The 49,372-nt window shown below is 42.5% G+C and carries 33 protein-coding genes and 1 other annotated feature; of the genes, 20 read left to right on the forward strand and 13 right to left on the reverse strand.

Annotated features, from left to right (window positions below; translation table 11 throughout):
- Positions 1–98 precede the first annotated feature (98 nt).
- The 8 genes from FD17_RS13235 (at position 99) to FD17_RS09400 (ending at position 17,234) form a co-directional block, all read left to right on the forward strand.
- Positions 99–8,243, forward strand: a complete 8,145-nt coding sequence (locus tag FD17_RS13235) for a phage tail family protein (RefSeq protein WP_235803204.1) — start codon at positions 99–101, stop codon at positions 8,241–8,243.
- Positions 8,244–8,415: 172 nt separating this feature from the next.
- Positions 8,416–9,114: a TetR/AcrR family transcriptional regulator gene (locus FD17_RS09370; protein WP_057825930.1), complete on the forward strand. Its 699-nt coding sequence runs from the start codon at positions 8,416–8,418 to the stop codon at positions 9,112–9,114.
- Between the two features lie 188 nt (positions 9,115–9,302).
- Positions 9,303–9,908, forward strand: coding sequence for a TetR/AcrR family transcriptional regulator (locus FD17_RS09375; RefSeq protein ID WP_057825931.1), 606 nt, complete (start codon positions 9,303–9,305; stop codon positions 9,906–9,908).
- A gap of 23 nt (positions 9,909–9,931) precedes the next feature.
- Positions 9,932–11,158: an NADH:flavin oxidoreductase/NADH oxidase family protein gene (locus FD17_RS09380; RefSeq protein WP_057825932.1), complete on the forward strand. Its 1,227-nt coding sequence runs from the start codon at positions 9,932–9,934 to the stop codon at positions 11,156–11,158.
- Between the two features lie 17 nt (positions 11,159–11,175).
- The gene (locus FD17_RS09385; RefSeq protein ID WP_057825933.1) at positions 11,176–11,937 is read left to right on the forward strand and encodes an SDR family NAD(P)-dependent oxidoreductase; all 762 of its coding nucleotides are present in this window, start codon (positions 11,176–11,178) and stop codon (positions 11,935–11,937) included.
- A 350-nt stretch (positions 11,938–12,287) separates the two neighbouring features.
- The gene (locus FD17_RS09390; protein WP_057825934.1) at positions 12,288–14,054 is read left to right on the forward strand and encodes a phosphatase PAP2 family protein; all 1,767 of its coding nucleotides are present in this window, start codon (positions 12,288–12,290) and stop codon (positions 14,052–14,054) included.
- 59 nt (positions 14,055–14,113) lie between these two features.
- Positions 14,114–14,364, forward strand: a binding site (T-box leader).
- A 176-nt stretch (positions 14,365–14,540) separates the two neighbouring features.
- Positions 14,541–15,923, forward strand: coding sequence for a branched-chain amino acid transport system II carrier protein (gene brnQ / locus FD17_RS09395; RefSeq protein ID WP_057825935.1), 1,383 nt, complete (start codon positions 14,541–14,543; stop codon positions 15,921–15,923).
- Positions 15,924–16,013: 90 nt separating this feature from the next.
- Complete coding sequence (locus FD17_RS09400) at positions 16,014–17,234, forward strand: cation:proton antiporter (RefSeq protein WP_057825936.1); 1,221 nt, start codon at positions 16,014–16,016, stop codon at positions 17,232–17,234.
- Between the two features lie 49 nt (positions 17,235–17,283).
- Here the strand turns inward: FD17_RS09400 and FD17_RS09405 are convergent, their stop codons facing one another.
- Positions 17,284–17,766, reverse strand: a complete 483-nt coding sequence (locus FD17_RS09405) for a nucleoside 2-deoxyribosyltransferase (RefSeq protein ID WP_057825937.1) — start codon at positions 17,764–17,766, stop codon at positions 17,284–17,286.
- Positions 17,767–17,931: 165 nt separating this feature from the next.
- On the opposite strand from FD17_RS09405, the gene FD17_RS13445 reads away from it, so the two are divergent.
- From FD17_RS13445 to FD17_RS09420, 3 genes are all read left to right on the forward strand, one after another.
- The gene (locus FD17_RS13445) at positions 17,932–20,484 is read left to right on the forward strand and encodes a DUF5776 domain-containing protein (protein WP_057825938.1); all 2,553 of its coding nucleotides are present in this window, start codon (positions 17,932–17,934) and stop codon (positions 20,482–20,484) included.
- A gap of 86 nt (positions 20,485–20,570) precedes the next feature.
- Positions 20,571–21,011 (forward strand): GNAT family N-acetyltransferase, encoded by a 441-nt coding sequence (locus tag FD17_RS09415; RefSeq protein WP_057825939.1) that lies wholly within the window; start codon positions 20,571–20,573, stop codon positions 21,009–21,011.
- A 1-nt stretch (position 21,012) separates the two neighbouring features.
- Positions 21,013–22,215, forward strand: coding sequence for an MFS transporter (locus FD17_RS09420; RefSeq protein WP_057825940.1), 1,203 nt, complete (start codon positions 21,013–21,015; stop codon positions 22,213–22,215).
- 47 nt (positions 22,216–22,262) lie between these two features.
- On the opposite strand, the gene FD17_RS09425 is transcribed toward FD17_RS09420, so the two are convergent.
- Positions 22,263–23,423, reverse strand: coding sequence for a histidine phosphatase family protein (locus FD17_RS09425; RefSeq protein WP_057825941.1), 1,161 nt, complete (start codon positions 23,421–23,423; stop codon positions 22,263–22,265).
- Positions 23,424–23,559: 136 nt separating this feature from the next.
- Here FD17_RS09425 and FD17_RS09430 point away from each other — a divergent pair, with 136 nt between their 5' ends.
- Positions 23,560–24,627, forward strand: a complete 1,068-nt coding sequence (locus FD17_RS09430; RefSeq protein WP_057825942.1) for an endonuclease/exonuclease/phosphatase family protein — start codon at positions 23,560–23,562, stop codon at positions 24,625–24,627.
- Between the two features lie 197 nt (positions 24,628–24,824).
- Here the strand turns inward: FD17_RS09430 and FD17_RS09435 are convergent, their stop codons facing one another.
- The 5 genes from FD17_RS09435 to FD17_RS09450 all read right to left on the reverse strand — a co-directional run bounded on the left by FD17_RS09435 (position 24,825) and on the right by FD17_RS09450 (position 29,915).
- Complete coding sequence (locus FD17_RS09435) at positions 24,825–25,343, reverse strand: CPBP family intramembrane glutamic endopeptidase (RefSeq protein ID WP_162256775.1); 519 nt, start codon at positions 25,341–25,343, stop codon at positions 24,825–24,827.
- A 349-nt stretch (positions 25,344–25,692) separates the two neighbouring features.
- Positions 25,693–26,610 (reverse strand): MFS transporter, encoded by a 918-nt coding sequence (locus FD17_RS13385; protein ID WP_191983137.1) that lies wholly within the window; start codon positions 26,608–26,610, stop codon positions 25,693–25,695.
- A gap of 111 nt (positions 26,611–26,721) precedes the next feature.
- Complete coding sequence (locus tag FD17_RS13390) at positions 26,722–26,931, reverse strand: hypothetical protein (protein WP_191983138.1); 210 nt, start codon at positions 26,929–26,931, stop codon at positions 26,722–26,724.
- 159 nt (positions 26,932–27,090) lie between these two features.
- Positions 27,091–28,443 (reverse strand): aspartate aminotransferase family protein, encoded by a 1,353-nt coding sequence (locus FD17_RS09445; protein WP_057825944.1) that lies wholly within the window; start codon positions 28,441–28,443, stop codon positions 27,091–27,093.
- Between the two features lie 17 nt (positions 28,444–28,460).
- The gene (locus tag FD17_RS09450) at positions 28,461–29,915 is read right to left on the reverse strand and encodes an APC family permease (protein ID WP_057825945.1); all 1,455 of its coding nucleotides are present in this window, start codon (positions 29,913–29,915) and stop codon (positions 28,461–28,463) included.
- 387 nt (positions 29,916–30,302) lie between these two features.
- Between FD17_RS09450 and FD17_RS09455 the strand changes: the two genes are divergently transcribed.
- The 3 genes from FD17_RS09455 (at position 30,303) to FD17_RS09465 (ending at position 32,618) form a co-directional block, all read left to right on the forward strand.
- Positions 30,303–30,836 (forward strand): HTH domain-containing protein, encoded by a 534-nt coding sequence (locus tag FD17_RS09455; protein ID WP_057825946.1) that lies wholly within the window; start codon positions 30,303–30,305, stop codon positions 30,834–30,836.
- Positions 30,837–31,066: 230 nt separating this feature from the next.
- Positions 31,067–31,840 carry a CHAD domain-containing protein gene (locus FD17_RS09460; protein WP_057825947.1) on the forward strand — a complete coding sequence of 258 codons (774 nt, stop codon included), beginning with the start codon at positions 31,067–31,069 and terminating at the stop codon, positions 31,838–31,840.
- Positions 31,841–31,856: 16 nt separating this feature from the next.
- A complete protein-coding gene (locus FD17_RS09465; RefSeq protein ID WP_057825948.1) occupies positions 31,857–32,618 on the forward strand; it encodes an alpha/beta hydrolase in 762 nt (253 codons plus the stop codon).
- A 44-nt stretch (positions 32,619–32,662) separates the two neighbouring features.
- Here the strand turns inward: FD17_RS09465 and FD17_RS09470 are convergent, their stop codons facing one another.
- Positions 32,663–33,493 (reverse strand): undecaprenyl-diphosphate phosphatase, encoded by an 831-nt coding sequence (locus tag FD17_RS09470; protein WP_057825949.1) that lies wholly within the window; start codon positions 33,491–33,493, stop codon positions 32,663–32,665.
- 192 nt (positions 33,494–33,685) lie between these two features.
- On the opposite strand from FD17_RS09470, the gene FD17_RS09475 reads away from it, so the two are divergent.
- Positions 33,686–34,600, forward strand: coding sequence for an NADP-dependent oxidoreductase (locus FD17_RS09475; protein WP_057825950.1), 915 nt, complete (start codon positions 33,686–33,688; stop codon positions 34,598–34,600).
- A gap of 340 nt (positions 34,601–34,940) precedes the next feature.
- On the opposite strand, the gene FD17_RS09480 is transcribed toward FD17_RS09475, so the two are convergent.
- Positions 34,941–36,296: a threonine/serine exporter family protein gene (locus tag FD17_RS09480; protein ID WP_057825951.1), complete on the reverse strand. Its 1,356-nt coding sequence runs from the start codon at positions 36,294–36,296 to the stop codon at positions 34,941–34,943.
- Positions 36,297–36,598: 302 nt separating this feature from the next.
- The gene (locus FD17_RS09485; RefSeq protein WP_057825952.1) at positions 36,599–37,156 is read right to left on the reverse strand and encodes a TetR family transcriptional regulator; all 558 of its coding nucleotides are present in this window, start codon (positions 37,154–37,156) and stop codon (positions 36,599–36,601) included.
- Positions 37,157–37,328: 172 nt separating this feature from the next.
- On the opposite strand from FD17_RS09485, the gene FD17_RS09490 reads away from it, so the two are divergent.
- The gene (locus tag FD17_RS09490; protein ID WP_057825953.1) at positions 37,329–38,588 is read left to right on the forward strand and encodes a YhgE/Pip domain-containing protein; all 1,260 of its coding nucleotides are present in this window, start codon (positions 37,329–37,331) and stop codon (positions 38,586–38,588) included.
- Between the two features lie 369 nt (positions 38,589–38,957).
- Here FD17_RS09490 and FD17_RS09495 read toward each other — a convergent pair whose 3' ends face one another.
- The 3 genes from FD17_RS09495 to thrC are packed head-to-tail and all read right to left on the reverse strand — an operon-like array spanning position 38,958 to position 41,752.
- Positions 38,958–39,392 (reverse strand): ACT domain-containing protein, encoded by a 435-nt coding sequence (locus FD17_RS09495; RefSeq protein ID WP_057825954.1) that lies wholly within the window; start codon positions 39,390–39,392, stop codon positions 38,958–38,960.
- Complete coding sequence (gene thrB / locus FD17_RS09500) at positions 39,370–40,275, reverse strand: homoserine kinase (protein ID WP_057825955.1); 906 nt, start codon at positions 40,273–40,275, stop codon at positions 39,370–39,372. The genes FD17_RS09495 and thrB overlap by 23 nt, the downstream gene beginning before the upstream one ends.
- Positions 40,247–41,752, reverse strand: a complete 1,506-nt coding sequence (gene thrC / locus FD17_RS09505) for a threonine synthase (RefSeq protein WP_057825956.1) — start codon at positions 41,750–41,752, stop codon at positions 40,247–40,249. The genes thrB and thrC overlap by 29 nt, the downstream gene beginning before the upstream one ends.
- A gap of 103 nt (positions 41,753–41,855) precedes the next feature.
- Here thrC and FD17_RS09510 point away from each other — a divergent pair, with 103 nt between their 5' ends.
- From FD17_RS09510 to FD17_RS09520, 3 genes are all read left to right on the forward strand, one after another.
- Positions 41,856–43,037 (forward strand): homoserine dehydrogenase, encoded by a 1,182-nt coding sequence (locus FD17_RS09510; protein ID WP_057825957.1) that lies wholly within the window; start codon positions 41,856–41,858, stop codon positions 43,035–43,037.
- Complete coding sequence (locus FD17_RS09515) at positions 43,034–44,362, forward strand: aspartate kinase (protein WP_057825958.1); 1,329 nt, start codon at positions 43,034–43,036, stop codon at positions 44,360–44,362. The genes FD17_RS09510 and FD17_RS09515 overlap by 4 nt, the downstream gene beginning before the upstream one ends.
- A 221-nt stretch (positions 44,363–44,583) precedes the next feature.
- Positions 44,584–49,372: lectin-like domain-containing protein (locus tag FD17_RS09520; protein ID WP_082617187.1), on the forward strand; the 4,789-nt coding region annotated here is incomplete at its 3' end.

A 49,372-nucleotide genomic window follows, 5' to 3' on the forward strand; every position in this document is an offset into this window, starting at 1 on the left:
TCGGCGGAGCGGTTGTTTCGCTCGTTAACGCTGTTCAACCAATCATCAGTGCTGTAACCAGCTTCTTCGGTAGTATTATTAATGGACTTGCAGCTACATTGACTTTAGTTTGGTTCTTAGCACCAATCGTCTTGCAGCTGATGGTCAATCCGATCGCTGACTTTACCGCATTTATGATATTGCTTTACACGATGTTCAATCACCCAATCTTCTATCTGTCCTTCTTCTATATTAGTGAGCCGTTAACGATCTTGACCTTTATTGGTACTTTCACCAACTTGGCCAACCCGGTTAACTGGGTATTCAATGGTATCAGCTTCTTCAGTAAGGTTGCTCTTCCGATTACGGAATTTGTTGCCTTTGTGATCGCTGCTGGCATTGGTATCAACACAATATTGAAAGGCGGATTGTTAGGCCTCGTTGGAGGGTTCTCAATCTTGGGTGCACTTGCTGATTTGATTGGCTTGTCGATTGGATATACTCTCAACACGCTGATTCCAAATCTCACCCTTTGGGCCGTTGCCATTCTTTGGGTTGGATTATTCGTCATCGTCGGAGTTCTCGGCGTTGTCGCCAACTTGGGGATCAATGTTCCTACCTGGTTCGTTTATGAATTAGGTGTACCAGCAGGTACTATGCTCGCAATTACACTCACAATGGTTGCAATTGTTGCAATGCTGGTACTTGATGTAAATGCCTTGTTGACAGCACTTCCAGGGGTTGTATTGAAGCTTGGACTCGGAATGATATCGAGTTTCTTTGTTGATCCAATCTTTACAAGTCTTGGTGCTTTGGGACTGGCAGTGACTGGAGTCGTTTCTCTCATTGCAACTCTTGCGGGAGCATTTATGCTTGCTCAAGACTGGCTTCCAAGTACCTTCAACATTCCAACATTTATCTTCTGGCTGATTATGACTAATCCAGCATGGATCATTGGTCACTTTACTGGCTTAATTCCAATTATTGGTTGGATTCCAGCAATCATTGCTGATATCGGATCCTTCCTGATTGGTGCTTGGGGCACGGGGCTTTTGACCGTCCTTAACTTCACCACTTGGTTGACATCGAACGTTCCATTGGTTCTTTCAGGAATTGGTCCAATCTTATTCCTGGTTGCTACTGGATTGGCATTACCACTTATTACACCATTCCTTGTTGTACTTGCTATTGGGCTGCTTATCATTCCTTACTTCTTAATCATTCCAATAACAAATCCAAATATGATACCAACTCTGTTGTTCGCTGGTTTGGTCAAAGCCTTGACAGGGGTTGTATCAACTATCATTGGGGATATCGTCTCCGCACTTGTGAAGATGTTTAACTCATTCCCACTTGATAATCTTCTTGTTTCACTTTTGACAAAACTGATTGGCTCGCCGGAAGGATTGTTACAAACCATCCTTTCACTTCCGCTTACCGCTTTGAAGGCAATTCTTCAATTGGCTTCCGGAATCAATGTGGCACTTTCAGTAATTTGGGGTATCGGTGATCTTTTACGTTCAGTATTTGGATCATTGATTCCATCAGTTATTCTTGGTGCACTTGGTAACTTGTTGGGTATTGGAAATCTTTTGTCAGATATCTTGAATACTTTGGCAATTCTTTCAATCGCCAATATCTTGAATGCAATCAATCCATTGAATTGGTTGTTGAATGGATTAGTTACCTTGGGTCTCAGCGTTGCTTCATCAATTGTCAATGGAATTAAGACTGCTCTTGATAATATTGGATCACTTTTAAGCAACTTGCTTCAGCTTGTTCTTCCAATTTTGAACTTAGTTCGATTAATTGGAATTGCAGCCGCAGGATTTGAGTTAGTTGGATCGTTAATTGATCTCTTAACCACTCCGCTTAAGATGTTCTTCGACTTTATCAAGAATGTGGTTCTTCCATTCCTTGCAATCAGTACAATTGCTAATATCATTACTACTGCTCTTAGATTGTTGAGTATGCCGTTGTTATTGTTGGCTATTCCACTTCTGGCATTATTGTTAAGTGGCAGCATTATCAATGCATTGGCCAGCTTATTAACACCACTTGCTATCTTAGCAATCGCTGCAGCATTGCCATACCTGTTGAACGCACTTTCAGGATTATTGAACCTTGTTTCTGATATTCTGAACTTGATTGCAACTGGTTTGACGAACGGTATTATCAACTTGCTTAAATCACTCGCAGTAAACAATGGACTCCTTAAATCATTGCTTAGTTTCGTACAAAGCTTGATTAATGGCGGTTCATGGATTACGAACATGTTTGATAAGGTAATACAGCTTGCATCCGATATTCTTGGACCACTAGCTGCACCGCTTCTGTTGCTTCTTAAAGGCTTAGGTGACTTGATTGGCACCGTCTTACCAATCCTCGGATTGATTGGATCGTTGTTATTGCCAATCCCAATTGTCAACGTCTTGTTGGCATTCAGCTTCCTTCCTGATGCACTCGGATCTTTGCTGGGAATTGCTTCAAGAATCGGTGATTTGCTTAAGAGTCTTGGCAACATGATTCTTATCCCAATCGCTTCACTAATTCTTGCAGGTCTTGGATTACTCTTATCACCAATTCTTTCATCAATCATTTCACCTATCGTCAAGTTGTTATTAACTTTGCCGGTAATCGGTGGTCTGATCGCATTGTTGGCAAACGTAGCTTCAGCTCTTTCAAAGAATATTTGGACACTTCTTGGTAAGCTTGCTTCAACCTTGATTAACAATATTCTGAATGCTATATTTACCGAAATTCCTACTCTGCTTTCAAGTTTCCTCAATGTTCTCGCAAAAGCAGGTCAGTTACTTCTGATTGCTTTACCAGATATTTTGATTCCAACTTTGAGCAGTCAATTGAGTACCATGTTCTTGAATGGATTAAGTACTGTATTCAAGTCAATTACTGGCTTGCCATATGACTTGTTCATTCAACCAATCATCAACTCAATCGTTAATACAATTGCCCCAATTGTTGCCTTCTTGGCATTGAGTCTTCTCAATCTTGTGTTGAGCCCAATTAAAGGCATATTCACAGTTTTGAAGTCAATAATTGATACAATCAATTCACAAACGGCACTGAATAAGATATTGCAAAATATTGTAAATTCAGTAACCAGTGTTCTAAAGGGATTGCAAACGTTGTGGCTGATTGGCCTTGCATTAGGTTCATTGGTTTCCTCGTTAATTTCTAAAGCAGTAGCTGATCTTACTCACTTGATTACAAGCAAGCTTGGTCAATTATTGTTGAACTTAGCCGGACTTGGATACATCATCTTCGGCAGCAACCCACTTAACTCCATTGGAACCATCATCTCGAATGTTGGTAAGATGTGGACTACCAGTCAAATCGTTCCTCTGGTTCTGAAAGGAATCGTTCAAGGTTTGATGAAGATTGGTTCGACATTTACCTACTTCATTAGAGGAATTAAGCACTTAGGCGATTTGCTTGTTGGATTTGCTATTGCACCAGGAGCACTTGGTGTTCTTGGACTGGTAAACCAATTCATTCAAAAAGCTGTTGCTGCTCCGTTCCAGTGGTTGTTCAATAACATCCTTGTACCGTTGCTTGCAAGTGCATTGACTTCATCAATTTTGAGGTTCATTGGACCAATTGCTCTTCTGGTTAACTTGGTTCTTTCACTTCCTGGTAACACATTTGGACGTTTACTCGTTGCAATTCCGTTGGCACTGTTGAGTAATAACATTGCTCAGTGGTTGCCGGCAGTTGCATTGGCAGTTCTTGGCACTTTGTTGCCAGGCCTCTTATCCAATGCAATTAACCTCGGAGTACAAGGATTACCAATCTTCGGATTGCTGGTTCCGGCTATTCTGGGTTCAATTATCAAAGGTTTGTTGATTCCTTCAAGTCTTAAGTGGATCGCAAACTTGCCTGGTCTTCTTGGGCAGATTGGTTCATGGTTGTTGTTGCCGCTTGGACTTAAGTGGTTGGCATTTGTGCCTGACTTAATCTTCAGCGCAGCACAGAACTGGTTTAACTCATTGTTGCTTAATACTATCGGTACATTGTTGTTGTCAACTTTGGCAGTCAATATTGTTCGGGCATTGAGTAAAGGACTAGGGACATTGATCACATTTGGTTTGATTTTGCCTGGTATCGTATTTGGCAGCAACCCACTTGAATTCATCAGCTTATTGTTGAAGAATATCAACTTCTTGAATGGACTCAATAAAGTTGTTCCAACTATCATCTCCGGACTTTTGAAAGCCATCATGACGATCAGCTCCATTGCACAATTCATCGGTGATCTTATCCACAACGCTATCGATACACTTTTGTTAATCGTTACAGCTCCAATTTGGCTTGTTATTCCAGTAATGAATGGACTCAGTCAGTTGAGTAAATTTGCTAACGCTGTTCTTTCATTTGTTGGAACGTTGATTAAGAATGGTTTCTCTGATTTGATCAGAAACATCATTTCTAACCTTGTATCTGGATTGGCTGGATTATTAGCTAATGTATTCAAGCTGTTGATTTCACCGATTACAAACTTGATTAACGGCATCACCAAGTTATTCGCATTTACCAACTGGCTGCAAAACTCATTGAATGGAATCTTCCTTCCATTGACAATTGCGAACGCCATTGGTTCACTCGTAAGAAATGCAATAAGCTTCTTGAATGGATTGCAAGGACTCTTCAAACTTGCAGGCAGTCTGATTTATGGTACTGCTCTTGGAATTTTGCAGAACTTGCTGAATCAATCATTCTTGGGCAAAGTACTCAGCTTGCTTCTTTCCGGATTGGCATTCTTCATTCCTGCAATTACAGGAATCACTGGATTGTTCAATACCCTGAAGAACATTGTTGGAAACATTCTTAAGGGCTTGATTAACTTGATCTTGTCGCCAATCACTGCATTGATTAACTTTATTGCAAATCAATTGTTCAGTGGTTTGTTAACAAACATTCTTAAGTTCATCTACGGAGTTCAAAGCTTCTTTGAGAACTTACCAAACAGTTTGTTCTATGTATTCGGTTTGTTGCTTCCTCAGCTTCTTGGGTTGTTGAACCCACTGACTGCGGGAATCAGCATGTTGCTCTTACCATTGACATTATTATTGGGATTGCCAATGACAATTGGATCAATCATCACCAATCTTGTTAACAATGCATTAGCATCATTGATTGGTCACCTTGTTCCAACGTTATTGAACATTTTGGGTAATCTGATTTCTGGATTATTCAATTCCCCATTATTGCCAATCGTAATACCTTTGCTTAAAGGTTTGAACAGTTTGATCGGATGGCTTTACAATACCCTCACTGCTCCAATTGAGTGGATTAAGGGATTAATCAAGACATTCTTCAACGGTTTGAACAATCTCTTCAAATCAAGTCCAATTGCTACGATCCTCGGTTTGATTCTTGGTGGCCTGGGTGCCTTCAATTCATTAGGTTCTCTTATCACAAAGATCATCAAACCATTCCAGGATGCCAATAATTTCGTCACATTCCTGAAGGGACTCATTTCAAACGGTGCCTCTCTCATTATGACACTTGGCGCATTCGGACTTGTCGGCATCAATAATGCAGTGCTCGATCTCTTCAAGGCGCTGATTACAGTACCAACCTTGTTGGCTAACGTAATCAACGGACTCTTGACACCGTTGTTCCTCAGCTCAGCCCTTACAGGCTTGAAGTTGTTGGTAACTCCTGCGTTCATGTTCTTGGTAGAGATTCCATTGGCCAACTTAATTAATCAATTGGTTCCTTCAATTGCCAAGGCTATCTTGGGACTTGTTGTACCATTGATTACCTCACTTGGCTTCTTACCAACATTGTTATTGACGATGGCCGGAAACCAAATTGGTTTCATCTTCAGTAGTTTGCCAACTGTTTTGTGGCTTACCAATGCACTTTCCAGCTTGATTGGTAACACTGTCAGTTTCCTTACCAAGGTATTAAATGGCATCAAACGATTCATCACTGGATTGCTTACATTGCCGCTTAACGCTTTGATGATTGGTCTTGCTGTCATTAATCCACTTGGATCATTGGTATTAGCTGTTTCCGCAGCTGCAAACGCATTGAATAAGCTGCCACTCACAATCTTGGGTTGGATTTACGATGCCAACACTAAGAATTTGAGTAATGCGATCAAACAATTTGTAACCCCAATCTTGAGTACAATTCTCGGAGTTCTTACTTACATGGGATTGCTTCCATTAATGAATTTGATTAATGGCATTCCAAACTTCGTAGGAAGTCTGATTAGTACAATTATTCCTGGGATTTTGACCAATCTCATTGTTCCTCAAATAATTGGTGGTTTGGTTGGCTTGGTTATGCCTGTTCTTGAATTCTTGAACTTCATCAACACCGCATTACAAAGTGCATTTACCTTACCATTACTCTTGATTACAGCTCCACTTTGGATCGGATTACCACTTCTCACAGGTATTGGAAATCTCATTTCCAACGTGGTTGTTCCAGTGATCAACTTCTTCAATAACAATGTATTATTACCACTTCAATTGCTTTTGAACGATTTGATTGCAAATGTTGCCGGATCATTATTAGCTGGTTTGGTTAAGTTATTGACTTATCCACTGGCCATCTTGAACGCCATCACTGCTGGCATTCCAGGATTGCTTCTTAATACACTTATTAATGCTGCAACCCAGTTCATCAGCTTCTTGAACACAATTCCTGGATTGATTTCTGGAATTGCAGGTTTGCTTATTTCTCCAATCATCAACGCTATTAAGGCTATCGCAACTGGATTGCTTACCAATACCTTGAACGGTATCCTTAACGGCCTCAACAACCTCGTTGAGTTAATCGACTCGATCACTTCAGTTATTTCTACTTTGACTGATCAATTGATCGATGGGCTTTCAGAATTAATTAATCAATTGGTTAATGTATGGAAGTTTGGAATGGTAACTGTGATACTGGCATTATTAGCCGGCTTGCTTCCAGAAATTTCCGTTCCGGATTGGCTTAATAACTTGTTGGATTCAATTATCCAAACTGCACAAAATGTTCTTAACTTCGGCACCAGCTTATTAATTGGATATCTTCTGATTAAGACGCTCGCTGGTTCACTCTTGAATAACCTGGTACTTCCATTGATCCTTGGCGGTTTGTTACCACTTATTATCACAGGGTTCATTCAGAACGGAATTTCCAAGCTTGTCAGTGGTTTATTACCATTAGTTCTTCTTCCATTACTTGGCTTATTGCTTGGTAGTCTATTGAATAACTTGGTAACAAACGGTCTGTTAAGCTTCCTGCTTCCATTCCTTGGAGGGTTGCTTGGTGCAATTCTTGGTGGATTGCTGAACAAGAACAACAATAATAATATCAACATCAATATTAATATTAACGGTTTGCCGTTATTATTAGCATTGATTCCTCTGATGAGTATTTTGAACACAATTGGGAATGGCGTTGATCTGCTTTTCAAGTTGCTTGGTTCAATCTTGCCAGGATTGATTCAGTTGCTCCTTAGCGGAAATAAAGTCATTATTGTACCAATCATTCTGCCAATTATCATTCCTTTGATAATTCCACTATTGTTAGGTGCACTTCTCCCAATTCTGTTACCGATTATCTTGGCTGCATTACTTCCGGTAATCCTGCCAATCTTAATCCCAATCTTATTGATACTTCCGATCATCGTATGGGGATTGCCAGTTCTCATCGGTTTGATTGGATTGCTGCCAATTCTGATTGGTATTCCATTCATCATTTCGATCTTAATTCCGCTGATTATTCCAATTATTGGAATCGGAATCCTGATCGGATTAGGTTCATTGATTTTCGGTGGTACTAAAAACACTGGAACCATTAACATCTCAACTATTCCGAGTTCTCCGGTTATTCCGGATGGTACGGTGAATATTCCTGGGCTGCCAAATGGATCCACAAATAACGGAGGAACTAGCCAAGTCCCTTCAACAGGTGGTAATAATGTTGGAGGGAACAGCCAAACCCCTTCAACACCATCAACTAACAATGGTTATAATGGAAATGGTAATAGTTCGACAAATTCAGTACCTGCTCAGTCAAGTAAACCAAGTGCATCCGGTCTGACAACGCCAACGTCAGGTTTGTATGCACCAAAATCCATGACTAATGCGACTGGATTGAATGCTCAAAAGAAGTTGCCTCAAACAAATGAGAATGATGGTAATCAAGTTTTGACTGTCATATTAGGATTATTCTTAATGTTGATTGATTTGCTTGGTTATGTCTGGATTTCTCATCGTCGCAAGTTTTCAATGAATTAGTCAATATTAATTTAATTGGAAGCTTACGATGTAATCCTTAGGATAGCAACCACCGGTTTTGCCGGGGGTTGCTTTCCCGTACCTACATTAATTACCCATAATGGGGTATATTAAGGTATACTAATTCAATAATAAGGATTATGTTCGGGGGCTTCCGCTAGGGGGAAGGAATATGTTTCAAAACATCACAATGAAACAATCAATCTATCACGCTTTTATCGAAGTGATGGAAACTAAAATAGACACAAAGCAGCCAGAGATCCGAATCTCTAACGGTCGTGAAATGCTTAAGCTTGTCAATGTGACTGAGATTACCAAAGCAGCTCACATCAACCGGCGGACATTCTACACGTATTTTCATGATATTTACGATCTGTTCGACCAATTAGAGGACAATTATGTCTCTGGAATGAATCAATATTTCCAGGGCTGGGAGGATGCACCTGATCCAATGGAATCTATTGTTCACTCGGTCGGAGAAGTGATTGATTATATGAGTGAGAATCGACGTGGAATTAAGCTGGTGTCTACTATCGATACAGTCGTCTTTCCATCAATGATTCAAGTTAATGTTAAAAAAGCGATCTCTGCTACCGGCGCCTTGTTTAACCAGAGCAGTCTCGGAAAAGACGCTACGCAGGATCAGGAATGGGATTTAAATTACACCATTATCTTCTTAGCCAGTGGCTTTGGCTGGGCGAGTTATGAGTGGTTATTGAACCCGGATGTATTTCCAAAAGAAAAGTTGAAGGAATTGATTAGTTCGACTTTTGTCGGTGCTTATAAGCTGATGCAGAGTGATGAGCTGATCAACTCAGAGCATCTGCAGGCAATTTTCAATAGGCAACAGGTCGAATCTAATTGGCGATAACTGCCATCATCTGAAGGTGGATTGTTGTTTCTAAATCAAAGAAGGGTCAGATAGAACGCTAAGTTCTGTCTGACTCTTCTTTTGTTTTGGTCAATTTGAGTGATTTCATGGCAAAGGTTGAAACTGGGATTGATATTTGTTATATTTAAAATGAACGTTCATTCGATATGAAAAATGTGGAGGAGTTTATGAAAAAATCACCTGATAAAAAACAAGATATCATTTGTGCTGCTATCCAAATCTTTGCCACTACAGGCTACGCGGCGAGTAATGTTCCTTCAATTGCCAAGGGTGCCCGCGTGAGTGTTGGATCGATTTATCATTATTTTGACAATAAGCAGGCCATCCTCAATGTGGCATTTCAAGATGTCCTTAATCAATTTTTGGACAGTATTTGTAATTCAATCCAACAAGAGTCAGAAACGAAAAATACTTTTGATCGGCTGTTCAATATCACAATTGAACTGATTGATGATAACACGACAGCAATGCACTTCATTTACCAAAACATTTTCAACGTTGATCTAAACACTGAAAGCAAAGACTTACGAAGTAAGGTCATTTCAACTCTGACTGAATTTTTGGAAGCCGGCCAAAAAGACGGTACATTCATCAAAGCCGGCGTTCAGTCTCAGATTGCTTTACTGACAGGGAGCTTGTCGATGATGGCCAATTTTTCCTGGATTGGTGAAAATGTTGAAACGGCGGTATCTCCTGACAGTTCAACAATTTTAGATTTAAAGAATCAGGTTTGGAATGGATTGATCGGCGAAAACAAGACATTTAACAGCTAGTTATTTTTAAAGGAGAATAAATTATGAGTCAACTCGAAATACTAAAACCACTTACCTTGTCCAATGGGACTACCATCAAGAACCGTTTCTTCAAATCGGCCATGAACGAAAATCTGGCAAAAAACGGTCACCCCAACGAACATCATATTAAGTTGTATCAAGCTTGGGCCAAGGGTGGTGCAGGTCTTCTTCTAACAGGGAATGTCATGGTTGACCGCCATGCTTTAGGCGAACCGGGCAACGTTGTCGTTGAAGATGAACGAGATATTGATACGCTGAAAAAGTGGGCAGAGGCTGGAACGGCAAACGATACTCAACTTTGGATGCAAATCAATCACCCTGGGAAGCAGTCACCAAGAACACTTTCCAAGGAACCGGTTGCTCCCAGTGCAGTTGGATTTGAAGGTGTTTATGGTCGGGTCTTCAATACGCCCAAGGCATTGACTAAAGATGGCATCACTCAAATTGTTCAGCGTTTTGTAAATACGGCAGTCATTGCTAAAAAAGCAGGCTTTACCGGTGTCGAAATCCATGGGGCTCATGGGTATTTGATTGACCAGTTCCTCTCACCGCTTGATAACCAAAGGACAGATGAATATGGTGGCTCACTGGACAACCGAATGCGTTTCTTGATCGAGATTTATCAAGGGATGCGAGAGGCACTGGGAGAGTCATTTCCAATCGGGTTAAAGATAAACTCAAGTGATTTTCAAACAGGCGGCTTTACTGAAGAAGATTCGCTTCAAGTGATTAAGACCATGGAGAAGCTGGGGATTAACCTGATTGAAATTTCGGGTGGGAATTATACCAGTCCCAAAATGTCCACTGGAACTTCAACCAACAGTAACGATGCGTTCTTTATTAATTATGCAAAGAAAATCAAAGATTTGGTCAATGTACCAATCGTTGTTACAGGGGGATTCCGCACTGAATCAAGTATGGAAGACGCAATTGAAGATGGTGACACCAGTATGGTTGGAATCGGTCGCCCGTTTGTATTAATGCCGGATCTGCCAAACCAAATTGCCAGGGGAACCTATGCGACTGTTAATCTTCCATGGCTCACCACGGGGATTAAACCGCTGGACAGTGCCGTTGGACCGGCAATTGGGAATAGTTACTATGAGCAGCAGATGGACCGGATTGCGGAAGGTAAACGGCCTGTAGTCAGCCGGAACGCATGGAGTCCATTATTCTACTCGATCAAGGTTCAGGGAATTGCCGCTTTAAGCCCTAAGCGAGCCAAATAAAATTGGAGGACGTTACTATGAAAGTTGCTATCATAACTGGATCATCATCCGGACTCGGAAAAGAATTTGTGGAAGCAGTCGTCGACACCAAGTCTGAGATTGAAGAAATCTGGTTAATTGCACGGCGTAAGGAACTGCTTCAAAAAATTGCAGATAACTATTACACAAAATCATTCAAAATTTTCCCTTTGGACTTAACCAATCAGGATGATTTAAACCAGTTTGAAGAACGAATTCAAGAAGAACATCCAGATGTTAAACTGTTAATTAACAATGCGGGGATGCTTGATAAGGCAGCATTTGCGAGCCAATCTCCTGCTAAACAAAAAGCGATGGTCGAATTAAATGCTGAAGCACCCACACTCATCACCCGGATGATTCTGCCTTTCATGACTCGTGGAAGTTCGATCATCAATACATGTTCGGTTACCAGTTACACACCAGTACCAAAGATGGACGTATATGCTGCAACCAAGAGTTACCTGTACTTTTTGTCAATTGCATTGCGAGAAGAGCTCAAAGCTCAGGGTATCAATGTTTTAGCGCTATGTCCGGGCAATATGAGGACAGAACTGTTCCTCCAGTCCGATAACCAGAACAAGAAAAAATCGATTATTGATCAACTGCCATTTTTGGATATGAAAACAATGACCAGAAAATCGATTCGGTTTGCGGAAATGGGTCACGGCGTATACACACCGGGCACATTCTATAAAGGATATCGGGTAATGGCGAAACTAATCCCGTTTGAATTCTTTGATAAGTTTGCAAAAGTGTAAATGGTCACTATGTTTTTTAATGAATAACGAGCTGTCTTTAACATCACTGAATGGTGATGTTTTTTATTTGCATTTTTGAAGATTCATATGATTTTTTAGGATGGGAGATCTGAACATTTACCGACTTTTTACAAAGACTTTGCGACTAATTTACGTGGCAAAAGTACACTAAAGATGAATCAAGAGTGGTTATCAGGGACTATCTGAAGGATGGTGAAATTATGTCAACAATGTTATACGAAATCAAGCATACTCCCAAATTGGGATGGGAGATATCGTTCGTGGTTTTGGTTATACTTGTTGTTCTGATAAGCATTTCATAGAAATAATTTCATATTGGGAGGATTAACATGGGAAGTAAACATAGTAGTGCGATATTGAAAACGGTTCTGAAAAGTGCCTTTATATTGACACTGACCGGAGCCGCTGTTTTAGGTTCACAGAGCAATGGCATCAAAGCAAATGCCAAGTCTGACACGAATGTATCAAGTGAGTTGAATCCGGTGCCTGCATCATATGGGTACTTTGTTGATCAGTATAAGCAAAACATTAAAACCAACAATACGCCAGACACCAATCCAGCGATAGCATTGTTCAACAATACTTTCTTGAAATACTGGGATGCACCGACTGGAACCAAAACTAACACCACGGTTTTGCAGGAAAATTTGGATAAATCAATTCAGATTACAAATGGCGCATCTCAAGCAGAAATTGACCGATCATATTTAACCGATCGACGAGATCTCCGTTACAACTTGATTAGTGGCTTTGGACCATACGCACCAGCATTTATCAAGGATACCAACGCTCAGACCGACTTCAATAATGTGCCAACTTCACCACTTCCGGCTGGTTCTCCATACAGTTCAATGCAGTGGGCTGATGAAAATTCAACTCTTGGATCAGCTGTTAAATTAGTGGATATTGCAGAAGACTCTGCATGGTCCGGAACCGGAACACCAAAGGCCTACATCAAGTTTACCCGACCATATCGTCAAAGTGATCAGGTTAAGGTTAATCCTTATTTGACCAATGTGATGGCCGCTGCTTCAGCAACGGATTATGATTTCCCAAGCGGGCATACGACAGCTGCCTTTGAAACCGGTGAAACATTGGCTTACTTATTCCCAGAACGCTATCAGCAATTGATTACTCGTTCCTCAGAAGTCGGCTATGACCGAGTCCTTGCCGGTCGTCACTCACCACTCGCTGTTATGGGTGGCCGAGTCATCGGTACCGCAATGACCGCCGCAACATTGAACGATCCTGATAACAAACAATTGATCAGTGAAGCATATCAGGATACTCAAAAAGATTTGGCCAACGCTGAAGATAAGTCGGCACAAGACTCATTTAGCGATTACCAGACCAACCTTAAAAACTACACCTACCGTTTGACTTATGGCTTCTCCCCAATCGGTGACACCACCAAGCCAATGGTTGTACCAAAGGGCGCTGAAGTACTCCTTCAAACCCGTTTACCCTACCTGAATGATACCCAACGCCGTGAGGTTCTCTTCACCACCGGCTTGCCATCAGGTTACCCAATGACTGACGATACCGAAGGCTGGGGCCGTTTGAACCTCTTCAAGGCCGCCAATGGATTTGGTGAGTTCTTGAATGACACAACTGTTAACATGGATGCCTCAAAGGGTGGCTTTAACGCTGCCGATACCTGGAAGAACGATATTTCCGGTAATGGCGGTTTGACCAAGGAAGGAACTGGATCACTCAGTCTCCTTGGTAACAACACTTACAAAGGAGGCACCACTGTGAAAGGTGGTACTTTAGTTGCCGAAAACGACAGTGCGTTAGGTAACGGTAACTTGAACCTGACTGATGGTAGCTTGACTTTGTCTTCCAAGAATGTGACTGTTAAAGGTAATTACACTCAAAGCAAGGAGGGAACTTTGAATCTGAACTCAAGCGATAAAGTCTCAGTTTCCGGAACTGCCAAGCTTGGTGGTAAAGTCGTTATCAAAAATGTCAAAGGTCTCAAATCCGGTGTGGTTATCCTGAAATCCAATAAACTTTCAGGGAAGTTTGCCAACCACGCATTGCCTAAAGGCTGGCATTTAGACTATACCAAGCACAGTGTTAAATTAGTTAAATAATAAAAGCAGTTGACATTGATCTAAAATGGTATTAGTATTTATGTCAATCAGAAACATTAGAATTTGCTAAGACAAGGAAAGTAGTCTCTTAGAACTTTTTCAGGGAGAATCGGGTAAGTGAGAACGATTCAAAAGTTTAAGCGATGAAAGTAACCTTCGAGCGACAAATGCGAGCGAGTCTGCGAGTGTTTGTTGGGAGCGCCCATTACAGCGCCAGTGTATCGCCAAACCTTATTTGGCCGTACATGGTGAGTCGATAGTTGTGAAGCTGTCGGAAATTTGGGTGGTAACACGTGTAAACGTCCCTTAAGATCGTCAAGATCTTAAGGGACGTTTTTTATTTGCAATTAAGGAGGTCTTCAAAATGAGAATATTTTTAAATCAAAGTAAGTCAGGTGGCATTAGCCGAGTCAAGCACTTTAAGGTTGAAAGATTGGAATGCAACATTAATCGGTTAATATATATGATTTATAAGGAGCGCTCAATATGGAAAAAACATCAAATAAATTATCGTTTAAACATTATCTAATTATCGGTTCAATGCTCTTCGGAATGTTCTTCGGTGCCGGGAACCTGATCTTCCCAATTCACTTGGGGCAACTTGCCGGAGCCCATTGGTTTACTGCCGGAATTGGCTTTCTGTTAACTGGGACTTTATTACCATTACTTGCTATTATTGCGATTGCCGTAACCCACAGTAACGGAATCTATGATCTTGCCAAACCAATCGGCAGACGTTATGCCACTTTCTTCATGGTATTGGTTTGTGCGACTCTTGGCCCCTTGTTCGCAACGCCACGGACTGCGACAACACCATTCCAGATTGCCTTTGCCAGTCATCTCAGCACTGCTCAACAACCAATGTGGCTGTTCATCTACTCACTGATTTTCTTCGGCATTACTTTCTGGGCTTCACGCAAACCGACTGGGATCATTAATTCAATTGGTAAAATTTTGAACCCCGCATTCCTGGCATTACTTGCTATTATTTTCGCCTTTGCATTCATGAGCCCAATCAGTTCAGCTTCAAAGGCACCGATTACCGATGCTGCTTATCAAAATGGATCAATTCTTAATGGTTTTCTTCAAGGTTATAACACAATGGATTGTATTGCTGGTCTGCTCTTTGGAATTGCGATCGTTACTGCAATCAAGAGCCTGGGTGCCACAAGCGCCAAAGAAATTTCAATGACCACCATGAAATCCGGTGCCCTTGGAATCGGTCTTGAAGCAATCATTTACATCGCCCTTATCTGGTTGGGTGCTACCAGCCTTGGCAGCTTCAAACTTTCAATCGATGGTGGGATTGCATTTAACCAGATCGCCAACCACTTCATGGGAATCACTGGTGAAATTCTATTGGCAATGATGGCAACACTGACTTGTTTGACCACTGCCGTTGGTCTTTCGACTTCATTCTCAGAAGCACTCCATGCGAAGTTCCCATCAATTTCATACCGGACTTGGTTGATCATCGCTACCGGGTTATCATTTGGAATCGCCAACTTTGGTCTTGACACAATCATTGCCTGGTCAACACCAATGCTGATGTTCCTTTACCCACTGGCTATCACTTTGATCATTCTTTCAATCTCATCACCATTGTTTGGCCATGACAGCCGTGTATACATCTGGACTACCATCTTCACCATTATTCCAGCAATCCTTGATGCTATTGCGTCCGCTCCGACAATCATTTCAAAATCAGCTTTTGCAACCACAATCCTTAAATTAGATGATTTTCTTCCTGGTGCATCACTTGGAATGGACTGGCTATTGCCTGCCGCCATTGGTCTGATACTTGGCTTGGCAATTCATTTTATTAGTGCATTCAGCGGTGCCAGAACTGCTCAAATTGAAAAAGATTAATCATTCTTGTACAAACACATATTCACATAGAACATTAAACACATATAATAGAAGTTAAACACATAAATTTGGTTGAAAGGAGGCCGTTGTATGTCCTTTATTGGTGCACTTTGTCTACTACTAATATTGACGACATTGGCAGGGCACTTATCGAATCGGATTGGGATCCCATCCGTTATTGGTCAAATATTGGTGGGAATCATCGTTGGTCCGGCGATGCTCGGATGGATTCATCTCGATAATATGGTCAATCTGTTCTCGCAGGTTGGCGTGATTATCCTGATGTTCATTGGTGGCCTTGAGAGCAATCTCAAGCTGCTGCGAAAATATCTGCGGCCGGCGATCATCGTTGCCATCATTGGGGTTATCTTCCCAGTTGTCATGATCGGCGGTGCCTGTTGGGCCTTCTCCTTCTCACCTTTGGAAGCAATCTTTATCGGGGTTGTTTTCAGCGCCACTTCAGTATCAATCTCCGTTGAAGTTCTGCGGGATTATAAGTCACTGGATACAAAGGAAGGGGCAACCATCCTTGGAGCTGCCGTAGCTGATGACATTATTGGCGTTATTCTCCTATCAATCATGATCAGCATCATGGGTACTCAAGGGGTTAAAACCGGTGGATCATCCACGAGCTTGGCTTTGATCTTTATTGAACAGATTGCCTTCTTTGGCCTCACATATTTGATGGTCAAATGGATCGTGCCTTACATGATGAGAATTGGCGAACGGCTGTTGATGGCATCAAGTGTGACGATTACCTCGATGGTTATCTGTCTGGGGATGGCTTACATCGCTGAAGCAGTTGGCCTGAGTGGAGCGGTTGGTGCGTTCTTTGCCGGGATTGCCGTTGCCCATACACCGTATCGTGAGACAATCGAAAACCATATGGAACCGATTGGTTATGCAGTCTTTGTTCCAATGTTCTTTGTCAGTATCGGCCTGAACATGTCGTTTGCCCACATTAGCGATTCATTGTTGTTCGTTGGCATTTTGACGATTCTGGCCTGCTTGAGCAAGTTGTTTGGCTGTGGCATTGGAGCACTGATGAACGGGTTCAGCCTTAACAGCAGCTACATGATCGGTTCAGGGATGATTTCCCGGGGTGAAATGGGACTGATTACCGCTCAAATCGGGTTCTCATCCGGACTGCTCTCCGATTCGTACTATTCAGACTTAATATTAGTCATTATTCTATCAACACTGATTGCCCCATTTATGTTAAAACATGCGATTCATCTTTTGCCTGCTGATGACAAAGCTGATTTGTCATTGGGAGTTGAAAATGGAATCGCCAGTAATGGCCGTTCATGAGATAACAAAAGCTAGGCAAATTGCCTAGCTTTTTTGTATCTGAAATTAATTAGAGGACTTTCTTCTCTGTGTAGCGTTGTTCAAGGTTATTGAAATCATAGTCTTTAATATGTTGAATATCGTTCTTGCCATTGAAAAAGGCGGTGTAACTACGGGCGAGCATCAAGTTTAATTGGCTGTTTTCACCGAATTGAACCATGATTACCGGAATGTTGGCTTCATGAGCCGAGCCGATTTCAAAGATTGTGCCGGAATCAGGTTCGGTTAAGCCATCCTCAAGTTGGTAGTCCAGGATAGCGACGACAACATCGGCTTTATGTACTTGGCGCATGTCCGATGCAAATACGGCATCCTGCCACTTGAAGCTACCGAATGGTTCGGATTCGAATTGGTGATCCTGTGGAATGAAAATGCCATCGGAATCAATTGTGGGGTTTTGCTTTAATAAGCTCACGACTTGGGCGATTCGGTCCTTCTGGCCGTCACTGAAAAAGGGTGAAGCGAGATAAACTTTGTTTGTGTTGGTTGGCATGATAAGTTCCTCCTTATTTACCACTTATTTTACATGAAAATGGGACGAATAACCGGACAAATTTGTGAAATTTTGTTTCTTAAGATTGAGTCAATCGATAACACAAAGTATATAATTTGCGTTACAATAATACAATAAAGGTGCTGATCTAAGGGGGATAGTTATATGAATGCTAACAACTTATTCATACAAACAAACAATAACAAAGTGATTATAAGAAAAATATTTTTGGTGGTGATAATCAGCGTCTTCGGGTTCCTGTTGGGAACTCTTTCCAATGGCATGAATGCCAAGGCTGCTGATACGGATCTTTCGAAAATTTTTAATTATTCAACAACACTCAATAGTAGTACAGACTATAACAGCGATGAAGCAATCCAGATGAAATTATTGCTGGCAGAAAAAGGCGGGATTAAAGCCGGTGATCAAATCCAGATTACCGTTGGCAAAGATAGTACTGGTAATCCAGGGATTAACTTAGATCAATTGCAAATCAACTCGATCTCTTCGAACGATATTTTCACAGTTTCAACTAACTCGGACGTTACACCAGCAACAATTACATTAACTGCAAAGAGTGGTGTCGATTATGATGACTTGGCTAACGCTGGGGTGTCCATCTATTTGAAGCCGGCAACGACTGATGTTAATAGTAAAGGTTCTGTCAGTTACCCAATCAACATTAACTATATCCGTGGCAGTCAAACCGCAAAGATTCATGATGAGCAAACTTTAAAAGTTGATAATAAGAAGACCAATGGTGGCGGTACCTCCGATGCGATTGGTCATCAAATATTTGGCGGTCTTGGTGGATTAACGGCTCCAGATGGGTATATCAAAGAAGATCCTTATCAGGGTAATTTTTATGCATATATTAGTCCAGAGGCAGGTGCAACATACCAGAAGAATTTGCTGTACTGGTATACTCAAAATGCAACGATCGCTTGGGATCAAATAACGTTACCAATTGATGAAGCAAATGTTCCAGATAAATTGACTTGGACAATTACATCCAATTCGAAGGATAACCCATTTTTGAGCCCTGCCACTTCCAAGGTCTATGGATTTGGAAACAACACAGAGGCCCTAAATTCAAAATATTGGACTTATGATACGAAAAACAGTAATGCTAATAAGTTGGTCTTTGATTTACATGATCTTCGTTCGAATAGTGCTTTCAAGGGGAGTAACATTAACATTCCATTTGCAGTTAAAACAAACTCCGTAACAGATAAGTTTACTGTAACGTCAACAGTTTCTAACTCAGACACCAAAGGCGCTCAAGCAGATGATATGACCGTCCAAATGATGTATAACAGTACCATTGATGCGGGCTTTGTGCCTGTCCTGAGTGTTTGGGATAAAACCATGACACTAAGTGCCGCAAGGAAAATGCTGTTCAAGGATGACAATCATGATTTCAATGATGTTAATACGATCCTTTCAAACTTTGCAAGTGCAACTGATAATAACAGTCCACATTCAACCAATACGCTAGATTTTGCAAATGGTTATGATTATCAAACCGAGCTGGCTTATGACAAAATTCAAGCTGGCAAATCTTATACATTCCCCATATACGCTTATAACAAGAGTGGCTCAGGTCCAACCAAATATGCAACATTGAATGTCACTCCTGATGACTTGACGAAATTAGATGCTGAATTCGTAGACGTTGATGGTAAAACAACTTTCCCTAACAACGATTTTACATTGGAACCGACAAAGACCACGGGAAAGGGTGACGTTTGGGATCTAACAAAGATTTTGACATTTGGAACTGTTCCAACCGGATACCATGTTGCAACTTCCAGCGAGCTGGGAAGTGGTCAGATTCAGCCTTCTGTAAAGTGGGGAACAACCGCTTCACCAGTTAAGGTTTACGTCAAGAAAGACTCAGTCACACCTGTTACTCCTGTCACTCCTGTAACCCCAGTTACTCCTGTCACACCGGTTAACCCAGTTACACCGGTAAATCCAGTTGACCCAACGCCAACTCCCGGTCCTGGACAAGGCAACAATATTGTTGCCAAGGGTACCGTTGTTTACTCACTTAAAAAGATTTATCTCTATAAGAACAAAACCTTTAACAAGCACGATCGTAAGGCGGCATATTCATCAAAGCCAAGAGTTTACCGGCCAATGTTTGTGGTTACGGGATATGCCCGATCAGCAAACGGAAACTTACGATATAAGGTTCGCGATGTCAACCATTTAACTAAGAACCGTGGTAAGAAAGGCTATATCACAACTCGGTGGGCTTATATCCGTCCTGTATATTACCAGACAAAGCATTCAACCGTAACGGTGATTAATCCACGTGGGGTTAACTCATATCGTTACAAGAATCTGACTGGCAAATCCAGGAACTATAAGCAGGGAACTGTTCTCCATGTCAAAGGCATTGTAAGGCATAACTTAACAACCCGATATGTGTTGAAGAACGGTAAGTATATTACCGCAAACCGAAAACTTGTTACGATGGGTAAGCAGAAGCAAGCCCGTTATGTCAAGGTTAAAAAAGCAATCTATCGTTACAAAGATGTCAACTTGAGCAAGCGCAACAAGCAGGCTTACTTCAAGAAAGGTACCAAGATCCGAATTAAGAATTATGATTTCTCCCACGCTAACAGCGTGACGAAGCATGGTACTTTGAGATATCATATCGCTGGTGGTTACATTACCGGCAACTCGAAGTACGTTAAAGTAATTAAATAGTTTGGATTCAAAAATGGTATTCCACCTCGGAATGCCATTTTTGTTTTACAATGAAAGATAACATGACTGGATTGGAGTGAACGACCATGATTGAACATGTCAAAGGTATCAGTGGATCAAAACTGGATGAAGTTGCTCGAATATGGTTGGACGGCAACCTTGAAGCTCACTCATTTATTGATCCGAATTATTGGAAGAATTATTATGACACGGTTAAGCAGGATATTGGGCATGCTGAAATGTTTATTTTCGAGGATAATGGTCATGTTGCTGGGTTCTTGGGGATGGACGGTCATTACATAGCTGGTCTGTTTGTTGCCGCAAAGTACCGAGGTCAAGGTATTGGTTCTCATTTGTTGGAAAGTGCCAAGCAGACCCGTTCCGAACTCACTTTGTCTGTGTATGAGAAAAACGCAAGTGCGTACAAGTTTTATCTCAAAAATGGTTTTCGCGAGACTATTCATAAATTGGATAGGGTTACCAGTGAGTTTGCGGTGAACATGAAATGGGAGAAGAGAGGGTCTTAAGATGGCAGATAGTAAAGTTCAACCACGAATGGGCAACACCGGTTTTATCATCTTTTTGGCTCTTTTAAGTGCATTTGTGCCGCTTTCGACGGACTTGTATTTACCGGCACTTCCTGACATGACTAAGTTCTTCGCGGTTCCGGAAATCGTGATGAATCTGACACTGATTCTATTCTTTGTGTTTTATTCGATTGCAACGCTTTTTTGGGGACCGTTGAGTGACCGATATGGTCGGCGGCCGATTCTATTAATTGGTCTGACATTGTACATGCTTGCCAGCATCTTGTGTGGCATTGCCACTAACGCCTATGAAATTATCATCTTCCGGGTTCTCCAGGCGATTGGTGGAGGCGTTGCCACGACGGTTGCGACTGCCGTTATCAAAGACGTTTTCGTTGGTCGCAAGCAGGAAACCACGTTAGCGATTGTCCAATCAATGGTCGTCATTTCTCCTGCAATTGCGCCGGTTATCGGATCATTACTGTTGACTTTCATCTCTTGGCGGGGGATTTTCTTTGCCCAGGCTTTACTTGGCCTATCAGTGATCTATGGTTCCATTATATTTAAAGAAACTCATCAAGCTGAGAACGGGACCACGAGTATCATCAGGTCATTTGGTCGGCTTGGGGCACTGTTGCTCAATCCTGGATTTACAGCATTATTGGTTACTTTTTCACTGATGTCGATTGTTTCACTATCGTATATTTCCTCTTCGTCATACATTTTCCAAGACACTTTCCATCTCAGCAGCAGGATGTTTAGTCTGTTCTTCTCGTTTAATGCCCTGGGAATGTTGCTTGGGCCGTTGGTTTATATTCCATTGTCCAAGTATATTGATCGATTCAAAATCATTTATGCCTCGTTTGGCATTTCGATTATTGCCGGAGTCCTCGTGCTGGTTTTCGGTCAAATGAGTCCAATTGCATTTGCCATCACCCAATTTCCAGCAACACTTGCCAGCAGTGCAATTCGACCACCTGGTACGTATCTGGTCTTGAAGCAGGAGGAAAACGATAATGGGTCTGCATCTGCACTTTACAGTGCGGGTGGAACGATTTTTGGCAGTGTTGGCATGGTGATCGTATCGATTGCCGAAGCAACGCCAATCGCGGCGATTGCGTGGATTAACATCATTATTGGCGCAAGCTGTGCGGTTCTGTTGTGGCTTTCACTCACGTTTTTAAAGAAAAAGATAACTGTTTAACACAAAAAGGGCGACCATTCCTGGTCGTCCTTTAATTATCCAACAAATTATTTTAATACTTTAACGGTAGCAGTCTTGTTACTAAACACGGTTTGACTAATTTGATCAGAATTCATATCCAAAGACTTGGCAGCGTTCTTTGGAGTTGAAGTGAGCTTGAGATTCATGCCTGTTTTCAGCTTGTTCAAAGTGGCTTTGCTTAACTTGAACGTGAAGTTTCCGTTTGAGTTTGCGTTCGTATTCTTCAATGTTGAACCCTTGGGATTCTTGAGTGTAAGTGAAGCCCCGGTTGAAGTTGTACCGGAAACTTTGTTTTTCTTCAAATAGAACCGGTTAACTTTTAATGTGTTCTTAGGTAGTTGCTGAAGTTCGGCACCCTTATTGATTGTGTAAAGGATCGTTTTGTCTGTGACGTTTGATGGGAAGTAGAATTGACCGTTCTTATACGTTACCTTCATGGTTGCTTCATTGCCCCAGTTCACGAATCCGGGAACTGTGTAGTTTTTCTCTGAGGACAACCATTCAGGGATTGACATTCCTGAGCTGACAACCAAGACATTGCCACCGGTTTTCTCAGCCTTTTGCGCAATGAGCGTTAATTCAGTATTCATTCGATCGATCACTTGAGTTGAGCTTTCGGCTTTCAGTGATTCTGGTAGGCTTGGGTCACTGTATTTACCAAAATCTACGGTTTCTGCAGCATGGTAAGCATCTTGTAATGCTGGCCAGAAGTCTTTGCCCAAAGCTTGCTGAGCTTTACTAAAGTCCTGTGGGCCGGAGTAAGTCCCTGCTGGTCTTAGTAATGGCATGGTGACCTTGTTGACGTCATCATATTTTTGGCCTTCAAAGCTGCCATAGCCACCCTCTCGCAGATTTGAATTCCAGTTGACCTTCAAGTTGCCGTTTCCAGAAGACTGCAATGCATAAGTTGCGGTTCTAAAGGTCCGCATATTGTCAGCGGAGTAGGCGGCTTTGAACTTTAACCCATACAAGCCGTAGCCAAGTTGATGGGCAACGGAAACACCGGTATCGGTTAGCGGGCTGTCCGCCCAGCCTTGTCCCCGGCCGTTGACGTTAAACATCGTTTGACCATGACGGGTTAAATAAATATTGACTGTTTTAGCAGAAACGTTTTGCGAAGATGTTCCGACACCAATACTAAGAGCTCCAGCAAATAATAGTGCAAACCAAAAATGTGATTTTTTCATGTTTACCCCTCCCAAAGTATGAACAAATGTATCTTTAGTTTAGCATTAAACCGTTGTAACCGGCATCAATTTATCTAAAAACTTTTGGATTGTTCGGCTGTAGATTTGCTATGATATTAGGTGTGGAGGTATTCTGATGAAAAGACTATTAAAAGCATTATTACTGCTGTTTTCCGGGCTGATCGTGATTGTTGGGGCATACGTTGCGTATGTGTATTTGACGTACCATCGGATTCCCGACAATGTGAAGCTGAAGCCTGAAAGTCGGAACGCGCAGCTGTTACAAACTGGCCGTCCATACAAAGCGATGACGTTTAATATCGGCTACGCTGCCTATCCAGATAACTATTCGTTCTTCATGGATGGGGGCAAATACTCGCGAGCATTCAGTAAACAGTCTGTGATGGATGACCTGTCGGGGATTCATCGAGCAGTCGCCGAAGAAGATCCGACTTTGATGTTCTTTCAGGAAGTAGATACAAATGGTGATCGATCGTGCCACGTCAATGAGGTTAAATGGCTTCGTCATCAGATGACCGACTACTCTAGTGTATATGCGCAGAATTATGACTCTCCCTATCTGTTTTATCCACTCACCCGCCCGATTGGTAAGGCCAAATCGGGTCTCTTAACCCTGGCCAAGGCAAAAATCACTGACAGCACACGTTACCAGCTGCCGATCGATACTGATTTTAACAAGTTTATGGATTTGGACCGGGCAATTTCTGTGACCCACATTCCTGTAAATAACGGTAAGCAATTAGCAGTCATCAATCTGCACATGTCTGCTTTCACTAAGAATGCTAAGGTCCGCAAAGCTCAAATTGATAAACTGTTCTCTAAAATGAAAATTGAACGGGAAGCTGGTAATTACGTGATGGTGGCCGGCGACTACAATCATGATATGCTTGGAAACAGCCCAGAAGTTTTCAAGACAACCAGCAAACGGATGAACTGGACACATCCATTCCCGGCAGACCAACTACCAAAAGGCTTCAGAATTGCCAAGCAGGGGCTCGCTGAAGCAAAAGTTCCTTCGGTTAGAGCTAATGGTACACCTTATTATCCAGGTAAGACGTACACGTCTTTAATTGATGGATTTCTGCTGTCAGATAACATCAAAATTAATCGAGTTCATGTGAAAAGTTTAGGGTTTAAGAACTCGGATCATAATCCGGAAATTTTGGAGTTTGAATTGAAGTAAGCGGCAGATCCATTGTTGCCCATTTTTTGTCGTGCGATCGGTTGAGTGTGGCATTTTATCGATCGTTTATAAGAAATCTTTGGATATTAAAAGGCGTCGTTACGAGGATATTAAATTCTCAGTAATGACGTCATTCTTTTCGATTAATTCGATACATGGAACAGCTTTTGAGGATAAAAGCCAAGTTGAAATATTACCTAATCTGAAGACGCCATTATTTGACGGTCAAAGATGGAAAGTGTTTTTATACTAATCAAAAAGATGACTGTGAATATGACGATCGTTATGATCCAGTCGTTATCACCGCTGTATGAATAGGACACTAATGGGCCCCAGTCCAAAATAAAATGGATTAAGATTGGCCAAAGAAAGCCGTTTGTTATGATGCGGACGACAACAAACAGCATTCCAATTGCCAATGCTGAGAACATTTGCTGGAAGACCATGTTAGCGGAGCCTGATGATAAATTGATGATGTGTAGGCCACTAAATAATAATGAAGAATAAATGGCAGATCGGGTTACGTTAAATTTGGTTCCTCTATAGATCCCTAATTGTAGAAAAGAAGAAAGGAACAAACCTCTACAAATTGATTCTTCGAAGATAGCTGCGGATAATGCATAGATCGTGTTTGTCCAAAAGTATCGAGATGTGAAGACTACATAAATATTTTTGGGAATATTGTAAATTGCCATATCAAAAATAATGACAATCATGCAAATGCCTCCCCATATGAGAACAGACTTGGTTAGTTCAATTTTCTTAGTTAATGCCTGGGTTGTCCCGGCACTCACTATAAAAATCGTAAAGGTAATGATGGAGAATACTAAGTTAAATATACTTTTGAAGTAAACTGAAGTGTCATAAATGAAGAAATTTGAAAATACAAAAATCATAAATAGCAATATTCCCCATTGTAACTGTCTGCCCCAAGTCCAGCGACCTTTATGAATCATCTTTATCTCCTTGTTTACAAAATGTCAGTCATTTTAGCGTGAAGCTCATCAAAGTCAGGTAATCTTGGTTTCATTAAACAACCATGAATAGCAATCATCTGATTGAAAATTACGAATCATCCGCTTCCGGTGCTACAACTTTTTGTTTCGTTATCCGAGAAATCACGAAATATCCAGCTGCTGTAAGAGAAAGTCCAACAACTGCTGTAATTGTCCATGCCATTCCAATTGAATAAGTATCTGATAACCAGCCGTTAACCCCAAGCGCAATGAGTGTTGCTGCTGCATTCAAAGTATTATTCACCGAAATTAAAGTTGTCCTTTTTGAGCCATTGATCTGTTTGTGTAATATGGTATATCGAACAACTTCATCAGATGATGTGAATAATACATGAATCCAAAACAGCATAATTGCTAGAGTTTTGAGCCCAACATTGGCGGCAAAAATGATTGTTCCTGCATTGATAATGGTGAGTAATGCTAACAGGGTCATCGTTCTTTTTACTTTTAAAAGATAACCGGCGATATAAGCACCTACTATTCCCAACAAGTTGACTCCGACTAAGATCCACCCAGTTTGGACAGTTTTCATTCCCTGCTGAAAAAATAGCTGCCATTGGTTGTACGGACCAGTAACAATTAACGTTATCGGTAAAAATGCCAGACTGTAGCAGAAGAAATTTTTATTACTACTGAGGGCATCCTTCATTGTTTGTAGGGTGATTGCTCTATTACTAATAGTCTTTTTGAAATTTTCTATGCTTACCGGAGTTTGTTGCTCAATTCTTCTTTCTCGCCAAGCAATCGGAATTGGGCATAGAAGCAGAATTGCGCCGGCTAATATCGGGTACGCCAAGTTGATATTAGCGAGAAATTGCGCTCCAACAAACCCTGTAATCAAGGACACCCCTGTGGAGATAGATGTAGTTAACGAAAAGGCATGATCAATTTGGTAATTTCTATCAATCGTTTTGGCTTTATCAACAAACCATGAATCAAGGGTTCCTGAATACAATGAATCTCCCATTGCAGTTAGGATTCCACTAACAATGAGGAACCATCCATTTCCGGTATCAAAGAAAAGAAATAATAATCCGGTGCTTCTGGTTATACAACTCAAAATGAACACGTTAATTCTTCAGAATTTGTCCGCCAAAATTCCTGAAGGCAATTCTGCAAAAAACGTCACCACCCAAAATATCGCGAGAAAAACGTTGATGTCCGCATATGTATAATGGATGTGTCTCATGAATAGGTAGATCGTGCCACTCCAAATTCCTAGTGCGCTGTTATACAATGATGTAAGTAAAATGAATTTTAGCAGCAGCTTTTTGATTGTTGTATGCATCCTTACCTCCTATCCGAGTCTGTCAATTATAGTAGAGCTCAAGTTATTGACAGAGTATCAAAAAGGCGAGAATCCTGGATTTGGATTCTCGCCTTTTGGTTTACTTAGATTTTCAATCTTACGTAACAGAAACTAACCGGTTTGGTTCACACTCTGCTTTTACCACCCAATCTTCCCTGTATCCTTTGGAATGGTAACCTCACCGTTCTCAACGGCAGTAAAGGCATCATCGAGGACTTGGAGAGCAGTATCAAGTTGTTCTCTTGGAATGACCAGCGGTGGCTGGAAACGCAGGATATTGCCTGCCAGGGTGATGATAACAACGCCATGGGCGAAAGCATAGTAAATAACTTTTGTTGCGGCGTCACTGTCAGGTTCCTTGGTCTTTGGATCCTTGACCAATTCAATACCACCATTGAGACCCCACATGCGGACATCACCAATCATTGGGTGACGTTTTTGCATGTCGAGGAACCGTTGCTTGGTATAAGCGCCGTCCTTGGCTGATTTTTCAACCAAACCTTCATCCTCAATAACGTCCAGGGTTGCAAGTGAAGCAGCTGAACAAACAGGATTACCAGCAGTTGTAAACAAGTGGGCAGGGGCATCAAGACTCTGCATAACTTCTTTTTTACCAACCACAGCACTCAGCGGCATGCCGGAAGCCAGTGATTTACCAACGGACATTAAGTCGGGTTCAATATCTTTATATTGCTGAATTGACCACATCTTACCTGTTCGACCTAGTCCTTGGTTGACTTCATCGGTTGCAAACAGGATGCCGTTATCATGACAGAATTTATAAACCAGCTGCATATATTCTTCCGGTGCTTTGACAATTCCGCCATCACCTTGGATTGGTTCGATTAAGACACAGGCAGTTTCGTCAGGCGGCAGAAATGATTCAAAAGGTTTCTTGAATTCATTGAAATAACGTAAGGAAATATCGTGTTCGGTTTCGCCAGGGTAAGTCCGGTATGAGTCAGGATACGGAACGTGAACCACACTGGGGAGCATTGGACCAATTTTTCTGGTCATATTGAGACTGCTTCCCGATAAGGTTTGCGAACCATAAGTTGATCCATGGTATGAACCCATGTAAGAAACAATGTATTGGCGGCCGGTATAGGCTCTCGCAAACTTGATAATCGCATCGTTTGCGTCTGAACCGGAGTTCCCGAAACTCACCATCTTAGGTGAGTCCCCGGGTGCAATTTTCGCTAACTTTTCAGAAAGTTCCATTCCTGGAACGTGGTGAAAATAAGCCGGTGTGTAATGGATCAACTTCTGTGCTTGATCAGTGATTGCTTTGACCACTTTCTCATGGGTATGACCAACATTAATTGCGGAGGCACTTGCCAGCAAATCAATGTATTTGTTGCCGTCGACGTCCACCAATGTTGCTCCATGAGCGTGGTCGATCACCAAATTATAATAGTTGATTCGCGCAGAACGAGCATAGTACTGATTTTCTTCATCAATTAATTTTGTAGCTTTGTCTAATTTACCCATGAAATCACCAACCTTTGTTAGTCTTTTTCGTGTTCAGCTTTTTTATCAATCGTAGCTGTTGAATGATTCATCCCATATGCGAAGTAGATGATCATTCCCAAAATGAACCAGCCAAGAGCATATGTCTTAGCTTGAATGTCCAAGCCCCAGAAGATTCCAAGGGCACCCAGGAAGCCAAGTGCAGGCAATACTGGATAGAGTGGCATCTTAAAGCTTGGCATCGGGATGTCTTTTCCTTCACGTGGACGTAATGCATAAACACCAAGGGAAACGAACATGAATGCGATCAGGGTACCAGCTGAAATCAGTTGGGCCAAGAAAGTGAATGGGAAGAAGGCACCCAAGGCGATAGCAATAATGGTTAAAACAATTAAAGCCCGATTAGGCAGGTTGCTTTCCAATTTACCAAGCCATTTTGGCAGCAGGCCGTCACGACCGAATGAGTAGATCAAACGAGATCCTGCCAGCATCATACCAATCAGAGCGGTGAACATTCCGACAACGGCGATGGCTTGAACAACGGTCGCAATTAATCCGTGACCGCTTTGACGTAATGCCCAGCCAACTGGTTCAGCGTTGTTTGCATAAGCAGAATACTTAAACATTCCGACTAAGACCAGTGATACGGCGATGAACAGGAATACGGCAATCACAAGTGATCCAAGGATTCCTCGTGGCATGGTCTTTTGTGGATCTTTGGCTTCGGCTGAGTTGGCAGCGATTGAGTCAAATCCAATGTAGGCCAGGAAGATTTCTGAAACCCCGGCATAAATTCCTTGCCAGCCACCGAAAGCAGAACCATCGGCGTTAACGTGGTACTTAGGAATGAATGGAGTATAGTTACTCATTTTGAGTGCGGTGGCACCAACGAAGATAAAAATTAAAATAGCAATAACTTTAAGAATAACCAATGTGTTTTCAACACGAGCGGTTTGGGATGCACCACGAGAAAGTAGTGTAGTAACCAATAGGATAACAACAATGGCGATGAGATCCATCAAACCGCCATTGGTTCCAGTTGAAGCGGTTGATAAAGCAACTGGAAGTTTAACCCCCAGAGGTGATATCAATCCTTGGAAGTTGGCCGAAAGCCCGGAAGCAACGAACGCCACGGCAATGAAATACTCGGCAAGCAATGCCCAACCGGCAATCCAGCCCCAGAACTCGCCAAACACAACGTTGATCCAGGAATAAGCGGAACCGGCAAATGGCATTGCGGCGGCCATTTCAGCATAAGCGAAGGCCACAATCCCGGCAACAATCGCTGCAGCCAAGAATGAAAGAGCAACGGCAGGACCGGCATGTTGCGCGGCAACAACGCCGGGCAGTGTGAAGATAGAGGTTGAAACAATGGTTCCAACACCCAGTGCCAGGAAATCCTTTGTAGTCAAGCTTCGGATCAAATGGGAATCCTTGTCTTGATAGACAAGTGGATCTTCTTTTCGAAACATTTTATCAGTTAAACGACTCATCTAATCACTCCTAATCTCAATATGAATTTTGATCGCTAAACGAAAACTTTTGATAATAGCAAACCGTTCAATGTGGAAACCACACATTGTAAATACGAAAACGATCGCGGCATTATCCCTCGATCACTAATTATGTAAAAAACTCTTACAAATCAACAAGTTTTCTGTTAAATTAACATTCAGCATGCGAGTAGTTTACCGCATTTTTAATGAGATTGTCAACATAAAATCTAATTAAAATCTCATTTTCGAAAGGCCTTTGTTATAATTATTTGGTAGGAAACTTCAGAATTTATTTGCCGAACTGTGTGTTAATCACTATAATAGTGATGTGCGACTGCGAACAGTCTGTTCGCAAACTAAATTACTCATGTTGGGGGCGACATTATGGAACTGACTATTAAAGAGTTGGCGGACGAATTATCGGTATCGAAAACTGCAATTAGAAAACATATGGACGACAAGTTCAGAGATACATACACGATAAAAAAGGGAAACAAGATCCTAATCAAAGATGAGGGTGTTGAAGTTCTCAAAGGTCAATTCAAGAGCCAGGAAGACCACGTGGCAAAAGAAGAGCAAAAGCAAACCGCTAACCAGTTATCAGTTAAGGGCAGCGACAAGCAGACTGCTTTGTTGGCAGAACAGCTTGAGGACCAGAGAAAGCAGATTGATGCAAAGGATAAACAAATCGCAGAATTGCATCAACTTCTTGATCAATCACAGCGGCTGCAGCTAGATGTTCAAAACAAGCTAAAGCAGTTGGAAAGCAAAGGTACTTCTTCAATTAAGCAAACCATTCCAGAATCAGTTAATGAAGAAGATAATGCGGAGGACAAAATTCCTGACAGCTATCAGCCTAGCAATGCGCGATTTCAAGAAGCAGGAAAGAAAAAGCACTGGTGGCAGTTTGGCAGATAAGTTCTTCGATTCATTTTTTGAGTAGAAACAAACATTCATGGATACGATGGTATCGACCGAAAATCAGCAATTATTGAGCTGAAGCAGGATAACCTGCTTCAGCTTTTTTGTTTCAACAAATTCGGTACGAATTATTAACCTATCATTATCAAAATATGCTACATTAAAGGCAAATAGGCATTGTAAACGGTAAAGTGAATGATCGAGCTTACGAAAAGGGGGAACCAAACATGTCGATTCAAACGATTCTGCAGGAAAGATACAAGGCCATTCAGGTGGAACTGGTTCGCTATCTGAACAATCCATATGATCCGGATCGAACGCATGACCTGCGGGTAACCATTCGCACATTGCGCGGTCTAATCAAGTTTTTGAAGCGGCGAATTACGCCAGAAAGCTATGACGTCATTAATTCCAATTTGAGTCAGGCCGCTATGCTGTTCAGTGATTTGAGGGAGTTGGATGTCCTGATCGAGCAGGCCGGCGCATACGCATATGCCCACCCCGACAAAGAAACGAACTATCAGCATTTGTTCAGCGTGCTGCGTGAAGATCGCCAAGAAGAAATGAAACGAACGCTGGCAGATGAAGCCATGACAACATTGAAGAATGAACTCCAGCAAGCTCACAAGCAAGTGTCAGCGTTAAAGTTCTCTGGCAATGATGACCTGCATCAGTATATTGTCAAAGAAATGCATCGAAGATATCATAAACTGATGAAAATGTTTGAAAGGCTTGATTCGGATGACTATCCGCAAGTTCACCATGTGAGAAAGCGGGCCAAAACATTACGGTATGCTTCTACCCAATTTGCAGATTTTGCCACCCGTAAAGCCAATAAGAGTGCCAAGCTTGCCAAAGATATTCAAGATGATACTGGGACAATCACGGATGCCCACGTTAATTATATGCGCTTGTATCAGCTTGCAGAAACTGTTAAGAATGATGACGACAAAAAGCTTCTGTTGGATATAGCAGACGATCAACTTAATAAGTTTAAGTAATTGAAGGAGAAAATTAATGGCAATTCTCAGCTTGACCCGCGCCTGGAACACATTAGAAGAACAGACGACAGTTCATGTCCTTTTACCAAATGAAATCCAAACAGACAAGAAACTACAGGTCCTTTGGCTGCTCCACGGATTAGGCGATAACGGCAGTGGTTGGATTCGGAAAACAAATTTGGAAGTTTTGACCAAATACACTAATCTGGCTGTAATCACCCCAGAGATGAATCGAAGTTTCTATATGAATACAAAAGACGGTCTGCCTTATTGGGAATATCTGACCCGAGAAGTGATACCTGAAATGCGAAAACTCTTGCCATTGTCAGTTGATCCTCAAGATAATTTTGTTGGTGGTGCATCGATGGGAGGATTTGGGGCATTGAAGCTGGCATTCACCCATCCGGATTGGTTTAGTGCTGTGATTCCCATGTCACCCGTTGTTGATTTGACTGAGCTCAAGTCGATGATGCCGGATTATCGGCTGATTGATGATCGTGATGGTATGAGATTAGATCATTATCTTGAAATATTGGCAACCACAGCACCGCTTTCAGAACTGGGCCGTCTTCGATGCTTTTATTGTGTCGGGGACCAGGATCCTCTGAAGTCTTCCAATGACTCATTTGTCAATCATATGCGAGACAATCTGAAAATGAAGGTTGAATACCACACTGGTCCCGGCGGCCATGATTGGCTTTATTGGCAGAGTATGTTACCTGAAATGCTAACCTGGCTTCTTGGTGTTCGATTGTCTGATGGGAAGCCTTTAAAGTAAACAAAAAACCAGTTGCCAATATGAATTGGTAACTGGTTTTGTTGTTAGTGGGCTAAGAAACCGAAATAAACGATAACAATGATACTCAAAACGATTCGGTACCATCCAAACACTTTGAAGTTATTGTGCTGAATGTAGTTAAGCAGGAATCTGATTGCGAAGTAAGCGACTACGAACGATACAAACATTCCAGTAAGGAGAATGGCCGTTTGGAGTCCAGTGAAGGCACCGCCGTTACTGAAGTATTTATAGACTTTCAGTAGAGAAGCGCCGAACATCGTTGGAATGGCTAAGAAGAACGAAAACTCGGTTGCAACGTAACGCGAAGTTCCGATCAAGATCCCACCAAGGATGGTTGCACCTGAACGCGATGTTCCTGGTACGAGTGAGAGAAGTTGGAACATTCCGATAATAAATGCGGTCTTATATGATAGACGACCGAGATCGGTAAATTGTGGTTGCCGGTTTGCGTTTCGGTTTTCGATTACGATGAACAGAATACCATAGAGCAGCAGCATTGCCGAGACAACCTGCCAGTTCATCAGGTGAGCATCCATCCAATCGTTAAACAACAACCCAATGACAACTGAAGGAAGAACGGCGACGACGACTTTGAACCACAAGATCCAGGTGTCGTGTTGTTCAACGTGGGTTTTCTTTGGGGACAGTGGATTCAATTTGTGGAAGTATATGACAACCACGGCCATGATAGCACCCAACTGGATGACAACATTGAACATATCAGTAAACTGAGTGGACTGGCTCATTTTGATAAATTCATTGACTAAGATTAAATGTCCGGTTGAACTGATTGGTAGGAATTCAGTGATTCCTTCAACGATTCCAAGAATAATTGCTTTGATAATATCTAACATAATGCTAACTCCCAATTTATTTTGATTTACTAAACAAGCATGCCATAAAATTGCTGACGAAGGTATCGTTTTTCCAAATATTTACGAGAAAAATACCAAATTTTAACATTATCCTGTCGATTCGACTTCCTTGCTCCATTTTGTGATTGCGCTTACAATGGCGCTAGTTAGACAAATGAGGAGGAAAATAACATGAAGGCATATGGATATGAACAACATGGGGATCCAGACGTATTTCAAGAATATGAGGTACCTGAGCCGAAACCATCGGCTAACCAAGTACTGATTCGAACGATTGCTGTTGGGTTAAATAACCGTGAGCGGGCAGAACGTGCCGGTATGGGCGGTGGCTTGTCATCACCTTATATTCCAGGCCGGGATGTTGTTGGCGAGATTGTCCAAGTTGGTGATCGGGTTTCCGAATTAGGCGTTGGTGAAATGGTTATGACCCACACAGAAAACGGATATGCTGAATTTGTCGTGGGTGATTTAGACGCAACAGTTGTTGTGCCGGATGGAATTACACCGACCAGAGCAGCTGGGATTATTACCCCCGGGTTGACTGCTTATAAAGCAGTTAAGTATTTTGCCAATGTTCAACCAGGACAGACGGTCATTGTCAAGGGCGCTTCCGGTGGTGTTGGTTCACTTGCAGTTCAGATTGCGACTGATCTTGGCGCCAATGTGATTGGGATTGCATCCAGTCATAATGAAGAATATGTGAAATCAATCGGTGCCACACAGTTTGTTGCTTATGATCAGGAAGATCCTGCCACTGTTCTAGCTGATACTGGTGATGTTGTTCTCAACACCGCAATGAACGGGGCCGGAACGGATGATGATGTCAAAATGGTCAAACCAAACGGTGTCATTGCCAGTGTTGCCCACAATTCGCCAATGACTGACAAACCATTGAAGTTTGTGCATATCTTCCCAACCAATGCCATGACTGATCGAGAAGCCTTGCAGGCAGTTATCGATTTAATGCGAGACGGCAAGCTGGATATCAATATTGGCTATAAGCTGCCGTTTAATCGGGATGGATTTGTAAAAGGCCATCAACTGCTTGAGGAAAAGCATGACGGCCGGGTGATTATTATTAAGTAGGATCGTGATTGTGCCAGGCCGGACTCTTTTGGGTTCGGTTTTTTTGTTGGTGGTTAGTGGTGGGAATGTTACTTTGTTGAAACGTGCTCCCCAAGCCAGCTTCTTCCGCTTTATCCAATAAGGAGTATTGATGCATAACCACATCAATACTCCTTATTAAATAAATGCTCCGACGGCTGGCAAACGCCTGCCTAGTAGCTAAGCGGCTTGGCTCGCACTCTAGCCGAAACGTGTTCGCCAGAGCAGCAACCTGCATATAAGCCAACTTGTGCCGAAATCAAACTCGATTTCATCACAAGCTAACTTATACTCCGATTGCTAATCGCTCTGACTCACACTCTTAATCAAAGTGCCGCCACTCCTTATCCATTAACGCCCGGGCTACGAACAATCCCATTGGCAAGAAGACGATGATTAACGCTGCCTTTGTCAGCCACAATGCGCCGACACTTATTTGGTTAATACCGATGCTATAGACTGCTCTGTAGATGTATAGTCCTGGGACCATGATGACAATTGAAGGAACTGTTAGTGAGATTCTTGGGTATCCATTATAGCGGTTGACCAGGGATGCAATTAGTCCCGCTACCAAAGCAGCGATAAATGCTGCAGCTGCCGGTGGCACACTCGTTAAGTCGACCATTTCCAGTCGTAGTGTATTGGCAACGGCACCGATTAGGCCGGCAGTCATGGCCATTTTCTGTGAACTGTTAAACATAATTGAGAAGCCATAGACCCCACAGAAACTGGCCGGAATTCTGAGCAACATTAACACGATTGGGGATAATCCCAACGGCAGGAAGTTTTCTGGACGAAAATCAAACAAGAGCGCCACCAGCCAACCAACCAAAGCAGCGACGGCTGTGATCATAATTGCGTAAGCCATTCGTTCCAGACCCGATCTCATATCCAGCTTGGAAATATCCAGGAAGCTGGTAATAAAGGGAAAACCGGGAATCACGAACAGCATGGCACCAATGTAGCCGGCCTCGTGCTGAGCCAGTACTTGAAAGTTGGCTTCAAATATTTTAAACGAAAACATATATGCCAAACAGGCAATCGCAACGGCAATGGCAATACTTGCAATTGTCGTAATGTGTTGCTTACCCATTGTTCCCCGGAAAAATTGGCCGATTCCAGCGCCAATGAAGGAACAAATCATTTCGGGAATCCCACCGCCAAGCAAAAAAATAAATCCGCTGCAGGCTAATGCAGCCGCAAACCCTGAAATGATCGGACTATATTGAACGGGCCGCTTTTCGATTTCACTAATTCTGGTATGAATTTGTTTAACGGTTGCTGTGCCAAAATCTCGTTCAAAATTGTTCACAAAGTTTTCTAGGGAGTTTAACTTGTCAGTATTCACACCGGTGTTGGGTAAAGCGAGAACTTGAGAATAACTGTGGTCGTTGATGAAACACGTAAACTGCAGGGAACTGAGCCCAATATCCGCCGAGCAGGTTAATCCCAAGACTCGGGCAACGGTGTTCATGGCATCACGAACCCGCCAGGCTCCGGTTCCACATGAGAGCATCACAATTCCAACCCGGCCAACGATTGAAGCCCGTTCCCTCAAGCCGGCTTCTTTGGCAGGGACAGATTCGTCCAACGTGAATGATTTCCAAGGAATCGTCATATGATGATTCTGAGATAAATGGAATTTTTTGGGTGCGTTTGGTTGCTGGCTGTTTGCCATGATTTCCTCCAGAATACTTTTAAATCGGTAAATGCATACAATTATGTATTATATGCGGACAGTGAAACAATTTTCAAGTTGGTAAAGGCTTACAGTTGAATATTTAATTAATATGAAAATAAAAAATCCTTGATAGTGGACATCAAGGATGGGGTGCTGGGATATTTGATTAAATTCTAAAACTTAGAAGCTGGGCATCAGTTTTCTGCTCAGATTTGATACAAGCGACTTCAATCAGCAAAATATCAACCACAGAAAGAAATCTGTCGAAAATCAATCAGACTTATAGACTTCAACTCTGGTCAATGCGTCTTCATTGGAAATAAGGTAAGAATATCAACCAATATTTCATGAATTTCTTCGGGGCGTAAGACGTGGTTATGATGCATGACATACGTCAGAACACTGATCGATAGACTGGATAAGACGGTTTGTTCCAAGGGTGATATTTCCCTAGGAATGATTTTTTTAAAGTATGAAGAAGCCACTTTCCACAAGGCTTGTTCCAGCGTTCCAGTGTTCGTTTGAATCGTAAGTAAGGCGATTACCCGTTCTCGTTCCCCCAGCAGCTCCTGAAGTTCAGGTGAAAGCTGCGTGAATAGATCTTCGAAAGACAGGTTGGCGTGGTTGATCGTCAACCGTTTTTCCAGCGCTTTGGCATATTCATCTGCAAAAGCCTTGATCATCGTTTCGGCCAACGCATACTTATCAACATAATGTTTATAGAACGTTTGCCTGTTGATCATGGCTTCCGTCGCAATATCCGTAACGGTCACATGTTGGAAACCTTCTTGGTTAACCAATTGAATAAAAGCCTGCTGGATCGCTCTATCGGTTCGCTTGGTTCTAAGGTCCGTCATCCTAACAACTCCTCCGGTATTATTGACAATATTATAACATGTGTCGTTTAACGTGACACATACTGCCAAATGCCTGCTTAGTTGTCAGCAGCCCTCATTTTGTAACTGGTGACCCATTGATTTCTCTTCTATACTTCATTTATCAAAACGAAAGTAAGAGGAGATATAGAATATGTTTAAGGTCTTTAAAAACAAGGGAATCTGGCTAGCCTTGCTAGCAGTGTTTGCTATTGTTGGTGTGTTCGCCACTTTACAAGTTGGTGTCAAAAATAATGTTCAACTTCACCGGGTACCCGTTGCACTCGTCAATGAAGACACGGGAAAGTCTGCGCAGAAAATTGATCATAAGCTGCGAAAAAAATTTACTGGTCACGACTCTCAGATCAAATGGGTGACCGTCATGCACGCATCCAGTCTCAAACGGGGATTCAACGACAAGCGTTACTATGGTGCTTTGATCATTAATCACCACTTCACCCGCAATCTAACAAGTCAAAGTACTTATGTGAAGTCTTTGATTGTCAAGCAGAAGTTAACGGCCGTGCAGAAGTCTGGTCAGACATTGTCGCCCATGATGAAGGCTCAATTAGCTCTTACTAAAGAGCATACAGCTACTGCACCTCAAGCCGCACCGCTTTCTGTCAAAATCAATCAAGGCATGAACGTGATGGTTGCCCAGGCACTTACCAAGGCTTTGCCTGCAATTGGAACCGCATTAGGTCAAAAGATCAGCCAGCAGGAACAGAAAGTTCTGGCGGGGAATAAAATTTATCTAAGTACCGCTAACTGGCAGGCTATTGGTCAGCCCATCAAGACGAATATCACGACCGTCAACCGCATCCCGAATAAAAGTGTTAGTGGGATGGCGCCCATGTTGTTCATCGTCTTTGCCTGGCTCGCCGCACTAGTCGGTTCGATGCTGATTTGGCGAGTCTTCCATAAGACCAAGCCAGCTGGCCGGTGGACCATTCGCCATCTGACTAGTCAAGTTTTGGCAGGCGGACTTGTAAGTATTGTCTCGGGACTGTCAATCTACTTCTTCGCCCACAACTGTTTCGACGTTGTCGTCCCGGATGCCAGCACGCTTATTTGGTTATTAATTGGTAATACCTTCGTTTTCTTTCTCATCCAAACATGTGTTTTGGATTGGGCCGGTTTCAAGGGGTGGCCACTGATTATCCTAGTTTGGATATCCTCTGCGGCGGTCCTGAGTTACGCCCCGGAGCTTCTACCAAGTCCCTCTCGGACATGGATCTATAGCTGGACGCCAATGCGCTTCAGTATGGATACCATCACAAACACGTTATACTTCCACAATGGCTCTGGCACGATGGCCAGCTCCCTTTGGACGATTGGCATAATTGGTATCGTCTTTCTAGGGATACTCTACTTAGTCGTCCTCAAAAAGGACCGACAAGGCCTCTTAAAATAAGGCTTCCCGAAGTATCTTTGAGGTAGATCAGCCAAAAGCGTCCACCATAACAAGCACCAATCCGGCTTGTTGTGGTAGACGTTTTTTTGTTATGGATATTTTTTCAAATTCACTTCATCAATTCGTCAAGTGTCAGCTTCAGAACCCATCATTATTCCCAAATTAGCTTCATTTGGATTGATGCTGCTTTCAAACTTCAGATAGATTGTTTTTAAATTTGCTTCGACGGCCGGCAGAATGCCTGCCTAGCCTACTTGGTGACGACCCTGTCCCCTCTATGTAAGACAAAAAATTCCAATGAGGAACAAAGACCGTTCCTCATTGGAATTTCTGACTTACACACCGGGGAAACCCGGGTCTCTTCGCACTCTATTCAATTGACACCAGCTGGACATTGCTTGCGCCTTCGACCTGCCGGATTTTCTCCAACAGATTATCGATGGTGCCGGTCAGGTTGCTCAGGTCCAGCGAGATCACGATACTGGCAATGTTATGAATGGGGATGTTTTGGTTAATCGTTAATACGCTGGCATTCGTCTCTGAAATGGTTGTCAGAACCTTCGACAAGATGCCGCGCTGGTTTTCGAGCATCAAGGAGATGACGGCTTTTCTGTCCATCATTCCTTCTTCGGGCAAGAAGACCAGATCCTTGTACTTGTAAAAGGTCCCCCGGCTGATGCCGACGACCTTTACAGCTTCACTGACCTGCTTAACCTTGCCGCTCTCCAACAGTTGGCGGGCTTGAATCACCTTATCAAAAGACTCTGGGAGAATCGAGCTATCAACGATGTAATACTTTTCCACGTTCACTTACCTCACTCACTACACCGGTTGAATCGACTGCCATCTTGCGGACAATCCACTTTGGAAATGCCACTTTGGCATCGGCAACGATTCGATCTGCGTCTTTTTCGTCTGCGGTGATGGCCATCATCGTTGAACCACTGCCGCTAATGTACATTGTGCCGCCAAACTGTTCGGAAATGTTTTTAGCTTGGCTGTAATCCGGAATCAATTTAGCCCGGTATGGTTCATGCATGCGGTCATCGCATGCTTCATGAATCATGTGGGTGTCACCGATCTCCAAAGCTTTGGTCATCGCAGTACAGTGGCTGACCTGATGAATTGCATCCGCGTAGCTTAAAGTTGTTGGTAACACTTTGCGGGCTTCGTGGGTGCTGACTTCGTAATCCGGAATCATGGCAACGAAGTGCAACTTGTCACTGACGCCATATTGGATAACCTGGGGTTCATTTTGATCATCGAGAAACGAGACGCACAAGCCACCAAGAATAGCCGGGGTTACGTTATCAGGATGGCCTTCCATCTGAGTTGCCAACACTAACAACTGATCAGTTGAAATGGCGTCATCGTACCAAACGCTGGCTGCTTTTAATCCGGCAACAACGCAGACCGATGAGCTGCCCAATCCACGAGCAACCGGGACGTCACCTTCAATGTCAATTTTTACGTTGGGAACGGGTTTGTCTAAGAAGTTACAACCCTTAACAAATGCTTTGTACACTAGATTGTTTTCATTTTGAAATTCTTTGGGGGATCCTGTGATGATAAGACGCTCCGAACTTTCGTCAAATGTAATGGTGGAATAATAAGACACCGCCAAACCGAGACAGTCAAAGCCGACGCCGACGTTGGCGCTAGTTGCTGGAACTTTGATCTTTATCATAGAATACCTCCTCAACTTTTTGTTTCACATAATCAGTCATTTGATCTTTTTGTAGGATGCTTTCGTGACGGACAGGCAGATCCCACACTTTTCTCAAGTTATCGGGAATCGGTGCGTGAGTTGCTTCGTGTAAATCTTTCATAACCTGTTGAACGTCATCGGAAGTTTCCGGCAGCACCGCATTGGCCACCGCATTGACAAATTTATATGGGCTGGCGGTACTTAACAGAATCATTGGCGTATCCGGATCAATCTTTTGATAGTCGCGCATCACTTTGTATCCGGCAGCTGTGTGGGGATCCATCAAGTAGCCGTTTTCTTCATAGACCTGGGCGATTGAGTTCTCAATATCGTCGTCGGTACTGTAGCCACAATAGAAGTCTTCTTGAATATTCGCCAAAACTTTCTTTGAAACTTCATACTTGCCGGTATCTTCCAGGTCGTCCATTAATTGTTTAACGTAATCGGTATCTTCACCGCTCTTATAGTAGAGGAGACGTTCAAAATTACTTGAAATTTGAATGTCCATACTTGGGGCAACCGTCTGGAAGAATGGGCGGTTACGGTCGTATACACCATGGTTGAAGAAGTTGGCCAAAACGTTGTTCTCATTACATGCGACAACGAATTTGCTCACTGGAAGGCCGAGCATCTTAGCGTAGTAACCGGCCAATACATCACCAAAATTTCCAGTTGGAACGGTGAAGTTGACCTTGTCTCCAACTTTGATAGAGCCGTCATTCACCAATTGTTTGTATGAGTCAAAATAATAAACGATTTGGGGGATGAGCCGGCCAATATTAATCGAATTAGCACTGGATAAGCTGACCTCGTCACCGAGGGATTTCTTCAATTCTTCATCATTGAAAATCCGTTTAACGTTGGTCTGAGCGTCGTCGAAGTTACCTTCAATTGCGGCAACCTTGGTGTTATCGCCGCCGGTTGTAATCATCTGCAGCTTTTGAATTTTGCTGACACCGCCGTCCGGGTAAAAGACGATAATTCCCATGTTGGCCAGGTCCTTGAAGCCTTCCAGAGCAGCCTTTCCAGTATCTCCACTGGTAGCAGTTAGAATCATTACCTTATTATTGTCGCTCAAAACATGTTTCATTAATTGAGGCAATAATTGAAGGCCGACATCTTTAAATGCACTGGTTGGCCCATGGAACAATTCCAAGACGTGGAAGTTGTCGACATTAACCACTGGGGTGATCTTTTGCGTATCGAAGCTTGATTTGTATGCGGCATCGATACTTTCATCAATTTCGTCAGCGGAAAAGTCAGGTAATAGGATACTTAGGACTGCTCTGGCAATATCTTGGTAATTTAATTTGATTAATTTTTCAAAGTTTACTTGGAGTTTTTCCAAGTCGGGATAAACGAAGAGACCCTTGTCATCAGCGAAGCCCTTCTTGATGGCTTGCTTGGCTGAAATTTGCACTGAACTGTTTCTGGTGCTCGTATAATATTTATTCATCAACTTTACTCCTTGCATTTCTATGATTTATATGATAATCTGTTTTCATGTTAAATACAAGTGTTTATTATTTGTGAACACGAGAAAATTGGAGGTTTGAGCTGTGAATATTGCAATATTAGGATTTGGGACAGTTGGTTCCGGCGTATACAAAATTATACAGAATGCAAAGCGCCAAGCCCAAAACCTCCATGTAAGGCATATTTTAATCAGAAAAAATAAAAAACCGGATTTACCGGAAATGACTGATAGTATTGATGAAATTTTAAATGATAAAGATGTTGACGTTGTCGTTGAAGTTATCGGGGGTATCGAACCTGCCCATCAATACATAGTTGATGCTTTAAAACATAAGAAGCATGTGATCACCGCCAACAAAGCGGTCATTGCTGAGTACATGGATGAATTTACCAGGATTGCTGCTGAAAATGACGCTAAGTTCTACTTTGAATCAAGTGTCGGTGGTGGGATTCCTTGGATTCAAGGGTTGGAAAGAGCCTTGCGGGTTGATGATGTCACCAAGATTCAGGGAATTTTCAACGGAACCAGCAATTTCATCCTTGATCAGATGCACCGCACCGGAAAACCTTTCAATGAAGTGTTGATGGAGGCCCAGCAATTAGGATATGCGGAAGCTGATCCAAGTGCCGATATTGACGGCATCGACGTTGCCAACAAGTTATGTATCAGCGTTGACATCGCTTATGACCTCTTCATCAAGCCAACTGCCGAGCTGCCAATCTTCGGGATTCGAAATATTACCGAAGACGACATGACGCATTTTGATAAGTTGGGGATGACCATTAAGTTGATGGGTAAGAGTCATCAGCGGGGCAATGAATTTGATTACATGGTTGAGCCAACCTTGTACTACGGCGATACCTTGGAGGCCCACACCCGCGACAACTACAATTTGATTTCACTGATTGGTGAAACCATCGGGACCCTGAAGTTTATGGGTCAGGGAGCTGGACAATTACCAACTGCCAACGCCGTGATTCAAGATATCCTGGATATTTATCAAGGCAAGGAACATTTGAAGCGCGAATTCAAAAGCAGCTTCAAGTTCCAGCCTAATTTGACCAAGAATGATTACATTGTTCGATCAGAAATTGACTGCTCGCCGTTATTCAAAGGGTTTGAAACAGAACTTCGCGGCGACTACCTATTGATTCACAATATTCCGGTCGGTGAGATGCACCGATTGATGAGAAAAGTGTTACAACGCGATGAATCAGCATTCATGGCAAGTTTACCAACTAAGAAAGGAGGAGCAGCAAAATGAAAGTAGCTAAATTTGGTGGAAGTTCAGTAGCAGACGCAGGCCAGTTCAAAAAAGTCCGCGCAATCGTTGAAGCAAATGCAGATCGTAAAGTAATCGTGGTGAGTGCCGCAGGTAAAAGTGATAGTGAGGCCGTGAAGGTCACCGATCTGTTGATTCAAGTCGAAAAATTGAGAGACGCGGGTGAAGATTATATGCCGGTGTTCAATCATATTCAGAGCCGTTTTGTGGGAATTAGGGATGCACTTGGTTTGAAGGTGGGCATTGAAACCGACCTCAAGAAGATTGGCAAAGAAATCCCAACTTGCAGCCATGACTACCTGGTTTCTCGCGGTGAATTTTTAACTGCCAAATTAATGGCCAACTTTTTAGGCTACCAATTCATTGATGCTGCCCGTTTCTTGGTATTTGACGAAAATGGTGTCAATTATGGTGAATCAATTAACCGTCTCCGTGATTTCATGAGCTATGACGACCATATCGTTGTTCCCGGCTTTTATGGGGTTGATGAAAATGGAATGACTCACTTGATGCCTCGTGGTGGGAGTGATATTTCAGGCGCTTTGCTGGCAAACTTCGTGGACGCTGATTTGTACGAGAACTGGACTGACGTGTCCGGTATTAAGATGGCTGACCCACGGATTATCAGCAACTCCCGTAAGATTAACGAACTGACTTATGAAGAGCTTCAAGAATTGTCATACATGGGCATTAGCGTATTTCAGGAAGAAGCCATTCAACCGGCCAAAGAAAAGCAGATTCCGATCGCCATTTTGAATACCAATCATCCTGAAGAAGATGGGACCCTGGTGGTCGATTCAGCTGAAAAAAATGGCCATCAGTTGGTTACTGGAATTGCCGGTAAGAAAGATTACGTTGTGATCTCAATCCAGAAGTACCAGTTGAACAAGCGCCTTGACGTCATGGCCAAAGTATTCTCAGTCATTCAAAAGTTCGGCGTAAAATTTGACTATGTTCCAGCCGGAACTGATTCGGTTCAATTCTTGGCAAAACGAGCAGACGTTGACGGTAAGCTGATGGCAATTGTTAGTGCTTTGAAGTCGGAATGCCAGTTGGACAACGTGAAATTAGAAAAGAATATCGCAATGGTTGCGGCTGTTTCCTCACAGCTGGGAAAACGCCCAGCCATTGCCGGTAAGATTTTAGATTTGTTGGACAACAGCCAAATCAAAATTCATTTAGTGGTTCAAGAAGGGTCCGACATTAAAGTCGTTTTCGGAGTTGCCAATAGCGATTACGAGAAGACGATTGAAAAGATTTATCGGAGTACTTCAGTAAGTGCGACCAGACTTAAAATGGTTATCTAATATGTAAAGATTGTAGAAGATAGAAAATAATCTATCTTCTTTTTTTATGCGTTCAGGGGGAAATAAATATATAAAATAATACCAAGTATAAAAATATATCCCATAAAGTATTTAAAAATCCCACTTTTTGTGATAACCTAACAGTGACATTAGCCAAGCAACGTGATACATGGGGTATTTCGCGGGTTACTGCCAACTACTTTGAAGGGGGATTTTTTTCTATGCATAATTTATGGAAAGATCAAGATCGAAAGGTCCATTTCAAAATGTACAAGGCCGGTAAACAATGGGTGTTTGCCGGACTTGCGGTTATTGGCTTGAGCGCGGGCTTAAGCATGTCCGGCGGAAACGTTCGCGCGGATTCCAATGTGGATGGTTCTGTTCCGCAGACGGAAAAAGCGGTGATGACTGATCCAACGCCGGCAGTAGTGGACAAGACAGCTGCTTTGCCCACTACTGAGTTGAAGCAGGCTGCGACTGCTCCAGCTGTGGAGAAGGCAAGTGATCCGCAGGCTGTCCAAACGGTTGGCGAGACACAAACCGGTAGTGATACTGCTGCCACGCCGGTTCCTGCTGAGAATGCACCAGCTGATGCGAAAGTGGATGGTAATGTTTCACCAACAGTAGCACAACCAGTTCAGGACAAAAAAGCTCAAAATAATTCCGTTGATAAACAAGTAGAACCATATACGTCAACGACAGAAAACAACACCGCAGCTGCAACCAATCCTGTGCAGTCCGCTGCTCAACCTGTTAAATCTTCATACCCACAGTTAGGTGCGAATGAACCCGATAACAATTCACAACAAACCGTTAGCGGACTTCAAGTTCAAGCGGATGATGCGAAAGCAACTGGTACAACAGCGAAAACCGATATTCCTGATGGTCCTGGTGTGGTTACAGTGACGCCGGCCACATTCCTGCAATATTTCACAAAACACTATTTCAATGATTGGGATGCAACTACAGGTAAATTCGGTTTAACAATGGACCTGCCAAGACAAGCCGGGAATACGACTCTCCAAACTAAGATGTATATGGGAGATAGCTTTCAGTTAAAGGGTGCAGTTATGTTGGGAAACCATGAACATCCCGAAACTGAGTGGGCAGATGGAATTACCTTTGGATTTAACAGTTCTCCAGTGGGTTCTGTGGGAAAATATGGGTCTGATTTTGGCATGGGAGGGTTGCAGAATGGATTTGGATTTAAACTGGATACATACTCAAATCCAGAACGTGATGATCCTGGTAAGTTTGGTAAGGGTCCTGGTCAAGCATATGCGGGTGGTTATTATCCAAACACGGATGCGTTTGGAGCTTTTGCATACGATGCCAAAGACAATACTTATCGGACTTACAATCCACAAAGTGAAACAGATCCAGCCGCTCCAAAATCATTAGGGTATGGACAATTAGAGCCAAACAAGTTCTATCCAATCGAGATTGACTATGACGGTAAGAGTCATGTGATGACGGCGACATTTGACAATACAACTTCCGGCAAGACATTGACTTGGAGCCACGATGTATCCGCCTGGGCTGGAAACAAAAAGGCTTTATCATTTATCATCTCCGCCTCTACGGGGGAGCTTTATGGAAAACAAAAATTCCAGCTTAAAAGCTTTAAATATACAGTTTCCGGAATTGCCAATGTGAAGTTTGTTGATGAAGACAACAATCCAATTCCAAATGCGCCTAGTGTTTCTGAGGTCTATGGCAGACTTGGTGAAGCAACGGAGCTGACTGATGCCACCGCCGCGATTCAAAAAATCGAAAGCGGGGGTCAATATTACTTTGATCGTGCTGTTCGAACAGGTACTGGAGATTTTGATGTCCTCAAGAATCAATTAACTATGACTAAGGATCCTCAAGACATCACATATTATTTTGCCAAGACCCAAACGGCAATTAAGGCTAATGATTTCACGATGTATACAGGCCAACCTTTTGGTTCTGATCTCAAAAATGTCAGTGTAATTGCCAAAGATGGAACCCACTTGCCTTCGTATAATATTCAGGTAACTTCCGATGGGGACAATAAGACTCCTGGAACATATGATGTTACTTACACAATCCCACAGTATGGCTATCAGGGTAGTCAACTTCCCTCGGTTTCCAAGACAGTTCATGCCACGGTTATTGAAAGTAAGGCCAAAATTGATGTTCATCCTGTAACATATAATGTTGGCGACCAGTTTGATCCAACTAAAGCCCTTACTTCTGTGACTGATGCTTCTGGCAAGCCGGTACCATTTGATGATCAATCATTATCAAATACAGTTATTGACGCAGCAAAGCATGTGGTTGATTCTGATAAGGTTACAAATCACTCAGGCATTTATGGCCTCCTGTTTGAATACAGTATAGATGGAATGCACGTATCAACTTCTCCAATCGTCAAAGTCACGGTTGTTCAGCCAGATAATGTGACAGTCAACTTAGTTAATGTTAAAAATGATGAGACTGTGAATACCGATGTACCGAAGAACCATCAGACAGATGATCAAATTGATGTCACGGCAAACAGTCCATATCTGAAGACAGTTATTCCGGATGGCTATCACTATGCAACGGCTGGTGATTTTACAGCGGATAAGGTGACGGATAAGGTTCAGCCAAAGACAAATCCGGCGTATACTGCCAAGAAACAAACGGTAACTGTTTATGTTGCGGGTGATACCGTAAAGCCAGGTGATGCAAATGCATTTACTCTCCACGACTTACTAAAAGATTCTAATGACGTTAAAGTTGGGAAGGATGTTTCACTTGGTGGAAATGTCGGTGATACCGTAGTTGCTACGGTTGACGCAGCTAAAAAGGCTGCCCATCCCGGTTATACGATTGTTCCCGGACAGAGTGATCAGAGCTGGGTTCTCCAATCTAAAAAGGGAAGTACAGCCAACTTTTACTTCACTGCTGATCCTCAAAATAATATTACGGTTAACGTGGTCAATGCGAAAAACGATCATACTCTCAGTACTGATGAACCAAAGGGCCACCATACCGGAGACATATTGGACGTTTCTCAAAATAGTTCCTTTGTTCAAGCCGTTAAGGGGAGTGGTTATCACTATGCAACCGGAAGCGAATTGAAAGACCATACCCAGCCTGTTAAGAATCCAGTTTATGACACGACTCCAAAAAATGTGAACATTTATGTTGCTGGAGATGAGCTTACTGATGCCAACGCCCTTGTAGTTCACTACTTAAAGGGTAATACATGGGATCATGTAAAGGATGATCGAAAAGTCAAAGGCACTGTCGGTGACACCATCGATTTGAAGCTTAGTGATCCGGAACAGCAGGTGCCAGGATATACATTGGTGCCAGGACAACAAGACAAGCCATGGACTTTAAATAATGCTCCCGGTCAAGAATGGGCATTTCATTATTCACCAAATCAGCAAAACAGCATCACCGTCCATTTCCTTGATGTGAACAATGATAATCCAGTTGGAGACCCTGTTAATCCGCAAGGACAGACAGGTGACGAGCTTAATTTGACCAAAACAAGCACTCAAATTCACGTACCTGAAGGTTATCATTGGGCAACTGATGCTGATTTGAAGAGCAATGGCAAGACGCAAATTCCTGAATTAAAATGGACTGTTGCTAAACAAAATGCGAATGTTTATGTAAATGGCAATTCGATTGATGACACGTCCGAAAATGCCTTAACAATCGATCATTATCTGGTTGACGACAATGGTAAGCCAACATCAAAGGCAATTGGAACTCCAGTTACGATTGGCGGTCGAGTGGGTCAAACCATCACCATTAATCCGCAAGATGTTCATTATGCTGTTCCCGGATATACAGCTGTTGGTAAAAATGTTGTCACCCGGACATTGGGAACAGGCAAGGTTGATCCGGTAAGCTTGTATTACGCTGCCAATAACAGTAGCAACATTACCATTCATGATATTGATGTGAACGGCGATCCTGATCACCCCGTATGGACCTATATTCCAACCGGTAAGACTGGTGAAAAGCTTGATTTAAATGATAACAAGAATTTGAACATTCCTGTCGGCTATCACAAAGCGACTGGTGAGGAATTAAATGGTCATACGCAACCAGCGGATCCAATATATTCTGAAACAGAGCAAAATGTGAATGTATACGTTACAGGGGATATGGTACAAAACGCCATTACTGTCCATCATTTACGACAAGATGAACAAGGGAAACCAACCAATCAAACAGTCGCACCTGATCACCCTTTGAATATCCGATTTGGTCAAAAATATTCAGTGGACCTGAGCAAAGAGCCACAAAAGGTCAATGGTTACACAATCGTTCCAAACCAAGTCGTTAAACCTGTGAAAGTGGGCCTAAATACTCATGAGAATGTGAATATTTACTACACCGGGGATGAAGCTTCTACCATTAACGTTCACCTGATTGATACCAATGTTAACGGTACGAAATTTAAAATCCAAGTGCCAGCTGGTCACACTGGTGAAGTTCTGAATTTGGATGATAAGTCCAAAGTTCAAATTCCAGATGGCTATCATCGTTCGAATAAGTCTGAGATGCCTGCTGGTGAGAGCCAGAGTAATAATCCAATATACACAACCAAAGTGCAGAATGTTCATGTGTATGTAACAGGTAATCCAATTGACAAAAATGGTGCGAATGCATTAATTATCAATCATTACTTGGCTGATGAAAAAGGGCAACCAACATCCCAATCTTTCGGAACACCCATTAGAATTGGCGGTAATGTTGGAGAGAAGATCACGGTTGACCCACAAAGTAAAGACTATCAAGTTGACGGATACACCGCACTTGGTAAAGGCACCATAATTCGAACCTTAGGCACTAAGCCTGTTGATCCAGTTAACCTATACTATCAGGCGAATGGTCTAAGCAACATTACTGTTCATTATTTAGATGTTAATAATGACAATCAGGTTGGTGACTCAGTTAATCCGGAGGGGCATACGGGTGAAATCCTGAATTTGGGTGAAACAAGTACCCAGATCCATGTTCCCGAAGGTTATCATT

Source organism: Lentilactobacillus sunkii DSM 19904 (assembly GCF_001435575.1).
GTDB classification, from domain to species: Bacteria; Bacillota; Bacilli; order Lactobacillales; family Lactobacillaceae; genus Lentilactobacillus; species Lentilactobacillus sunkii.

Bases quoted from the DNA above. Each gene is read 5' to 3' on its own strand.
- FD17_RS09370 (WP_057825930.1), top strand. From the start codon at position 8,416: ATGTTTCAAAACATCACAATGAAACAATCAATCTATCACGCTTTTATC.
- FD17_RS09375 (WP_057825931.1), top strand. From the start codon at position 9,303: ATGAAAAAATCACCTGATAAAAAACAAGATATCATTTGTGCTGCTATC.
- FD17_RS09380 (WP_057825932.1), top strand. From the start codon at position 9,932: ATGAGTCAACTCGAAATACTAAAACCACTTACCTTGTCCAATGGGACT.
- FD17_RS09385 (WP_057825933.1), top strand. From the start codon at position 11,176: ATGAAAGTTGCTATCATAACTGGATCATCATCCGGACTCGGAAAAGAA.
- FD17_RS09390 (WP_057825934.1), top strand. From the start codon at position 12,288: ATGGGAAGTAAACATAGTAGTGCGATATTGAAAACGGTTCTGAAAAGT.
- brnQ (WP_057825935.1), top strand. From the start codon at position 14,541: ATGGAAAAAACATCAAATAAATTATCGTTTAAACATTATCTAATTATC.
- FD17_RS09400 (WP_057825936.1), top strand. From the start codon at position 16,014: ATGTCCTTTATTGGTGCACTTTGTCTACTACTAATATTGACGACATTG.
- FD17_RS09405 (WP_057825937.1), bottom strand. From the start codon at position 17,766: ATGCCAACCAACACAAACAAAGTTTATCTCGCTTCACCCTTTTTCAGT.
- FD17_RS13445 (WP_057825938.1), top strand. From the start codon at position 17,932: ATGAATGCTAACAACTTATTCATACAAACAAACAATAACAAAGTGATT.
- FD17_RS09415 (WP_057825939.1), top strand. From the start codon at position 20,571: ATGATTGAACATGTCAAAGGTATCAGTGGATCAAAACTGGATGAAGTT.
- FD17_RS09420 (WP_057825940.1), top strand. From the start codon at position 21,013: ATGGCAGATAGTAAAGTTCAACCACGAATGGGCAACACCGGTTTTATC.
- FD17_RS09425 (WP_057825941.1), bottom strand. From the start codon at position 23,423: ATGAAAAAATCACATTTTTGGTTTGCACTATTATTTGCTGGAGCTCTT.
- FD17_RS09430 (WP_057825942.1), top strand. From the start codon at position 23,560: ATGAAAAGACTATTAAAAGCATTATTACTGCTGTTTTCCGGGCTGATC.
- FD17_RS09435 (WP_162256775.1), bottom strand. From the start codon at position 25,343: ATGATTGTCATTATTTTTGATATGGCAATTTACAATATTCCCAAAAAT.
- FD17_RS13385 (WP_191983137.1), bottom strand. From the start codon at position 26,610: ATGGGAGATTCATTGTATTCAGGAACCCTTGATTCATGGTTTGTTGAT.
- FD17_RS13390 (WP_191983138.1), bottom strand. From the start codon at position 26,931: ATGCATACAACAATCAAAAAGCTGCTGCTAAAATTCATTTTACTTACA.
- FD17_RS09445 (WP_057825944.1), bottom strand. From the start codon at position 28,443: ATGGGTAAATTAGACAAAGCTACAAAATTAATTGATGAAGAAAATCAG.
- FD17_RS09450 (WP_057825945.1), bottom strand. From the start codon at position 29,915: ATGAGTCGTTTAACTGATAAAATGTTTCGAAAAGAAGATCCACTTGTC.
- FD17_RS09455 (WP_057825946.1), top strand. From the start codon at position 30,303: ATGGAACTGACTATTAAAGAGTTGGCGGACGAATTATCGGTATCGAAA.
- FD17_RS09460 (WP_057825947.1), top strand. From the start codon at position 31,067: ATGTCGATTCAAACGATTCTGCAGGAAAGATACAAGGCCATTCAGGTG.
- FD17_RS09465 (WP_057825948.1), top strand. From the start codon at position 31,857: ATGGCAATTCTCAGCTTGACCCGCGCCTGGAACACATTAGAAGAACAG.
- FD17_RS09470 (WP_057825949.1), bottom strand. From the start codon at position 33,493: ATGTTAGATATTATCAAAGCAATTATTCTTGGAATCGTTGAAGGAATC.
- FD17_RS09475 (WP_057825950.1), top strand. From the start codon at position 33,686: ATGAAGGCATATGGATATGAACAACATGGGGATCCAGACGTATTTCAA.
- FD17_RS09480 (WP_057825951.1), bottom strand. From the start codon at position 36,296: ATGGCAAACAGCCAGCAACCAAACGCACCCAAAAAATTCCATTTATCT.
- FD17_RS09485 (WP_057825952.1), bottom strand. From the start codon at position 37,156: ATGACGGACCTTAGAACCAAGCGAACCGATAGAGCGATCCAGCAGGCT.
- FD17_RS09490 (WP_057825953.1), top strand. From the start codon at position 37,329: ATGTTTAAGGTCTTTAAAAACAAGGGAATCTGGCTAGCCTTGCTAGCA.
- thrB (WP_057825955.1), bottom strand. From the start codon at position 40,275: ATGATAAAGATCAAAGTTCCAGCAACTAGCGCCAACGTCGGCGTCGGC.
- thrC (WP_057825956.1), bottom strand. From the start codon at position 41,752: ATGAATAAATATTATACGAGCACCAGAAACAGTTCAGTGCAAATTTCA.
- FD17_RS09515 (WP_057825958.1), top strand. From the start codon at position 43,034: ATGAAAGTAGCTAAATTTGGTGGAAGTTCAGTAGCAGACGCAGGCCAG.